The organism is Streptomyces sp. NPDC093109, from assembly GCF_040701725.1.
Taxonomy (GTDB): domain Bacteria; phylum Actinomycetota; class Actinomycetes; order Streptomycetales; family Streptomycetaceae; genus Streptomyces.
This window is the reverse complement of the sequence record NZ_JBFBEZ010000007.1, coordinates 57,672-113,843: the sequence shown is the minus strand read 5'-3', so window position 1 is coordinate 113,843 and position 56,172 is coordinate 57,672. Positions and strand designations below refer to the sequence as shown.

Annotated in this window: 62 protein-coding genes and 3 tRNA genes (1 of these 65 cut by a window edge); 55 read left to right on the top strand and 10 right to left on the bottom strand. The window is 70.8% G+C overall.

Going from position 1 to position 56,172, the window contains the following annotated elements:
* A protein-coding gene (locus AB0389_RS09970; protein ID WP_366394838.1) for a hypothetical protein crosses the window boundary here: on the bottom strand, window positions 1-1,708 show its start. It extends 3,353 nt beyond the left edge of the window; 1,708 of the gene's 5,061 nt are visible here — the first part of the coding sequence; it begins with the start codon at window positions 1,706-1,708; its stop codon lies beyond the left edge, outside the window.
* A 2-nt stretch (window positions 1,709-1,710) separates the two neighbouring features.
* Window positions 1,711-2,601: a DUF4132 domain-containing protein gene (locus AB0389_RS09965; protein ID WP_366394837.1), complete on the bottom strand. Its 891-nt coding sequence runs from the start codon at window positions 2,599-2,601 to the stop codon at window positions 1,711-1,713.
* Between the two features lie 150 nt (window positions 2,602-2,751).
* On the opposite strand from AB0389_RS09965, the gene AB0389_RS09960 reads away from it, so the two are divergent.
* The 5 genes from AB0389_RS09960 (at window position 2,752) to AB0389_RS09940 (ending at window position 9,672) form a co-directional block, all read left to right on the top strand.
* On the top strand, window positions 2,752-3,570 hold the full coding sequence (locus AB0389_RS09960) for a sirohydrochlorin chelatase (RefSeq protein ID WP_366394836.1): 819 nt from the start codon (window positions 2,752-2,754) through the stop codon (window positions 3,568-3,570).
* A gap of 51 nt (window positions 3,571-3,621) precedes the next feature.
* The gene (locus tag AB0389_RS09955; RefSeq protein WP_366394835.1) at window positions 3,622-4,923 is read left to right on the top strand and encodes a deoxyguanosinetriphosphate triphosphohydrolase; all 1,302 of its coding nucleotides are present in this window, start codon (window positions 3,622-3,624) and stop codon (window positions 4,921-4,923) included.
* Window positions 4,924-5,161: 238 nt separating this feature from the next.
* Window positions 5,162-6,451 (top strand): FAD-dependent oxidoreductase, encoded by a 1,290-nt coding sequence (locus AB0389_RS09950; protein ID WP_366394834.1) that lies wholly within the window; start codon window positions 5,162-5,164, stop codon window positions 6,449-6,451.
* Between the two features lie 68 nt (window positions 6,452-6,519).
* Window positions 6,520-8,457, top strand: a complete 1,938-nt coding sequence (dnaG, locus tag AB0389_RS09945) for a DNA primase (RefSeq protein ID WP_366394833.1) — start codon at window positions 6,520-6,522, stop codon at window positions 8,455-8,457.
* A 246-nt stretch (window positions 8,458-8,703) separates the two neighbouring features.
* Window positions 8,704-9,672: an RNA polymerase sigma factor gene (locus AB0389_RS09940; protein ID WP_366394922.1), complete on the top strand. Its 969-nt coding sequence runs from the start codon at window positions 8,704-8,706 to the stop codon at window positions 9,670-9,672.
* A gap of 80 nt (window positions 9,673-9,752) precedes the next feature.
* Here AB0389_RS09940 and AB0389_RS09935 read toward each other — a convergent pair whose 3' ends face one another.
* The 4 genes from AB0389_RS09935 to AB0389_RS09920 all read right to left on the bottom strand — a co-directional run bounded on the left by AB0389_RS09935 (window position 9,753) and on the right by AB0389_RS09920 (window position 15,446).
* Window positions 9,753-11,678, bottom strand: coding sequence for an ABC transporter ATP-binding protein (locus tag AB0389_RS09935; protein WP_366394832.1), 1,926 nt, complete (start codon window positions 11,676-11,678; stop codon window positions 9,753-9,755).
* Window positions 11,678-13,411 carry an ABC transporter ATP-binding protein gene (locus tag AB0389_RS09930; RefSeq protein ID WP_366394831.1) on the bottom strand — a complete coding sequence of 578 codons (1,734 nt, stop codon included), beginning with the start codon at window positions 13,409-13,411 and terminating at the stop codon, window positions 11,678-11,680. The genes AB0389_RS09935 and AB0389_RS09930 overlap by 1 nt, the downstream gene beginning before the upstream one ends.
* Before the next feature lie 211 nt (window positions 13,412-13,622).
* Complete coding sequence (locus AB0389_RS09925) at window positions 13,623-15,068, bottom strand: FGGY family carbohydrate kinase (protein ID WP_366394830.1); 1,446 nt, start codon at window positions 15,066-15,068, stop codon at window positions 13,623-13,625.
* Between the two features lie 66 nt (window positions 15,069-15,134).
* A complete protein-coding gene (locus AB0389_RS09920; protein WP_366394829.1) occupies window positions 15,135-15,446 on the bottom strand; it encodes a YtxH domain-containing protein in 312 nt (103 codons plus the stop codon).
* 205 nt (window positions 15,447-15,651) lie between these two features.
* Here AB0389_RS09920 and AB0389_RS09915 point away from each other — a divergent pair.
* From AB0389_RS09915 to AB0389_RS09905, 3 genes are all read left to right on the top strand, one after another.
* Window positions 15,652-15,724: transfer RNA gene (locus AB0389_RS09915), tRNA-Asn, on the top strand.
* Between the two features lie 5 nt (window positions 15,725-15,729).
* A tRNA-Asn gene (locus AB0389_RS09910) sits at window positions 15,730-15,802 on the top strand.
* Between the two features lie 214 nt (window positions 15,803-16,016).
* Window positions 16,017-16,090, top strand: a tRNA-Ile gene (locus AB0389_RS09905).
* 75 nt (window positions 16,091-16,165) lie between these two features.
* Here the strand turns inward: AB0389_RS09905 and AB0389_RS09900 are convergent.
* The 3 genes from AB0389_RS09900 to AB0389_RS09890 all read right to left on the bottom strand — a co-directional run bounded on the left by AB0389_RS09900 (window position 16,166) and on the right by AB0389_RS09890 (window position 18,820).
* Window positions 16,166-17,737 carry a site-specific integrase gene (locus AB0389_RS09900; RefSeq protein ID WP_366394828.1) on the bottom strand — a complete coding sequence of 524 codons (1,572 nt, stop codon included), beginning with the start codon at window positions 17,735-17,737 and terminating at the stop codon, window positions 16,166-16,168.
* Window positions 17,738-17,800: 63 nt separating this feature from the next.
* Entirely contained in the window at window positions 17,801-18,283 is a 483-nt protein-coding gene (locus AB0389_RS09895; RefSeq protein ID WP_366394827.1) for a hypothetical protein, read from the bottom strand.
* A gap of 126 nt (window positions 18,284-18,409) precedes the next feature.
* Window positions 18,410-18,820, bottom strand: coding sequence for an XRE family transcriptional regulator (locus tag AB0389_RS09890; protein ID WP_366394826.1), 411 nt, complete (start codon window positions 18,818-18,820; stop codon window positions 18,410-18,412).
* 325 nt (window positions 18,821-19,145) lie between these two features.
* Between AB0389_RS09890 and AB0389_RS09885 the strand changes: the two genes are divergently transcribed.
* The 47 genes from AB0389_RS09885 (at window position 19,146) to AB0389_RS09655 (ending at window position 55,459) form a co-directional block, all read left to right on the top strand.
* Window positions 19,146-19,370, top strand: a complete 225-nt coding sequence (locus AB0389_RS09885) for a helix-turn-helix domain-containing protein (RefSeq protein WP_366394825.1) — start codon at window positions 19,146-19,148, stop codon at window positions 19,368-19,370.
* Entirely contained in the window at window positions 19,367-19,651 is a 285-nt protein-coding gene (locus AB0389_RS09880) for a DNA-binding protein (protein ID WP_366394824.1), read from the top strand. Before AB0389_RS09885 ends, AB0389_RS09880 begins: the two co-directional genes overlap by 4 nt.
* Window positions 19,648-19,968 (top strand): hypothetical protein, encoded by a 321-nt coding sequence (locus tag AB0389_RS09875; RefSeq protein ID WP_366394823.1) that lies wholly within the window; start codon window positions 19,648-19,650, stop codon window positions 19,966-19,968. Before AB0389_RS09880 ends, AB0389_RS09875 begins: the two co-directional genes overlap by 4 nt.
* Window positions 19,965-20,180 (top strand): hypothetical protein, encoded by a 216-nt coding sequence (locus tag AB0389_RS09870; protein WP_366394822.1) that lies wholly within the window; start codon window positions 19,965-19,967, stop codon window positions 20,178-20,180. Before AB0389_RS09875 ends, AB0389_RS09870 begins: the two co-directional genes overlap by 4 nt.
* The gene (locus tag AB0389_RS09865; RefSeq protein WP_366394821.1) at window positions 20,177-23,020 is read left to right on the top strand and encodes a DUF927 domain-containing protein; all 2,844 of its coding nucleotides are present in this window, start codon (window positions 20,177-20,179) and stop codon (window positions 23,018-23,020) included. Before AB0389_RS09870 ends, AB0389_RS09865 begins: the two co-directional genes overlap by 4 nt.
* Window positions 23,021-23,353: 333 nt before the next feature.
* Window positions 23,354-24,961, top strand: coding sequence for a DEAD/DEAH box helicase (locus AB0389_RS09860; protein WP_366394820.1), 1,608 nt, complete (start codon window positions 23,354-23,356; stop codon window positions 24,959-24,961).
* Window positions 24,962-25,017: 56 nt separating this feature from the next.
* Window positions 25,018-25,869, top strand: a complete 852-nt coding sequence (locus AB0389_RS09855; protein ID WP_366394819.1) for a DNA adenine methylase — start codon at window positions 25,018-25,020, stop codon at window positions 25,867-25,869.
* The gene (locus tag AB0389_RS09850; protein WP_366394818.1) at window positions 25,866-26,153 is read left to right on the top strand and encodes a hypothetical protein; all 288 of its coding nucleotides are present in this window, start codon (window positions 25,866-25,868) and stop codon (window positions 26,151-26,153) included. Before AB0389_RS09855 ends, AB0389_RS09850 begins: the two co-directional genes overlap by 4 nt.
* Window positions 26,146-26,496, top strand: coding sequence for a hypothetical protein (locus AB0389_RS09845; protein ID WP_366394817.1), 351 nt, complete (start codon window positions 26,146-26,148; stop codon window positions 26,494-26,496). The genes AB0389_RS09850 and AB0389_RS09845 overlap by 8 nt, the downstream gene beginning before the upstream one ends.
* Before the next feature lie 2 nt (window positions 26,497-26,498).
* Window positions 26,499-27,128, top strand: a complete 630-nt coding sequence (locus AB0389_RS09840; protein WP_366394816.1) for a hypothetical protein — start codon at window positions 26,499-26,501, stop codon at window positions 27,126-27,128.
* Between the two features lie 39 nt (window positions 27,129-27,167).
* Entirely contained in the window at window positions 27,168-27,398 is a 231-nt protein-coding gene (locus AB0389_RS09835; RefSeq protein WP_366394815.1) for a hypothetical protein, read from the top strand.
* A gap of 134 nt (window positions 27,399-27,532) precedes the next feature.
* Window positions 27,533-28,114, top strand: coding sequence for a hypothetical protein (locus tag AB0389_RS09830; protein WP_366394814.1), 582 nt, complete (start codon window positions 27,533-27,535; stop codon window positions 28,112-28,114).
* Window positions 28,111-28,632: a hypothetical protein gene (locus AB0389_RS09825; protein ID WP_366394813.1), complete on the top strand. Its 522-nt coding sequence runs from the start codon at window positions 28,111-28,113 to the stop codon at window positions 28,630-28,632. The genes AB0389_RS09830 and AB0389_RS09825 overlap by 4 nt, the downstream gene beginning before the upstream one ends.
* A 172-nt stretch (window positions 28,633-28,804) precedes the next feature.
* Window positions 28,805-29,845 carry a hypothetical protein gene (locus AB0389_RS09820; protein ID WP_366394812.1) on the top strand — a complete coding sequence of 347 codons (1,041 nt, stop codon included), beginning with the start codon at window positions 28,805-28,807 and terminating at the stop codon, window positions 29,843-29,845.
* Window positions 29,842-30,537: a hypothetical protein gene (locus AB0389_RS09815; RefSeq protein ID WP_366394811.1), complete on the top strand. Its 696-nt coding sequence runs from the start codon at window positions 29,842-29,844 to the stop codon at window positions 30,535-30,537. Before AB0389_RS09820 ends, AB0389_RS09815 begins: the two co-directional genes overlap by 4 nt.
* Before the next feature lie 17 nt (window positions 30,538-30,554).
* Entirely contained in the window at window positions 30,555-31,043 is a 489-nt protein-coding gene (locus AB0389_RS09810; RefSeq protein WP_366394810.1) for a hypothetical protein, read from the top strand.
* Window positions 31,043-31,810 (top strand): ubiquitin-like domain-containing protein, encoded by a 768-nt coding sequence (locus AB0389_RS09805; protein WP_366394809.1) that lies wholly within the window; start codon window positions 31,043-31,045, stop codon window positions 31,808-31,810. The genes AB0389_RS09810 and AB0389_RS09805 overlap by 1 nt, the downstream gene beginning before the upstream one ends.
* Window positions 31,811-31,886: 76 nt before the next feature.
* Window positions 31,887-32,147, top strand: coding sequence for a hypothetical protein (locus AB0389_RS09800; protein ID WP_366394808.1), 261 nt, complete (start codon window positions 31,887-31,889; stop codon window positions 32,145-32,147).
* An 83-nt stretch (window positions 32,148-32,230) separates the two neighbouring features.
* A complete protein-coding gene (locus AB0389_RS09795; protein ID WP_366394807.1) occupies window positions 32,231-32,446 on the top strand; it encodes a hypothetical protein in 216 nt (71 codons plus the stop codon).
* A gap of 78 nt (window positions 32,447-32,524) precedes the next feature.
* Complete coding sequence (locus tag AB0389_RS09790; RefSeq protein ID WP_366394806.1) at window positions 32,525-32,956, top strand: hypothetical protein; 432 nt, start codon at window positions 32,525-32,527, stop codon at window positions 32,954-32,956.
* A 317-nt stretch (window positions 32,957-33,273) separates the two neighbouring features.
* On the top strand, window positions 33,274-33,453 hold the full coding sequence (locus tag AB0389_RS09785) for a hypothetical protein (protein ID WP_366394805.1): 180 nt from the start codon (window positions 33,274-33,276) through the stop codon (window positions 33,451-33,453).
* Window positions 33,454-33,774: 321 nt separating this feature from the next.
* Window positions 33,775-34,320 (top strand): hypothetical protein, encoded by a 546-nt coding sequence (locus AB0389_RS09780; protein ID WP_366394804.1) that lies wholly within the window; start codon window positions 33,775-33,777, stop codon window positions 34,318-34,320.
* Between the two features lie 2 nt (window positions 34,321-34,322).
* Window positions 34,323-34,613: an HNH endonuclease gene (locus AB0389_RS09775; RefSeq protein ID WP_366394803.1), complete on the top strand. Its 291-nt coding sequence runs from the start codon at window positions 34,323-34,325 to the stop codon at window positions 34,611-34,613.
* Between the two features lie 13 nt (window positions 34,614-34,626).
* Window positions 34,627-34,872, top strand: a complete 246-nt coding sequence (locus tag AB0389_RS09770; protein ID WP_366394802.1) for a hypothetical protein — start codon at window positions 34,627-34,629, stop codon at window positions 34,870-34,872.
* A gap of 446 nt (window positions 34,873-35,318) precedes the next feature.
* A complete protein-coding gene (locus tag AB0389_RS09765; RefSeq protein ID WP_366394801.1) occupies window positions 35,319-35,738 on the top strand; it encodes an HNH endonuclease signature motif containing protein in 420 nt (139 codons plus the stop codon).
* A gap of 12 nt (window positions 35,739-35,750) precedes the next feature.
* Complete coding sequence (locus AB0389_RS09760; protein ID WP_366394800.1) at window positions 35,751-35,996, top strand: hypothetical protein; 246 nt, start codon at window positions 35,751-35,753, stop codon at window positions 35,994-35,996.
* Window positions 35,962-37,500: a terminase gene (locus AB0389_RS09755; RefSeq protein ID WP_366394799.1), complete on the top strand. Its 1,539-nt coding sequence runs from the start codon at window positions 35,962-35,964 to the stop codon at window positions 37,498-37,500. The genes AB0389_RS09760 and AB0389_RS09755 overlap by 35 nt, the downstream gene beginning before the upstream one ends.
* Window positions 37,501-37,510: 10 nt before the next feature.
* Window positions 37,511-38,785 carry a phage portal protein gene (locus tag AB0389_RS09750; protein WP_366394798.1) on the top strand — a complete coding sequence of 425 codons (1,275 nt, stop codon included), beginning with the start codon at window positions 37,511-37,513 and terminating at the stop codon, window positions 38,783-38,785.
* 10 nt (window positions 38,786-38,795) lie between these two features.
* Window positions 38,796-39,467, top strand: coding sequence for an HK97 family phage prohead protease (locus AB0389_RS09745; protein WP_366394797.1), 672 nt, complete (start codon window positions 38,796-38,798; stop codon window positions 39,465-39,467).
* 211 nt (window positions 39,468-39,678) lie between these two features.
* Complete coding sequence (locus AB0389_RS09740) at window positions 39,679-40,941, top strand: phage major capsid protein (protein ID WP_366394796.1); 1,263 nt, start codon at window positions 39,679-39,681, stop codon at window positions 40,939-40,941.
* Window positions 40,942-40,996: 55 nt separating this feature from the next.
* A complete protein-coding gene (locus tag AB0389_RS09735; RefSeq protein WP_366394795.1) occupies window positions 40,997-41,395 on the top strand; it encodes a hypothetical protein in 399 nt (132 codons plus the stop codon).
* A 13-nt stretch (window positions 41,396-41,408) separates the two neighbouring features.
* On the top strand, window positions 41,409-41,708 hold the full coding sequence (locus AB0389_RS09730; RefSeq protein WP_366394794.1) for a hypothetical protein: 300 nt from the start codon (window positions 41,409-41,411) through the stop codon (window positions 41,706-41,708).
* 3 nt (window positions 41,709-41,711) lie between these two features.
* Complete coding sequence (locus AB0389_RS09725) at window positions 41,712-42,293, top strand: phage gp6-like head-tail connector protein (RefSeq protein ID WP_366394793.1); 582 nt, start codon at window positions 41,712-41,714, stop codon at window positions 42,291-42,293.
* Between the two features lie 14 nt (window positions 42,294-42,307).
* On the top strand, window positions 42,308-42,751 hold the full coding sequence (locus AB0389_RS09720; RefSeq protein WP_366394792.1) for a hypothetical protein: 444 nt from the start codon (window positions 42,308-42,310) through the stop codon (window positions 42,749-42,751).
* A 2-nt stretch (window positions 42,752-42,753) separates the two neighbouring features.
* Window positions 42,754-43,488 (top strand): hypothetical protein, encoded by a 735-nt coding sequence (locus AB0389_RS09715; protein ID WP_366394791.1) that lies wholly within the window; start codon window positions 42,754-42,756, stop codon window positions 43,486-43,488.
* Window positions 43,489-43,494: 6 nt separating this feature from the next.
* Window positions 43,495-43,905 (top strand): hypothetical protein, encoded by a 411-nt coding sequence (locus AB0389_RS09710; RefSeq protein WP_366394790.1) that lies wholly within the window; start codon window positions 43,495-43,497, stop codon window positions 43,903-43,905.
* Window positions 43,905-44,411, top strand: coding sequence for a hypothetical protein (locus AB0389_RS09705; RefSeq protein WP_366394789.1), 507 nt, complete (start codon window positions 43,905-43,907; stop codon window positions 44,409-44,411). Before AB0389_RS09710 ends, AB0389_RS09705 begins: the two co-directional genes overlap by 1 nt.
* Window positions 44,412-44,420: 9 nt before the next feature.
* Complete coding sequence (locus AB0389_RS09700) at window positions 44,421-44,831, top strand: hypothetical protein (protein WP_366394788.1); 411 nt, start codon at window positions 44,421-44,423, stop codon at window positions 44,829-44,831.
* A gap of 166 nt (window positions 44,832-44,997) precedes the next feature.
* A complete protein-coding gene (locus AB0389_RS09695) occupies window positions 44,998-48,063 on the top strand; it encodes a phage tail tape measure protein (protein ID WP_366394787.1) in 3,066 nt (1,021 codons plus the stop codon).
* Between the two features lie 4 nt (window positions 48,064-48,067).
* Entirely contained in the window at window positions 48,068-51,433 is a 3,366-nt protein-coding gene (locus tag AB0389_RS09690; RefSeq protein ID WP_366394786.1) for a hypothetical protein, read from the top strand.
* 11 nt (window positions 51,434-51,444) lie between these two features.
* Window positions 51,445-51,960, top strand: coding sequence for a hypothetical protein (locus AB0389_RS09685; protein WP_366394785.1), 516 nt, complete (start codon window positions 51,445-51,447; stop codon window positions 51,958-51,960).
* 72 nt (window positions 51,961-52,032) lie between these two features.
* Window positions 52,033-52,245 (top strand): hypothetical protein, encoded by a 213-nt coding sequence (locus AB0389_RS09680; RefSeq protein ID WP_366394784.1) that lies wholly within the window; start codon window positions 52,033-52,035, stop codon window positions 52,243-52,245.
* A 2-nt stretch (window positions 52,246-52,247) separates the two neighbouring features.
* Complete coding sequence (locus tag AB0389_RS09675; RefSeq protein ID WP_366394783.1) at window positions 52,248-53,096, top strand: peptidoglycan-binding protein; 849 nt, start codon at window positions 52,248-52,250, stop codon at window positions 53,094-53,096.
* Window positions 53,097-53,107: 11 nt separating this feature from the next.
* The gene (locus AB0389_RS09670; protein WP_366394782.1) at window positions 53,108-53,368 is read left to right on the top strand and encodes a hypothetical protein; all 261 of its coding nucleotides are present in this window, start codon (window positions 53,108-53,110) and stop codon (window positions 53,366-53,368) included.
* Window positions 53,369-53,623: a hypothetical protein gene (locus AB0389_RS09665; protein ID WP_366394781.1), complete on the top strand. Its 255-nt coding sequence runs from the start codon at window positions 53,369-53,371 to the stop codon at window positions 53,621-53,623. It abuts the gene before it with no gap.
* A 120-nt stretch (window positions 53,624-53,743) separates the two neighbouring features.
* Window positions 53,744-54,997, top strand: a complete 1,254-nt coding sequence (locus AB0389_RS09660) for a transcriptional regulator (protein ID WP_366394780.1) — start codon at window positions 53,744-53,746, stop codon at window positions 54,995-54,997.
* Window positions 54,998-55,081: 84 nt separating this feature from the next.
* Window positions 55,082-55,459 (top strand): DUF6415 family natural product biosynthesis protein, encoded by a 378-nt coding sequence (locus AB0389_RS09655; protein WP_366394779.1) that lies wholly within the window; start codon window positions 55,082-55,084, stop codon window positions 55,457-55,459.
* Window positions 55,460-55,729: 270 nt separating this feature from the next.
* Here AB0389_RS09655 and AB0389_RS09650 read toward each other — a convergent pair whose 3' ends face one another.
* On the bottom strand, window positions 55,730-55,984 hold the full coding sequence (locus AB0389_RS09650) for a helix-turn-helix transcriptional regulator (protein ID WP_366394778.1): 255 nt from the start codon (window positions 55,982-55,984) through the stop codon (window positions 55,730-55,732).
* Window positions 55,985-56,172 lie beyond the last annotated feature (188 nt).

Genomic DNA, 56,172 nt, shown 5'->3' with positions numbered 1-56,172 from the left:
GGCCCGGCAGCGCCTGCTCCATCGCGGGCCAGCCCAGCTCGTCGAGGATGCCCGCGCGCAACGTCCTCGCCAGCGCGGGAGCGGGCGAGACCGCCGCGATCCGCGCGACCGGCTCCGGCGCCGTCGCCAGCACGGACGGCGCCGAGAACAGCGACAGCCGCGTCAGCAGCGCGTCCAGGCCGGGCAGCCCCAGGGGCCGCGCCAGATCGTCGGCCCGCTCGCCGAGCCAGTCCGCGAGCACACCGCGCAGCGCCGGCGTACCGACGATCGCGGTGAGATGGGCCGTGGCGTCACCCACGCCGGCCGCCTGCTCGACGCCCGCGCGCAGCACCCGCGCGAACCGGGGATCGGCGGCCAGCGCGGCCAGATCCCGGGCCCCCTCCCGGGTGTCCGACAGCCAGGCGGTCAGGTCCAGATGCCGGTCCTCCGGAGCCGGCCCGGCGACCGGCACCCCCCAGGCCAGACAGGCGTCCAGCAGATCGAGATCCACCTTCAGCCGCCAGCCCCTGCCGGTCAGCAGCCGCACCGGTGTGCCGTCGGCCACCAGCCGGTCCACCAGCTTCTCCACGACGGCCAGTTCGGCCGGCATCCGCTTGCCGTCCCGCCAGCCACGCTGCCGGTGTCCGGCCCAGCCCGACAGCCACCCCGCCGCCGGCACAGTCCCGTCCATCAGCAGCTCGAACGCCCCGCACCGCGCCAGCAGATCCAGCCAGGACGCGTCGAACTCCTCCGGGCTGTCACCCCCGGTGGCGGGCAGCAGCCCGAGCAGCCGCTCCCGCACCGCCCGGTCCTCGGCCGCGAGGACCGTCAGCGCCGGGAGCGCCCCCTTCCAGAAGCTTCCCGCCGCGCGATTCATCGGGCCGGTGTGGATGATCTCCGCGAGCAGCGCCCGCTCCTCCGCGCCCGCGTCCAGCCCCGCGCCCTTCGCGAGGCGCCGCAGATCCTCCAGCATCCCGGCGTACGGCGCGAGTCCGGCCGCGCACCGCTCCAGGGACACCGCCTTGAACTGCTCGTACGCCTCCGCCGCCGACAGCCGGACCGCCAGCCCCTTCGCGTGCTCGCGCAGCGCCTTGCCGCTCAGCGCGCCCGCTCCGGCGAACTCCAGGAAGACCTCCCGCAGCCGGTCCTCGTCCACCTCCAGCGCGTGGCGCTGCTCCGCCGCCCGCGCCTTCCCGAAGAACACCGACGCCTGCTGCCGGGAGTCCGCCGCCAGGAAGAGCCGCGCCACCTGCTCGTAGAAGGTGGGCAGGAAGTGCGGTACGGAACGGTCGAGCCGCTCACCGATCTCGTCGAACCCCTCCTTCGCCAGCCCCGGCTTGGTGGCGACGAGCCGGGCGAGCCGCTCCATCTCCTTGACCACGGCCAGCGCGTGGTGCCCGTGCGCCGGGTCGTGCACGAGCGCCCAGGCCGGGAATCCCAGCGACTGCCGCTTGACCCGGCCGACGCCGGCCGTCCCGGCCGGGCCGAACCCCAGATACTCCAGGGACAGATCCTCGGCCGCGCCGATCGCCTCGGGCACCAGCCGCACCACCTCACGCCCGTCCAGCGCCGGATGCCCGTACGTCCGCGCGGTCAGCACATCGCCCGCGCCCTCCGTACCCGCCCCCGCGTCCACGCCCTCAGCGCCGGGTTCGATCGGCAGCACCGCCCCCGCGTCCAGCAGCTCCCACGGATCCAGGCCAGCTCGCCGTACGTCTCGTCCTGTCACGTTCACAGCGCCCCCTCCTCGTCGTTCTCCACCACACGGCCCGCGAACACCAGCGCGGCCATCCGCTCGCCCTCCGACCAGGCGACCGGCCCCACTTCGGCGAGCGGCAGCCGCCGCCCCGCCGTGTCCCGCCACTCCAGCGCCCCGGTCAGCGTCTCCGCGTCGGGGTAGTCGTCCCCGACCCAGTACGCCGCCTCCAGCTGCCGGCCGCCCTCCACCAGCGGGCACACCGCCTGGCCGCCGCGCACCCGGTACCCGAGCGAGACCGCCCGGGCCGTGGCGTGCCGCACCTGCGCGAACTTCCCGTTGGCGTACGCACGCCACTCCGCGCCCCCGGCGTCCGACGGCGGCTCCGGCCGCCGCCACACCTCGCGGAACAGCTGCTCCGCCCCCTGCTCGACCCCCAGCTCGGCCGCGAACTCCCGCAGCTCCAGGAGGTCTTCGAGCAGCACCGGATGGGGTATCAGCACCGCCCCCACCTCCACCGGGTCCCACCACAGCGAGTCACCGTCCAGATCGACGATTCCCAGCCCCCGCACCGGCTCGGCTTCCCGCAGGAACCCCGCCCGCGCCGTGTCCGCGGAACCGTCCCCGGACACCGGCGCCACGACCAGATCCCGCAGCACCGACCGCCAGGCCGGGTCCGGCCACACCCGCGCCAGCAGGGCCACCGGGACCGGCAGCGAACGCACCAGCCACATGTCCACCTGCTCACGGCACTCCCGGTCGTGCCGCTCCAGCCACTCGGCCAGCTGACGCAGCCGGACGACCTCCGCGTCGTCCTTGAGCTTGGCGGGCACCTGCTTCAGCGTGCGCCCCGCCGCGTTGCGGCACAGCACCCGTGTGCCGTCCAGCGCGACGGCATACCCGCCCGATGTCTCGATCCAGCCCATGGCAGGACCCCTCCCCAACGTTCTGGTTCCGAACTTCCATCACAGTAAGTGAGGGGTCTGACAATGGCCCCTGACCGCCTGTGAGCTGGTGGAAAAGACCCGTCACCGGCGTGCAACGGCCCGGCAACCAGCACCCGGCACGATCGGCGCATGACGGAGCCGGCGCACGACCACGGAACCCGCCGGACTGTGCACCACGGCAGTCCCGCCCTCGTCGTGGTCGCCCACGGCAGCCGCGACCCGCGCACCCCGCGCACCGTCGCCACGCTCCTCGACCGGGTCCGCGAACTCCGCCCCGGCCTGGACGTGCGCCTCGGCCACATCGAGCTGAACGAACCGGCCCTGCCCGACACCCTCGCCGCGCTCGGCGCCGGCCGCGCGGTCCTCGTACCCCTGCTGCTCGGCCGTGGTGTGCACATCAAACGGGACCTGCCCGCGTTCGCGACCGCCGCCTCCCGGCTGGAGACCCGGATCGCGGGCGCGCTCGGCCCGCACCCGCTGCTCGTCGAGGCGCTGTACGACCGGCTCACCCAAGCCGGCTGGCACACCTCCGCCCGCGCCCGTCCCCGTACCCACTCCCGTACCCACCCCGGCGGCGACGCCGTCGTCCTCGCCGCCGCGGGCTCCCGCGACCCCGAGTCCGCCGCCGACACCCGGCGTACGGCCGCGCTGCTCAGCGAGCGGCTCGGCGGGGTGCCGGTCCTCGCCGCGTACGCCTCCGCCGCCTCACCCACCGTCCCCGAGGCCCTGCGCGCCCTCGCCGCCCGGGGCCACCACCGCACCGCCGTGGCCTCGTACTTCACCGCTCCGGGATACTTCGCCGGCCGCTCCGCCGCCGCCGCGCCCTGGATCGCCGCCGCCCCGCTCGGCGCGCATCCCGCGCTCGCCCGGCTGCTCCTCCACCGCTACGACGAGGCGCTCACCACGCCGTCCCCGACGCGCGCCCGCCGCCGGCTCGCCACCGCGTAAACGCCACGTGCCCGTCCGTCACTTACCTCCCGTACCGGTTACGGTCGGTGCATGGCAGGCAAGACAGGCATGGCAGGCAAGGCAGGCACCACGTACGACGACATCTCCACCGAACGCTGGGCCCCCGAGCCCGACAAACGCCCGGGCCGCACCGCGTTCCAGCGCGACCGCGCGCGGGTGCTGCACTCCGCCGCGCTGCGCAGACTCGCCGGGAAGACGCAGGTCGTGACTCCCGGCTCCTGGAGCCGGGAGTGGGACGCCAGCCCCCGCACCCGGCTGACCCACTCCCTGGAGTGCGCCCAGGTGGGCCGTGAACTGGGCGCGGCGCTCGGCTGCGATCCGGATCTCGTCGAGGCCGCGTGCCTCTCGCACGACATGGGCCACCCGCCCTTCGGCCACAACGGGGAACAGGCGCTCAACAGCTTCGCCGCCGACTGCGGCGGCTTCGAGGGCAACGCCCAGTCGCTCCGGCTCCTCACCCGTATCGAACCGAAACGCTTCGTACCGGTACCCGGCGGAGTCGCCAGCGTCGGCCTCAACCTCACCCGCGCCGCCCTCGACGCCGCCACCAAGTACCCGTGGCCGCGCGGCGCCCACCCCACCGACCCCGCCTCGGCGAAATTCGGCGTGTACGAGGACGACCTGCCCGTCTTCGCATGGGTGCGCGAGGGCGCGCCGGCGGACCGTACCTGCTTCGAGGCTCAGGTCATGGACTGGTCCGACGATGTCGCCTACTCCGTCCACGACTTCGAGGACGCCCTGCACGCCGGGCACGTCGACCCCGCGGCGCTCGCCGCCGAGGACGAGCGCCGCGAGATCTGGGCGGTCGCGATCGGCCGTTACGTACCGGCCGGCACCGATCCGCACGAACTGGCCGACGCGCTCGACCGGCTCATGCGACAGGAGTGGTGGCCGCACGGCTACGACGGCTCCGCCCCCGCCCAGGCCCGCCTCAAGGACGCCACCAGCCAGCTCATCGGCCGCTTCTGCGAAGCGGCGGAGAGCGCGACCAGAAAGGCGTACGGCACGGGCCCGCTCACCCGGTACGCCGCCGAGCTCGTCGTCCCGCGCGAGGCCCGCCACGAGTGCGCGGTCCTCAAGGCCGTCGCGGACCGCTACGTCATGCAGCGCGCCGAGCAGGAGACGCTCCGCGCCGACCAGCGCGTCGTCCTCGCCGAGCTGGCCGAGGCGCTCACGGCCCGCGCCCCCGAAGGACTCGACCCGCAGTTCCGCGCGCTGTTCGACGCCGCTCTTGACGACCGCGCGCGCAAACGCGTCATCGTCGACCAGATCGCCTCGTTCACGGACGCGGCGGCCCGCTCCCTGCACAGCACGCTCACCAAGCAACCCTGAGACATCCCCGCCCGCACCTGCCTCATGGCCCCGGACGCGGGCATATACAGAAGCAGCACCGAAGCAGCACCGAAGCAGCACCGAAGCAGCACCGAAGCAGCACGAAGGCAGTACGCAAGCAGCCGGATCACGGCGCCTTCCGGGCCGTGGGACAGCCCCCGCGGAGCGCTCCCCCTTTCGCCGTCGGCCTCCGTGCGGGAGGCTCGCAGATGGCGGCAGCGCGAAGAGGAGGCATCAAGTGGTCGACGCACACCGGACATTTGTCATCGTCGGCGGCGGGCTGGCCGGGGCGAAGGCCGCGGAAACCCTGCGCGCGGAGGGGTTCACCGGCCGGGTGATCCTCATCGGTGACGAGCGTGACCACCCCTATGAACGCCCGCCCCTGTCCAAGGGCTATCTGGCGGGCAAGGACGGACGCGACAGCGTCTTCGTACAGAAGCCCGCCTGGTACGCCGGAGCCCAGGTCGAGCTGCACCTCGGCCAGACCGTCACCGCCGTCGACCGCGACACCCACCGGATCCTTCTTGGCGACGGCACCTCGCTGCGGTACGACAAGCTGCTGCTGGCCACCGGTGCGGAACCGCGCCGGCTCGACATCCCCGGCACGGAGCTGGCGGGCGTCCACCACCTGCGCCGCCTCGCCCACGCGGACCGGCTGCGCCAGGTGCTGTCCGCCCTCGGCCGCGACAACGGGCATCTGGTGATCGCGGGTGCGGGCTGGATCGGACTGGAGGTAGCCGCGGCGGCGCGCGGATACGGCGCCGAGGTCACCGTCGTCGAGGCCGAGCCGACCCCGCTCCACCAGGCCATCGGCCCCGAGCTGGGCCAGTTCTTCACCGAGCTGCACCAGGACCGGGGGGTACGGTTCCACTTCGGCGCCCGGCTCACCGAGATCACCGGCCAGGACGGCATGGTCCTGGCGGCCCGTACGGACGACGGCGAGGAGCACCCCGCGCACGACGTCCTCGCCGCGATCGGCGCCGCGCCGCGCACCGCGCTGGCCGAGGCCGCCGGGCTCACCCTGGCCGGCCGGTCCGCGGGCGGCGGTATCGCCGTGGACGCCTCCCTGCGCACCTCCGACCCCGACATCTACGCCGCCGGCGACGTGGCCGCCTTCCCCCTGACCGCCGCGCTCGCGTCCGGCGGGAGCGGCCCCGGCGACCGGCTGGTACGCGTCGAGCACTGGGCCAACGCCCTCAACGGCGGCCCGGCCGCCGCCCGCGCCATGCTCGGCCAGGACATCACGTACGACCGTATTCCGTACTTCTTCTCCGACCAGTACGACCTGGGCCTGGAGTACTCGGGCTGGGCCCCGCCCGGTTCGTACGACCAGGTGGTGGTGCGCGGCGACGCGGGAAAGCGCGAGTTCGTCGCCTTCTGGCTGAAGGACCGCAGGGTGCTCGCCGGGATGAACGTCAACGTCTGGGACGTCACCGAGGACATCCAGCGCCTGATCCGCTCGGGCGCGCCCCAGGATCTCGACGCCCTGGCCGACCCCACTGTCCCCCTGGCCGCGCTCGGCACCTGAGGCCGCGGCCGGACGGGCGGCTCGGCTCACGGTCCGGGTGTGCCGGCGCGGGCCCGTAGAATTCACGCGTGGCAGGCAGGATCAACGATGACGACGTGAAGGCTGTTCGGGACGCGGTCCCGATCGACGCCGTCGTGTCCGAGTACCTCCAGCTGCGCAGCGCCGGCGGCGGCAACCTCAAGGGCCTCTGCCCCTTCCACGACGAGAAGTCCCCGTCCTTCCAGGTCAGTCCGAGCAAGGGTCTCTTCCACTGCTTCGGCTGCCAGGAGGGCGGGGACACCATCGCCTTCGTCATGAAGGTCGACCACCTCTCGTTCTCCGAGACGGTCGAGCGGCTCGCCGCCCAGGCGGGCATCACCCTCCGGTACGAGGAGGGCGGGTACAACCCGTCGAGCCAGCGCGGCGAGCGCACCCGGCTGGTCGAGGCGCACAAGGCCGCCGCGCGCTTCTACACGGAGCAGCTCGCCGGCGCCGAGGCCGAGATCGGCCGCAGGTTCCTCGCCGAGCGCGGCTTCGACCAGGCGGCGGCCGAGCACTTCGGCGTCGGCTACAGCCCGGTCGGCTGGGACCACCTCACCCGGTTCCTGCGCGGCCAGGGCTTCTCCGACAAGGAGCTGCTGCTCTCCGGCCTCTCCCAGGACGGCAGACGCGGCCCGATCGACCGCTTCCGCGGCCGGCTGATGTGGCCGATCCGCGATATCTCCGGCGAGGTCGTCGGCTTCGGCGCGCGCAAGCTGCGCGACGACGACAACGGCCCGAAGTACCTCAATACGCCCGAGACGGCGATCTACAAGAAGTCCCAGGTGCTGTACGGCGTCGACCTGGCCAAGAAGGACATCGCCAAGTCCAGCAGGGCCGTCGTCGTCGAGGGGTACACGGATGTGATGGCCTGCCATCTGGCCGGTGTCACCACCGCCATCGCCACCTGCGGCACCGCTTTCGGCGGCGACCACATCAAGATCCTCCGCCGGCTGCTCATGGACAACGGCAGCGCGCGCGTGATCTTCACCTTCGACGGCGACGCGGCCGGCCAGAAGGCCGCGCTGCGCGCCTTCGAGGACGACCAGAAGTTCGCCGCCGAGACCTATATCGCCATCGCCCCCGACGGCATGGACCCCTGCGAGCTGCGGCTCGCCAAGGGCGACCAGGCCGTCGCGGACCTGGCGGAACCGCGTACACCGCTCTTCGAGTTCGCCATCCGCCAGATCGTCTCCCGGTACGACCTGGAGACCCCGGCGGGCCGCGCCGCCGCGCTCGACGAGGCCGCGCCGATCGTCGCCCGGATCAAGAACGGCTCCTCCCAGCACGAGGTGGCGGTGCAGCTCGCCGGCATCCTCGGCATCCTCGACACCCAGTTCGTCGTCAAGCGCGTCGCCCAGGTGGCCCGCTGGGCGCGCGACCGCGGCGGCAAGGGCCCCGCGGGCGGCCCCCCCGGCGGCCAGGACGAGCGCGGCGGGCCGCGGCGGCCGTACGGGTCCCAGCCCCAGCCCGCCTCCGGTCCCTCGGGCCCCTCAGGCCCCGCGCTCACCCTGCGCAGCCCCGCCCACCGCACCGAGCGCGAGCTGCTCAAGCTCGCCCTCCAGCGGCCCGAGCTGGTCTCCCCGGCCTTCGACGCCTACGGCGAGGACGAGTTCACCGCCCCGCCCTACGCCGCCGTACGCCGCGCCGTCGAGGACGCGGGCGGCGCCGAGTCGGGGCTCCAGTCCGCGCCCGAGTATCTGGCCCGGGTCCGGGAGGCCGCGCCGAACGACCAGGTGCGCGCCATGGTCACCGAGCTGGCCGTCGAGGTCTTCCGCGGCAAGACCATCGACGAGATCTACGCGGGACAGCAGCTCGTCCAGGTCCGGCTGCGCGCCGTGGACCGCCGTATCCAGGACATCACCGGCACCCTGACCCGGCTGGGCACCGGGTCCGACCCCGACCACTACGCGGCCGTGCAGAAGGATCTGTGGATCCTCCAGCAGTACGGCCAGGCCCTGCGCAACATCGGCGCCGACGCCCTCTAGGCCGGGCCCAGGCCCTCCCCCGGCCGCCCGGGAGTAACAGCCGGGTTACGTCCGGAGCGCAGAAAGTCACCGCACGCCCCTCGTGGCGGCGATGTGCCGTACCGCACACTGGGGGGCGGTGCCTGAGTTCTTCGGAGTGCGGCCCGGCCGCGCCCGTCCCGCCGCCGCGACTCCCCCGAGCGGTGGCGATCACCCTGGAGGTCGCCCCCCGTGCACACCCAGTTGCTCACCGAGCACCCCGCGGAGGTGCCCCTCGTGCCCGAGTCCACGGGACGGCGGGGCGGCGGCCGTGCCGACACCGGCGGGCCCTCGTCCGATCTGTTCCGGCAGTATCTGCGCGAGATCGGCCGTATACCGTTGCTCACCGCCGCCGACGAGGTGGAGCTGGCCCGCCGCGTCGAGGCGGGGCTGTTCGCCGAGGAGAAGCTGAGCCGTACGCCCGATCTGGACTCGCGGCTCGCACTGGACCTCGACCGTCTCGTCGTACTCGGCCGGATGGCCAAGCGACGGCTGATCGAGGCCAATCTGCGGCTCGTCGTCTCCGTCGCCAAGCGCTATGTGGGCCGCGGGCTGACCATGCTCGACCTCGTCCAGGAGGGCAATCTCGGCCTGATCAGGGCCGTCGAGAAGTTCGACTACGCGCGCGGCTACAAGTTCTCGACGTACGCGACCTGGTGGATACGCCAGGCCATGTCCCGCGCCCTGGCCGACCAGGCCCGGACCATCCGGGTCCCCGTCCATGTGGTCGAGCTGATCAACCGGGTCGTCCGGGTCCAGCGCCGGCTGCTCCAGGAGCGCGGCCAGGAGCCGACGCCCGAGGAGATCGGCGCCCAGCTGGAGCTGGACCCCGCGCGGGTCCGCGAGGTGTTACGGCTCGCCCAGGAGCCGGTGTCCCTGCACACCCCGGTGGGGGAGGAGGACGATGTCGCGCTCGGGGATCTGATCGAGGACGGCGACGCCGCGTCCCCCGCCGAGTCCGCCGCCTTCCTGCTGCTGCGCGAACATCTCGACGTGGTGCTCGCCACGCTCGGCGAACGCGAACGCAAGGTCGTCCAGCTGCGGTACGGACTGGACGACGGACGGCCGCGCACCCTGGAGGAGATCGGCCGGATCTTCGGCGTCACCCGCGAACGCATACGCCAGATCGAGTCCAAGACCCTCAACCGGCTGCGCGACCACGCCTTCGCCGACCAGCTGCGCGGCTACCTGGACTGACCGGCGGCCGCACCCGCGGTGGGAGACGCCGCACCCGGGGTGGGAAAGGCCCCCCTCCCACCCCGGTACCCCACACCCTCTCAGTCGACCTCGGCCACAGCCTGCGCGAACTGCGCCGCGTACAGCCGCGCGTACGACCCCTCCGCCGTCAGCAGCTCCTCGTGCGTGCCCTGTTCGACGATCGAGCCCTCCTCCATCACCAGAATCACGTCCGCGTCCCTGATCGTGGAGAGCCGGTGCGCGATGACAAAGCTCGTACGGCCGTGGGCCAGCCGCGCCATCGCCTTCTGGATCAGCACCTCGGTCCGGGTGTCCACCGAGCTGGTCGCCTCGTCCAGCACCAGGATCACCGGGTCGGACAGGAACGCCCGCGCGATGGTGATCAGCTGCTTCTCGCCGGCGCTGACGTTCGCGCCCTCGTCGTCGATCACCGTGTCGTAACCGTCCGGGAGCGTCCGGACGAACCGGTCCGCGTGGGCCGCGCGGGCCGCCTCCTCGATGTCCGCGCGGGTCACCTCGCGCGAGGCGCCGTACGCGATGTTCTCCGCTATCGTGCCGCCGAAGAGCCAGGTGTCCTGGAGCACCATGCCTATCCCGGACCGCAGTTCCTCGCGCGACATCCGCGAGATGTCCAGCCCGTCCAGCGTGATCCGGCCGCCGGTCACCTCGTAGAACCGCATCAGCAGATTGACCAGCGTGGTCTTCCCCGCCCCCGTCGGACCGACGATCGCGACCGTCTGGCCCGGGTCCACCGAGAGCGACAGATCGTCGATCAGCGGCTTCTCCGGGTCGTAGCGGAACGACACGCCCTCCAGCGCGACACGCCCCTGCGGCTCGCGCAGCCGCTCGATCGACGGCGCGTCGGGCTCCTGCTCCACCGAGTCCAGCAGCTCGAAGATCCGCTCGGCCGACGCGACCCCGGACTGCACCAGATTCGCCATCGATGCGACCTGGGTCAGCGGCATCGAGAACTGCCGCGAGTACTGGATGAACGCCTGCACGTCACCGATCGACAGCGTGCCCGAGGCGACCCGCAGCCCGCCGACCACCGCGACCAGCACATAGTTCAGATTGGAGATGAAGAGCATCAGCGGCTGCATGATCCCGCTGTTGAACTGCGCCTTGAAGCCCGCCTCGTACAGCTTGTCGTTCTGCTCGCGGAACGCCTCCGCCGACTCGTCCTGCCGCCCGAAGACCTTGACGAGGGAGTGTCCCGTGTACATCTCCTCGATATGGGCGTTCAGCGTGCCGGTGACCTTCCACTGCTGGACGAACTGCGGCTGCGACCGCTTGCCGACCTTCGCCGCCACGAACACCGACAGCGGTACGGTCACCAGCGCGACCAGCGCCAGCAGCGGGGAGATCCAGAACATCATCCCCAGCACACCGACGATCGTCAGCACCGAGTTGACCAGCTGGCCCATGCTCTGCTGGAGGGTCTGCGAGATGTTGTCGACATCGTTCGTCGCCCGGCTCAGCACCTCGCCGCGCGGCTGCCGGTCGAAGTACGACAGGGGCAGCCGTGACAGCTTCGCCTGGACGTCCTCGCGCATCCGGAACACCGTACGGTTGATCACCCGGATGGAGAGCCGAGTGGACACCAGCATCAGCAGGCCCGCGCCCACGTAGACCACCAGCGCCATCAGCAGCACCTGCCCCACCGCGCCGAAGTCGATGCCCTGCCCGGGGGTGAAGTCCACCCCGGAGAGCAGATCGGCGAGCCCGCCGTCGCCCTTCGCGCGCAGTGCGTCGATGGTCTGCGTCTTGGTGGCGCCCTCGGTGGTCTGCCGGCCGACCACCCCCGCGAAGATCAGGTCCGTCGCCCGGCCCAGGATCTTCGGGCCGACGACCGACAGGGCGACGCTCAGCACACCCGCGCCGAACATCCACCACAGCGTGGTCCGCTCCACGGTCAGCAGGCGCAGCAGCCGCTTGCCTGACCCCTTGAAGTCCATGGACCGCTCGGTCGAACCGGCCATCATCATGCGTCCGCCAGGACCGCTCATCAGGCCGCCTCCGCCTCGGTCAGCTGGGAGAGGACGATCTCCCGGTATGTCTCGTTCGACGCCATCAGCTCGTGATGGCGCCCCGCCCCGACGACCCTGCCCTCGTCGAGGACCACGATCCGGTCGGCGTCCCGGATGGTGGAGACGCGCTGCGCGACGATCACGACGGTCGCCTCCGCGGTCTCGTGCGCCAGCGCGCCGCGCAGCGCCGCGTCCGTGGCGTAGTCCAGCGCGGAGAAGGAGTCGTCGAAGAGGTAGATCTCCGGCCGCCGCACCAGCGTCCGCGCGATCGCGAGCCGCTGCCGCTGGCCGCCGGACACATTCGTGCCGCCCTGCGCGATGGGCGCGTCGAGTCCGCCGTCCAGGGTCTCCACGAACTCCTTCGCCTGCGCCACCTCCAGCGCGTGCCACAACTCGTCGTCGGTCGCGTCGGGATTGCCGTACCGCAGATTCGTCGCGACCGAACCGGAGAACAGGTACGGCTTCTGCGGTACGAGGCTCACGGTCCTGGCCAGCAGCGCCGGATCGAGTTCGCGCACATCCTGTCCGTCGACCAGCACCTGCCCGTCCGTGGTGTCGAACAGCCGCGGTACGAGCCCCAGCAGCGTCGACTTCCCGCTGCCCGTCGAGCCGATCACGGCGGTCGTCTCACCGGGCCGGGCGACCAGCGACACCTCGCGCAGCACCGGCTCCTCGGCCCCCGGGAAGCGGAATTCCGCGCCCCGGATCTCCAGATGCCCGTGCCGTCGCAGCTCCCGCACCGGGTTCTCCGGCGGGACGACGCTGGAGCGGGTGTCCAGCACCTCCTCGATGCGCTCGGCGCAGACCTCGGCGCGCGGCACCATCATGAACATGAAGGTGGCCATCATCAGAGCCATGACGATCTGCATCAGATAGGCGAGGAACGCGGTCAGCGCCCCGATCTGCATCCCGCCGCTGTCGATGCGGTGCGCGCCGAACCAGACGACGGCGATCGACGACAGGTTCACGACGGTCATCACGGTCGGGAACATCAGCGCCATCAGGCGGCCGGTCGACATCGCGACATCCGTCAGCTCCGTATTGGCGCCGCGGAATCGTTCCTTCTCGTACTCCTCCCGGACAAAAGCTCTGATCACCCGGTTTCCGGTGATCTGCTCACGCAGCACCCGGTTGACGGTGTCCAGCCGCGTCTGCATGGTCCGGAACAGGGGCCGCATCCGCTTGACGATGAGGGTCACACAGATGGCGAGTACGGGCACGACGGCCACCAGCACCCCCGAGAGCGGTACGTCCTGGCCGAGCGCCATCACGATCCCGCCGACACACATGATGGGCGCGGACACCATCAGCGTGAACGACATCAGCACCAGCATCTGTACCTGCTGGACATCGTTGGTGGTACGGGTGATCAGCGAGGGGGCCCCGAAGTGCCCCACCTCGCGCGCGGAGAAGCTCTGCACCCGGCCGAAGACGGCGGCCCGCACATCCCGCCCCAGCGCGGAGGCGGTGCGCGCGCCGTAGAAGACGGCACCGATGTTGCAGATGACCTGGACGACACTGACGGCGATCATGATGCCGCCGAACTCAAGGATGTAGCCCGAGTCCCCCTTCACCACACCGCTGTCGATGATGTCGGCGTTGAGAGTGGGCAGATAGAGGGTGGCGCAGGTCTGCAGCAGCTGGAGCGCTACCAGCAGGATGATCGGTTTTTTGTACGGAGCGAGGTGGGCTCGCAGCAGTCGTAGGAGCACGCGGAGTCTCTCGGGGTCGGCTCGGAGTCGGTCGGCAAGATCTGGGGTCCGCCCCCATCTTGCGGCACCGCGCCCGTGGAACCCCAAGGGTTTATGTCCAAAGGAGAGTCAAGAACGCGACGGCGGGGGAACCACGAGCACGACCGACCCGTCGCACCCGGCCCCGTCCTTCGCTGCCCCGCCCCCCGTCGCCCCCGTCCCCCGCCCCCACTCACCCGACGGGACCGAAGGCTCCCGGATGCACCTGCTCGCGCGTGGCCGTGTACTGCTGCCGTACGGCCGTCCCCACCGCCACGTCGTCCCCCGGCTCGAAGACCTGAGCCGCCGCGCCCTGCCAGGCGGGCGGGGTGTGCGGGGCCAGCGTCCCCCGGGAGACCCCGAGCGCCCACGCGGCCTGCCGCGCCGCGCCGATCGCCGCGTAGTCCGCCGGCTGCGGTACGACAACCTGCGCGCCGAAGATCGCCGGAGCCACGGCCTGGACGGCGGGCAGCTCGGCGGCGGCCCCCAGCAGGAACACCCGGCGCACCTCCACCCCCCGCGCACGCAGCACGTCCATCGCGTCCGCGAGCGAGCAGAGCATCCCCTCGAACGCGGCCCGTGCCAGATGCTCGGGCTTCATCGACTCACGCCGCAGCCCGGTCAGCGTGCCGGCCGTGTGCGGCAGCTGCGGGGTCCGCTCGCCCTCCAGATACGGCAGGAACACCAGCCCCGAGGAGCCCGGCGTGGACTTCAGCGCCAGCGCGGACAGCTCGGCCAGCTCCGCCGTACCGAGCAGCTCCGCCGTACCGCGCAGGGCTCTGACCGCGTTGAGCGTATGGACGACGGGCAGATGCATGCCGGTGGCGTCGGCGAAGGAGGTGATCAGCCCCGACGGGTCGGCCGCGGCCTCGTGGTGCACGGCCATCACGGACCCCGAGGCCCCCAGCGACACGACCGCGTCCCCGGCCCCGACCCCGAGCCCGAAGGCGGCGGCCATGGTCTCACCGGTGCCCGCCGAGATCAGCAGCCCCTCGGGGGTGGTCCCCGCCGCGTCCGCGGGACCGAGTACGTCGGGCAGCGCCGCCCGGTGCCCGAGCGCCAGCTCCACCAGATCCGGCCGGTACGCCCCCGTACGGGCCGACCAGTAGCCGGTCCCGGACGCGGCGCCCCGGTCGGTGGTCCGCCGGGCCGGCCGGCCGAGCAGCTGCCAGACCAGCCAGTCGTGCGGCTGCATCACCAGCGCGGTGCGCTGCGCCGCCGCCGGTTCGGTCCGCGCCATCCAGCGCAGCTTGGACACGATCTGCCCCGACTGCGGTACGGACCCGACGGCATCGGCCCACGCCTGCCGGCCGCCCAGCGAGTCCACCAGATCGGCGGCGGCGACCTGCGCGCGCTTGTCGTTGCCGACCAGCGCGGGACGTACGAGATTGCCCTGCCGGTCCAGCGGCACCATGCCGTGCTGCTGCGCCGAGACCCCGATGGCCTGGACCCCCTCCAGCAGCCCGCCGGACGCGGCCTCGCCGAGGGAGAGCAGCCAGACCTGCGGGTCGACCTCCGTGGCTTTGGGCTCGACCGGATGCGGGGCGTACCCCTGGCGCAGCACGGCGCCCGTGTCGGAGTCACAGACCACGACACGTGTGAACCCGGACGAACTGTCCAACCCGGCGACTATTCCCATGACACCCGATTCTGCCGCACGCGCGGCGGCGCGCGGCACGACGAGCGCCGCCGGTCACGAGCACCCTCAGGTGTTGCTGGTGCCCCAGTCGTCCTGCCCGTTCTGGCTGCGCTCCCGCAGCGACCGCACGCGCTGGGCGACGGAGCCGGGCAGTTTGTCCCCGAGCCGGTCGCCGACCACGCCGTTCACCGAGTGGTACGCCTTGCCCGCGTACTCACGGCCGGTCTGCGCGGCGGACTCAGCGGCGTTGCGCACCGCCGGATTCTGCGACACCTGGCGCGCCGATTTCTTGAGCTGTTCGTAACGCTCGCGCCCGGCGCGCGTCCCCAGTACATACCCGCAAGCCAGTCCCGCGATGAACGTGAGGCGGTACCGCATGGCTGCCACCCTTCTCTCTCTGCGTCCGAGTCCCCGGGGCCCTCCCCGTGCCTCCGCCTACCCCGTCCCACCCGGGCTCACCCGACGTGACCCGGCCCCATACCGATTGGCGGAGCACCCCCCTGCTTGCGCTAATGTATGTGTCGCAGCGAACGCGCGCCGCTCGGGAGGACCGGGAAGGGTACGTTCGGTGCAAACGCAGCAATCCCCTGTAGCTCAATTGGCAGAGCAGCCGGCTGTTAACCGGCAGGTTACTGGTTCGAGTCCAGTCGGGGGAGCGCGGTCCCCTGTAGCTCAATTGGCAGAGCATTCGGCTGTTAACCGGAGGGTTGCTGGTTCGAGTCCAGCCGGGGGAGCGAGTAACACGAGAAGGACCCTCCGGGGTCCTTTTTCGTATGCCCAAACCCGGTCAAGGATCCCTCGTACGAACGTACTTGGCGCCGAACGGAACCGATCGGCGCGCGACGAAGTCCTCAAGGTCAAGCGAAGCCGACCATCCGAGGCAGGAGATCGTATGACCGGCTATGCTGCGGCAGACGGGCGCGCACACATGTACGCGACGCGCCGTTGGGGGCGGTAGCTCAGCCGGTTAGAGCAGCGGACTCATAATCCGTCGGTCGTGGGTTCGAGTCCCACCCGCCCCACAGGGATAGATGTTCGAAGAATCGATCCCACCTGCACCCGAGGGCCCTACAGTGGTTTAGACCACGATGGGGTCCTCAGCTCTTTTCGGGGTCCTGCGTGAGCGGTGCGTGAGCGGGCGTGCCAGACGGCCGTGGACGACGGGCGCGGGGGACGACGGCCTCGGCATTCCTCGCGACCTCCTGATCGACCTGGGGCAGCATGGCGGTGTACGTATCGGACGCTAGCTGAATCGTGCTTTGCCGCAGCGTCTCTTTGATCGTGTGGATGTCACCTCCACCCGCATGGATCAACGTCGCCGCCACATGCCTCAGGTCCCTCAGGCTGATCGGCGGCAGGTCCGCCTCGCGGCACAACCGCCGGAAGATGTCTGACACCTTCTCGGGATGGAGCCAGCCCCCGTCTGTGTCCACGAACACCTTGCCGGTCTCCTGCCACGGCAAGCGAGCCTCCAGCCGCTCGGCGCGCTCGGCAAGTTGCTGAGCGCGGTGCTGGCGGAGCACCGTCACGGTGGCTGGCCCCAGGGCGATCGTGGCTGCGGAGCCCTCCGTCTTGGGATCGCTCTCGATCGGAGTCCAACCGTCCTGGATGATTGTCTTCGAGACGGTCAACAGAGCCTTGTCGAGATCGAGATCCACCCATGCCTGCCCGACCCCCTCACCGCGGCGCAGACCCCGGAACGCGATCAGGTGGAACAGGGCGTACAGCCGGTCCGTCTCGGCATAGTCGAGGAACGCGCCCACCTGGACGGGTGTCCACACCATGACACCGCTCGGCTTTTCCCCCGTGCGCTGCCAACGCTCCACATGCTCCGCCGTCCACAGGAGTCCCTTCGGCCGCTTGCCCGAGGCCAGTTCGACGTGCGCGGCCGGGTTGAACGTGAGCAGCTGCTGCGAGATCGCCGCGTTCAGCGCTGACCGCAGCGTTGCCCGGATCCGCTGCTGCGTCGCCGCGCCCGTCACACGCCGGTACGGAGGGAGCGCCTCCAGCTTCTCCCGCTCGGCCGCCAGGCGGGCTGTCTCGGAGGCCGGCGGCCGGGACCGCTTCCCCCAGGTCGCCCGCGCCTGCTGCTCGCGGCGCTGCTCGTTCTCCGCCATGATCGCTTCGTTCGCGTCGTTGATGGCGTCGAACATCTCCACCAGGTGACCGACGTTCAACCGGTCGAGCAGCAGGTGGCCGAGCGCCGGACGCAGGTGCACCTCGATGTGTGAGGCGTACCCGCGCAGCGTCGACTTCTTCCTCTTCTTCGCCGCGTGCCATTCATCAAGCCAGTCGCCCACGGTCGTGCTGCTGACGAGCGCCTGGCCCGCGCGGAACCGGCGCCGGGTCGCGCCGAGGTCGGGCAGCGGCGCCTTCTTGTCCTTGCTGACACCTTCGAGTAGATCGCCGATGCGGACCTGGCCGTCCACGTCGTTCCCGTCTGGGAGCGCGAGCAACGCGCGGACCTGGTCCAGGATCTCCTGGGCCGCCTTCGCAGTCTCGTATCCGGACCGGCTGAAACTGCGCCGGCCACCGTCTTCTCGCGCGGGCAACTCCTGCCGCACCGCGTAGACGCCGTGCCTCCGGCTGGTGAGCTGTGGGCACGCCTTCCCGAGCGCCTTTCCGTCGTCGCCGCGGCAGTAGCAGCGCCGGTATGTCGAACCCTTCATCGTGCCTCCTGTGCCCGGGGCCGCCATACGCGGCCGTCCGCCCAACAGTCTGGTGGGCAGGCGTCAGGTGCGCGGCGGCTTTCCGCCCCACCGCTGTCTCCAGAGCCCGTCACCCGTGATCCGCCGGAGGTACGCGGTCATCTCCCGGCAGAGCTGGGGAGTTGCAGCGCCGGGGCGGATTACCCACGCGAACCGGCCTTTCCGCTCCAGCGGTGTACAAAGGGACCGGCGAGGCAGCTCTCCAGGCCGAGCGATACGCCAGTAGACATCTGCTATCTCAAGGTTCTCGGCGGGCTCGTCTGCGCGGTCGGCAGCGGCGCCGTCAGCCCATTCCTGGCCCCAGCCTTCCTCGGCGCCGAGGATCTGGGCGTGAAGCACGTTCAGTTCGGCGATCAACTCGGGCTTGGCTTCGTGCTTTCGAACGTGCACATCTAGCGTGCCGTCGCCCTCCACGATCCGGACGACGCGTCCGGGCGGGATGGGCACGGCGCTGTCAAGGTGAAAAGTGACCCGGGTCGCTTTATTGATCTTCTTTCTCGCGTTCACACTGATCCCCCATGCATGCCGACGCACGTGTGTTCGAATCGTGGCGCCGGAGCTGATCATTCCGCCCCCCGACGGATCACCAATCATGCACAAGACCCACACAAAGAACCAGGGGTTACGAAAAAATTACCCTGCGTCAGGTTTTGCGGAACGCTCCTCGGCCCACGCCGCCAGCATCATCTCTGCGCGCTTCCGGTCTTCCTCGCTCACCGCTTCATAGTTCCGGAGGAGGAGCCGAGCGCGGTCGCTGTGCCAGATCGTGTCGATGCCCATGAACTGGCTCCCCGCCGCGGCTTGGACCTCATGCAAAGGAAGCTGGAGGCCGGCCATCAGTGCGCGCAGCTCTGGCGCCTGCGGCGGGATGATCGGAAGCTCCTTTTCCAGGCGGCGGATTACCTGGAAGTTCCACTTCGGGCCCTCGTCGGGGGCGTCTGGGTCGATGCAGAGGTCTGCCAGCTCTCGAAGGCTGAGCCTCAGCTCTGCGCGGCGCTCGCGCACGAGCCTGGACAGGTCCGTCCTGGGCTCCGCGTTGGTCATGGGATTCATCCTGCCACTCCGCTGACACTAGGTGTCTATCTGGTCGGTGGTACGCGCTCCGCCCCCGACCAGTTCAGAGGCTGCGCTAGGGCACTTGCATCGACAGATTGTCTATCCAGGCGAACGGTAGGCGCCATGCGGGGTCCACTATCTGGCCGGACACGTACCGTGTCCGGCTGAATACGCACGCCCTGACTGTTTCAGTAGATAGACAAACTGTCGATCGCGTGACAGGGTTTGTTTATCCAGTTAAAAAAACCGCGGGGTGGCGACATTGCGTGAACTGACATACCGGTTGGTAGACCCTCAGGTCCTACGACTCCTGATGCGGCGCACCGGCGACGGCAGGGCTGTCAGCCTCCGTGCTCTGGCCACCGCCGCCGACGTCCACCACAGCACCGTCGGTCATCTACTCAGCGGCCAGCAGGACACCGCGACGAGCACGGTGGCTCAGGCCATTGCCGACCGGATCGGCTGTGATCTCGCCGTTCTCTGGATCGAGGACGGCCGGACCGCCCGCAGCCTCCGGCGGACGGCGGCGACGAAATGACCAGCCCGAGACCGTTCACCATCGCCGAGATCTACGACCAGCCCGCGATGGTCCCCCTCTGGCCGGGCGTCGGCCGGGCCCTCGGGCTCGCGGAATCGACCACATACCAGCTCGCTGCCCAGCACCGCTTGCCGGTCGAGGTGGTTCGGCTCGGCCGCCGTCAGTTCGTGCGGCGGGTCGACCTCCTGACCTTTCTCCACCTGCCCACCACGAGCGATGCCGCCGAGGGTGCGACCTCGACGGCATCCGAGCACAACACCACTGAGGAGAGCGCTCAATGACCACTGTACGAGAGACCACTGACACCCGTACTGCTGTCCTGGCACAGGCCGCCGACTGGCTCGACTCCCTTGGCGAGACCGATGCCGCATACCTCCTGAGGACGTGCGACGTGCCGACCTCGGTGGAGGCCACCGGCGCCCCGACTGAGCGCCCGCACCCCCGTCCGTGCGAGCACCCCGACGTGACATGCACGTGCCCCCGGCCGTACATCGCCTCGGAGGAGACCCGTCTGGCCGCGCGCCGGCGGGGCTGCGTCGCCGCGTTCTTCCGTGGCGTCGGCTGGTACCGGGTGGCGAAGTCGGCGGGCGCCCTGTGACCGCTGCCCGTCAGCGCGTGATCGCCGCGCTCACCGTCGACTTCGGCCTTGACGCCACCGGCAAGCGCATCCGACCGCCGCGCGCCCGGTACTCGTGCGTCCTCTGTCAGCAGCTCGAAGGCCCCGTTTACGGAGCCGAGCTGGTCGCCGAGTTCGTCGCCTTCATCCGCACCGAGCACCCCGCCAAATGCACCGCCAGGAGCAGCGCGTGACCGATGCACAGACACTTGACCTCCGGGCTTCCGCCCGCGAGTTGCACGACGCTGGCCTGTGCGTACTGCCCATCACCGCCGACGGCACCAAGAAGCCTGCGGTGGCTTGGCTTCAGTACAAGACCGCCCGTACCACGCCGGAACAGCACGACAGTTGGTTCGGTGGCCACCGTCCTCGCGGCATCGCAATCGTCTACGGCGCCGTATCCGGCGGCATCGAACTGATCGAGTTCGAGGGCCTCGCGATCCGTGAGGGGCTGCTTGACGACGTCACCGAAATCATGGGCGCGTCTGGGCTGGGCGACGTGTGGGCTGCGGTCCTCAGCGGGTGGGTCACCGAGTCGCCATCAGGCGGCCGGCACTTCCGCCTCCGTGTTGAGGGCGCTGACGTGCCGGGCAACACGAAGCTGGCCAGCAGGCTCGCCCGCGAGGACGAGTACACCGACGCCGACCGCCAGCGCCTGCGAGAGCGCCCCAACTCCCGCATCGTCCGTGTGCTGATCGAAACCCGCGGGGAGGGCGGCTACGGCCTGGTCGAGCCGTCCTCGGGCACGGTCCACGCCACTGGCCGTCCGTACCTCCGGCTGGAGGGCGGGCCCGACTCCATCCCGGTCCTCGATGCCGAGACCGTGGCCGCGATCCGGGACGTGTGCCGGATGGTGGACCAGCTCCCGCAGCCTGAGGCGCCGAAGACCGCGCCTCGCCCGTCACCGCCACGGCCGGACGGCACGCTGCGGCCGGGCGACGACTTCGAAGCTCGCGCCTCATGGGAGGAGATCCTCCGAGGTATCTTCCGCCCGCTCTCCACCCGAGGCAGTGAGACGTACTGGGGATGGGCCGACGGTGTCGGCGGCGCCAAGGCCACGACTGGGAAGGACGAACACGACCGCCTGTTCGTCTTCACCACGTCCTCGGACTTCACCCCGGAGGTGCCGTACAGCAAGTTCGGCGCGTACGCCTTGCTGAACCACAACGCGGACCACAAGGCCGCTGCCCGAGAGCTGGCCCGCCAGGGTTACGGGAGCCGTCACCCTGCCTCCGTCGGCCCTCGCCCCTCTGCTCCCGCCTCCCAGGTCCCTGCCCCGGCCGAGGAACCCGTCGCCGACCACCTAGCGGAGCAGCCCTCTCCGGACGTGGCCGTTCCCGAAGGCTTCGACTACGCCGACACCTTCGGCCTGCCTTCCACTGTCCGCACGCCCTACGACTACCGGGTCACCGGCCGAGGTGTGGAGGTGCTCAGTACCAGCGGCGAGAACTGGAACAGGGTGACCTTCGCACCTCTGGTTGTGACTGCCACGTTCGAGGACCCCGAGGGCGACCAGTACGTAGAGCTGTCCTGGATCGACCGAAGCCTCGGTCGACCGCGCCGGATCTCCCGCATCGTCAGCCGCGAGACCGCCAAGCGCGGGCGGAAGTTGATCGAGTACCTGGGGAGCGCGGGCCTGCCCGCTGTCGAAGGCGACGCCCGCGCTGTTGAGAAGTGGCTCGCCGAATTCGAGGCCGGCAACGTCGGCCGCATTCCGAGCGAGCAGTTGGCCCGCTGGCTGGGCTGGCAGGACGACGGCACGTTCGTCTCGTCGCCCGAGGACGGGGTGAAGGTCGACACAGCCTTCGAGGAGCAGCGCGGCCCGGCCCGTGCGCACGCCAGGAAGGGGACCCTGGAGGGCTGGCAGGACACCGTTGCCCAGCTCGCCAGCTACCCCGTGCCGCGCGTCGCGGTCGCGGCTGCTCTCGCCGCGCCGCTGCTCAAGCCTCTGGGCTTGAACAGCTTCACGCTGGACATCTCGTCACGCAGTACTAAGGGCAAGACGACCGCGCTCCAGTGCGCACTATCTGTGTGGGCCGACCCGTCCGAGCACGCGTCCGCGATGAGCAACTGGAGGACGACGCTCTACGCAATCGAGAAACGGCTGAACTTGGTCCGAGGGATCGTCACCGTTTTCGACGAGACCATGGCTGTCACGGACGACTCCCTCATTGATGAGGTGCTGTACCAGCTCCCGATGAACCACGGGAAAGCCAGGAGCGGCGGGGCGTTCGGGAACATGCTGCCCTGGGAGACCATCCTCCTGTCCTCCGGCGAGCGTCCCGCCCTCAGCTTCACGACCAGCCAGGGCGCGGCGGCCCGCATCCTCGGCACGACGGTTGCGCCGTTCGGTGACGGCGGCGGCGCGGCGGCGGCTGCGGCCCTGGAGGGCGTGCTCACCCACCACGGGCACGCCGGGCCGGAGTTCGTCCAGTACATCCTCAGCGGCCTGGCCCAGCCGAACGGCCGGGAGAAGCTGAAGAAACACCACCGCGGCCTCGTAGACGAGTTCCGCGGCGGCGGCGACATGACCAACCGGCGTGCCCCGATGGTCGCCGCTCTGGTCCTCGCCGAGGCCCTGGCCTGCCGCACCGGGCTGCTGCCGTACGAGCCGCTCTCCCACGACGTGTGGCGCGGCCTGTTCACCGCTCACAACCCCACCGACAACCGGCCGGACATGGCGCTGGACGTCGTCCGCGAGTACGTGGCTGGCCACTCCCATGAGCTGTACAGCGCCTCCCGCGCGATCATGGGCGACCGCCCGCCCTACTCCGGATGGCTGGGGGCCCTGTCGAGCGATAAGGGTGCTGCGGAAGTGGCCCTGCTCCCCGAGCGGGTCCGCAAGATCCTCGCGGACGCCGGGTACTCGCTGGACGCTGTGGTCGGCTCTTGGGTCGACGCGGGCTATCTGAAGACCCTCAAGAGCCAGCGGCCCGCCCACCTTGTACCGCGACGGTTCGACGGCGCCCGTGCGAAGTGCCTCGTGTTCACCCCCGAGGGCATGCCGTTCGGCGACCAGGGCGACGTGCTGTGAGGGCCGAGATGTCGGTGGTACGCACGAGGTGCGTACCACCCGCCGCCCTCAGTCTCCGCAGGTCAGAGACCCGCATGGTGCCGTTCGTGGGGCGGTACGCACTCGCCTGGAAATGGCACCCCTCAGGCGTGTGCGTGTGTGCGTGTGTGCGGGTGTGTGCGTGCGTGTGCACACACATAGACCCCTGTGTGTTTCTGCGTACCTGCGTACCACTGTCTCTAGAGAGAGACATAAGAGCAGGTCAGAGCAGCTTTGCCCCCGGTACGCGGCCGGTACGCAGACGGTACGCAGCGCGTACCGCCCTCTCTCCTATCCACTGAACCGAGGTGACGTATGTCCTTCACACCCCGCCCGTACCAGCTCGACGCCATCGAGGCGCTACGCCAGGGCTGGGCCGACGGTAAGACCCGTCTGGCCGTCGTTCTCCCGACGGGCTCCGGCAAAACCGTCGTTTTCTCCCACCTGGCTCACCGGATGCTCGGCAGCCTCGGCGGACGCCGGGCCCTGGTCATCGCGCACCGCGAAGAGCTGATCGAGCAGGCCGCTTCCAAGCTTCTGGCCGTTGACCCGATGCTGCGGGTCGGCATCGTCCAGGCTCAGCGCGACGACCACCAGGACGCCGACGTCATCGTGGCCAGCGTCCAGACCCTGGCTGTGAAGCGCCGTCGCGAGGCCATCCGCGATATCGGACTGATCATTGTGGACGAGTGCCACCACGCGGCGGCCCCCAGCTACATGGAGGTCCTGGAGCACTTTGGTGCCTGGCGCGGCGTGCCGACCGCCGGCTTCACCGCGACGATGACGCGCACCGACGGTGGCCTGGCCGAGGTCTGGGAGGACGTTGTCTTCCGGCTCGACATCCTCGACATGATCTCGGACGGCTACCTCTGCGACGTGCGCGGCAAGAGCATCAAGGTCGACACCTTGGACCTCAGCAGGGTGAAGACGCGCGGCGGCGATCTGGTCGACGGGCAGCTCGGCAAGGCGCTGGAGGACAGCGGGGCCCTGGACGCCATCGCGAAGGCGTACACCCAGCACGCGAGCGACCGGCCGGGCGTTGTCTTCACGCCGACCGTGGCGACCGCCCAGGGCGCCGCTGCCTCGCTGCGGGCCGTCGGCATCACGGCCGAGCCTGTGTGGGGCGACATGGGCCGTGACAAGCGGCGCGCCACGCTCGCGAGGTACGAGGCCGGGGAAGTCCAGGTGCTCACCAACTGCATGGTCTTGACCGAGGGCTTCGACGCGCCACACACCTCGTGCGTCGTCGTCGCCCGGCCGACCAAGAGTCCCGGCCTGTACGTGCAGATGGTCGGCCGTGGACTCCGGCCGGCGCCAGGGAAGCACGACGCGCTGCTCCTGGACGTGATGGGCGCCGCGTCCCGCCACCGGCTCGCGTCGATGGTCGACCTGACCGCGCGGGAGATTGGCGAGCCGGAGGAAGGCCGCTCGCTTCGGGAGGTCGCCGAGGTGCACGTGGCCGCGGAGAAGCGGCGCGCGCTCGCGGCCCGGGTCGAAGCCGAGGAGATCAACCTCTTCGGAGGCTCGGCGATCCGCTGGCTCCGCACGGGCGACGGCACCTGGTTCATCCGCTTGACCAGCGCCATGTTCCTGTTCCTCGCCCGCGACCCCGGGACCCGGCTGTACCGGATGCGCCGCTGGACGGAGACGCACGGCGTGCACGGGCCGACGGACGACGTGGCCCGGCCGTTGCCGGAGGCACTTGCCTGGCTGGAGCAGCAGGCCACCGTTCTGGCGCCGGGCGCATTCGTCGCGCGTGAGGCCCGGTGGCGCCTCGGCCAGCCCAGTTCGAAGCAGCTCGGCCTGTGCAGGCGGCTCGGCGTCATGGTGCCGCGCGGATCCTCGGCCGGCGATGTCGCCGACCTCATCGACCGAGCGCGCGTTGGCGGCGTGCTGGGCCAGCTCACTTCTGCCGCTGCGTAGTGGTCCGGGCCTGCCGCTAACAGGCCCGGACCTCCCCATCACACCACGGAGGAACCATGAAGAGTCCCATCCCCTACTTCGGTAGCAAGCAGAGCGTGTCCGACTGGATCGTCTCGCTCTTCCCGCCGCACCAGCACTACGTCGAGCCGTACTGCGGTGGTCTCTCTGTTCTCCTGGCCAAGCCGCAGTCACCGATGGAGACCGTCAATGACCTTGACGGCGATCTGATGACGTTCTGGCGGGTCCTGCGCGATCAGCCGGAGGACCTGGCGCGCGCCTGCGCGTTGACCCCACACTCGCGAGCCGAGCTGACCGGTGCCTGGGAACAGACCTCCGATGAAGTGGAAAGGGCTCGCCGGGTGTGGGTACGGCTGTCGCAGGGCCGCGGCGGGATGATGCGCCGCAGTGGGTGGCGGCATTACACCACCACGTCCGGGTCGAGCTTCAGCATGCCGGACCACCTGGACGCCTACCGAGGACGTCTGCTGCCTGCCGCCCAACGGATCGCTCCGGTGAGCCTGGAATGCCTACCCGCGCTCACCATGATCGGCAAATACGGAGCTGCGGCGGACGTACTGCTCTACGTTGATCCGCCGTACCTCGGCACCACGCGAAGCCACCGCAACCGGTACGGACCGGAAATGCGCGACGAGGCGCAGCACCGGGAACTTGCTGCGGCCTTGGTCGACTGCAAGGCGACCGTCGTCCTGTCCGGCTACCGCAGCCCGTTGTACGCCGAGCTCTACGAGGGCTGGCACTGCTACGAGCAGCAGTCCACGACCGGCAACGGCACCGGCGACAGGACACGTACCGAGGTGCTGTGGACCAACCGGCGCCTCGGACAGCAGCTCGATCTCTTCGACCAGCGCACCGCCGCCGGGTTCCTGCCCCCTGGTGGCGACTCGTGACCGCGCGCATCGTCGGCGCCGCGTACCCGGTGCTGCTCCTGGTCGCGGTCGTCCTCCTGGTGGCGCTCCTCCTGCGGGAGGGGCGCCGCACCCGGCGCGCCGCCGCCGTTGCCGCCGAGCGCGGCGCGAGGCCGGCCTCACCGGTCCATCCGTACGCGGCCCTGCTGGACGAGGTGGCGCTCCTCCGGGCGGCTGTGGAGTACGCGTGCTGCCCCGGCTGGTGGGAGCCCGGCCACCTGTACCGCCATCACCCCGACTGCATGAAGGAGAGCGACCATGCGTGACAAGCCCGAGGGCATGCCCAGCGCCTTCCTTGCCCGCCGTAAGGCCGCCAACCCGGAACCGCGGTATACCGCCGACTCCATCACCGATGACGCCCTGGACGAGCTGTACGACCGGGTGACGGCCGCCGAGCAGAAGATCGACCCGGCCGCCCTGACCGAGCAGTACGCCGCGGCGATTCGCCCGGTCATGCTCATTGGCCTCCAGGACGCCGAGTTGGTGGGTGAGCCGGGAGCGGCGCGCATCACCGAATGGGCCGACTGGATCGCGGCTGAACTCGCCCGAACCCGAATCGAGATCGGCGTGGCAGCCACGCCGCCCGGCAGCACCAGGACGGAGCGCTGACCATGACGATCTGCGGACTGTGCGAGCGGTACGACGACACCGGCAGCTACCTCTGCCCCGGCTGCACCAAGGCGACCAGGGTTCGGCTGGAGGCGCTGCCTGTCCTGTACCGGGGCCTCGGCGCGCTGCTCACCCCGGCGGTGGCCGGCGCCTCCGGGCGTAGCGGGCGGGGCGGCCCGGCGCCGCTGCCCGTTGCCCTGGACGTCCTGGACGTGCGCGGCCCCGGCGGGATGGTCGCGGTGCTGGAGTCGTGGGTGGACGCGGCTCGCGCCGAGCGCGGCCGTCCCGAGCGCCCGCACCGGGGGAGCCCGGAGGGGCGCGTAGATCGCGCGGTGGGTGAGCTGCTGGGGCACATGCCGTGGATCGCCGTGTCGTGGCCGGAGGCCGGCGAGTTCGCGGCCGAGGTCCGGGCCCTGGCCCGGAACGCGGCCACGATGATCCGGCCGCCCGCGCCGGACCGCGGTACGCGGATCGGGCACTGCCCGGCCGCGCACGAGAACGGAACGCTGTGCGGCGCGGTGCTGCGACTCGCGCCGGGCGAGCACGTGGTGACGTGCGCCTGGTGTGGGTGCTCGTACCCGCCCGCGACGTGGGCGGGGCTGAAGGCGCTGATGGACGCGGACGCTACGTAATGCTTGCCAGTCCAACCCTGGGTGAGATACTGTCAGGGCGTGAACGCGAAACCCTGGCAGGTGAGGGTTCGCGAGGAGGACAAGCTGGTGGAACAGCTCCAACTCCTCGTCTCCGAATCGGCCAAACGTCGAGCGGTCGCCCTGCTCGAAGGCGTGGCCGAACTTGGCACCGTGGCGGATGTCGCCCGGGAGCTGGGGAAGAGCTGGAACGCGATCGACAAGGCGATCAAGAAGAACCGGCCTGTAACGGGCCGCACCACAACCAAATAGAGAACGGGGCCGGGCAACAGCTCCTCAGGTGGTGGAACACCCGAGGGCGATCGCATCGCCCGACCCCAACGCCCCCGGGCGGCGCGCATACGCCGGTCCGGACACTTACCCATCAACGAGAGGTACATCTCGTCATGAGTCACGACCACCGTAGCGCAATCGCAAATGCGCTCCCCGAGGCGGCCACCGGCGCCCTGCGCGCCATCACCGCCCACTTCGAGACGTACCGGCCCGAGGCGGTGATGACCGAGGCCGCGCGGATGACCGTGGCCCTCGGCATCACCGGCAGCGCCGCCGCGTCGCGCCCCATCCTGCGGATCCTGCCCTGGCCCACCGGCCGTATCACCCGCGGTGAGTACGCGCTGCGGCTCCGCAAGGCGGCCTGGGCCGCCGGGTGCAGCTGGTCGGACGACGACAACCGGCCCGCGATCCCGCGTATCCCCAGCCCGCGCCCGGCCAGCCACACCGGCGACTCCGACCCGGACCAGGACGAGGCCCTGCGCCGCGTGCGCGGCACCCCCACCCCGATCCGCAGCACGGCCGGCCGTTGCCCCGGCGGCCTGGACTTCGAGGACTGCCGCTGCACCGGCACCCCCGGACCGTCCTGCCCCCAGGGCCAGAGCGACGTGTGCCCGGTCTGCGAGTACTGGACGTGCCGCTGCACCCCCTGGACCGGTAGCGCCGCGCACACCGGCATCTCGGCGGTGGCCCGATGAGCGACATCAGCCAGCCCCAGCACAACCGGACGGCCGACGAGATCACCGCCGACCTGATGGCCCCCCGCGTCCCCGGCCCCCTCGCCGACCTGCTTGACGCGATCATCGCCGCCGCCGATGTCCCGCTGCCTGGCCTGGACCCCGCCGACGAGCGGGCGTACCACCGGCTGTTGGCGTTTCGGCTGTTCGCCGCGGGTATCGCCGCGCAGAGCGCCCGCGAGTTCGGTCTCACGGACGGTCCGGTCAATTTCCTCCGGAAAGAGATCGCGCGGAACCCGGTCACCTACACGCTGTGGGAACCGCCCGGGGACAGTCCGGCCGAGCCGGGGCCGGCCGCCCCGAAGGAGACCTGCGGGCGGTGCCGGAAGCCGTTCGACCCGACCGACCAGCGTCACGACGGGCAGGCCCGCGCCTCGTCCACCCCGTGGTGCCGCCGCTGCGTCGCCAACTGCCACGGCGGCGGCGCGGACCACGTCTGTGTCATCTGCGACCCCGACCGCTACAGGCCGACCCGATGAGGCTCCTGCGCGCGATCCTGCGCGCCGCCCCCGGCAACTGGCAGTGCCAGTGGTGCTCGCGCTGGTTCACCGGCCCGCCCTCGCAGTCCTGCCCCGACTGCTCCTGACCCACCCCTGACCGGCCGGGCGCGCGGTGACCACCCCCGCGCGCCCGGCCCCCACCGGGAGAACCATGAACCGCAACACCTGGCGGGCCGCGCTGACCATCGTCAGCCTCGCCGCCCTCGCCACCACCGGCTGGTCCCTCTACGCCGTCGCCCGCCACTACGACGCCCCCACGCTCATCGCCGTGGCCGTCTTCCTCGTCTTCGACGGCATCGCCTACGCCTGCCTCCACCTCGCGTCCGAGGCGTCCGCCGCCGGCCGGTCCGCGCTCGGCGCCCGCCTCACCGCCGTCGGCATGGCAGGCGTCTCCGTCTACCTCAACGACTTCCACGCCGACCTCATCCACGGCGGCACCCCCGCCTCCCTCCTCTTCGCCATGCCCACCATCGGCCTGCTCCTGCTGTCCGAACTCTCCTGGGCCGGACCCCGAGCAGCAGCACGCGAGGAGCGCGGCGGCGAGCAGCCGTACCGCCTCCCGGCGTTCGGCGGCTGGGCCTGGGCGCTCGCCCCGCGCCTCGCCGGAAGCACCGTCAAAGCCCGCGCCATCGCGCACATCGAGCAGGCGCCCGCCGTGTCCGGACAGCATCCGGACAGCCCGGACAAGGACCACTCCGCGACCGCGAAGCTCCGGTCACATTTCGCGACGATGGACCCGGCCGACGCGATCCGTATCGCGCACGAGTCCCAGCCCGACCTGCCCCCGCCCGACGTCGCCGCCCTGCTCGGGATCTACGGCGTCCACGTCGACGCCGTCCAGGTCGCGCTCGTCCTCCACCGGCGCCCCGCCGAGCACGTGGTGGACCGTCCGGACACTGTCCGGACAGGCCCGGACAACACCCTTCAAGAGCCCGCCGAGGAAGACCCCCTCATCGCGCTGACCAGGGCGGACATGTTGTCCGGACAACGCCCGGACAACATGACCGACGCTGTCCGCACCCTCCTCCAGCGAGGCGTGCTGGACCGTACCGCGGTCGTCGCCATCACCCGCGAGGTCCTCGGTCCGGACACCGATCCGGACAGTGTCCGGCGCACATGGGCGAGGGAGATCAAGAAGCTTCCCACCGAGCCCGGCAGTACGGCCGGGCCGATGGAAGGCGGCTTCCTGTGAGCGTCGACCAGGGCGCCGGCGAGCGCCGGGCCATCCCGCCGATGCCGACCGCACCGCCGGCCGTACCCGCCCGGGACTGGTGGGACGAGCTGTACGGGCAGGCCGAGCCCGAGCCGGTCCCCGGCGGTGGCCGCCTCCCGGACTGGCGGAAGCCGAAGCCCGACCTCGCCGCCCCGGCCGCCGAGCCGGAGCCCGACAGTACGGCCCGCACCACCGAGGCCGCGGTCGCCGAGCCCGAGGGACAGGCCGACCAGGAACCCGACGATGAGGGGCAGGCCGAGCCGGAGCCCGAGGACGCGCCCGCCGCCGAGCGGCAGCCCGTACCGCCCGGCGCCTGGCTCCAGCCCCACCCCGGCTACTACCCGGCGCTCCCCAACGTGCCCGCCGCCGTGCAGCAGGCGCCCGCCGCCCTCAGCCCCAAGACCCGGCTGTTCATCTACAACGCGTCGGCGGCCGGGGCCGGATGGTGGCTGGGACTCCTCGGACAGTTCCGCCACGTCCTCGCCGAGTGCGGTACGGACGCCGGCGTCGGCCCCGCGCTCATCCTCGGCATCGGCGGGACGCTCCTCATCGCCCACGTCTGGGACCGCCGCACCCGCCACTGGTGGATCGGTCTCGCCTGGGGCGCCCGTATCCCGCTCGCCACCGCCATCGTCGCCCTGGGCCTCTACGCGCCCGGCACAACCTTCTGACCACGGGGGAACGACCCATGCAACTAGACATCATCACCCTCGCCGCGCCGATCAGCATCGACGCGGGCAAGGTCCTCGGGACCGTCGGCGCCGGAGGAATCGCCCTCGCGCTGACCGGCGCGATGATCGCCGGGATTCGGGAGCCCAAGGGCGGCGACGGCGGCGGCAAGAAGGGCAAGATCCGCAAGAAGATGACCCCGGATCAGGCCCAGTGGACCGGTATCGCGGCCGGCACGTTCTACATGGCCGCCGGATCGATCTGGACCGTCGGCGGACAGCTGTCCGAAGCTCTCTCCAGCCTGTTCACCGGCGGCGGCTTCGGCGAGGCCGGCACCGGCGCCGTCAGCCTCCTCCTTGCCGCCATCATGTACTTCCGCGAGATGACCCCCGGCAAGTCCGCGGTGACCGGGATCGTCACCGCCGGGGTCTGGGCCAGCGCGGGCGGCATCTGGGGCATCCCCCAGGCCCTCATCCTCACCGGCGCCGGCGCCCTCGGTATTGCCTGATGACCGACGACATGATCACCGTGCCGGGGAAGCAGGACACCGTCGACTCCCCCGGCCCGGCCCGCCGCGCCGCCGACGGTCTGCGGTCCGTACTCACCGGCGAGGCCGCGCGCGCCCTGCGCGCCGGATCCCTCATCCTCGCCCGCAAGGGCTGGCACCTGGTCGCCCCCGACGCCCCCATCTGGCAGCGGCTCGGCTACGTCGCCCTCGGCGGCTACGCCACGGTGTACGGTGCCGCACACACCGACCTCGGCCCGGCCGGTCCGTTCCTCGTCCCCGGCGGCGCGATCGTGTGGTGCGTCGCCGCCTGGACCATCGCCCCTCCCCCCGGCCGCACCGCGCCCCAGGAACAGCCCGACCGCCAGGACGACGACGAGCCCGAGGACACCGAGCACGGCCAGGACGAGCTGCTGCTCGACCGCGAGTTCGTCGTCGCGCTTATCCGCAAGGTCGCCGGAGACCGCCACGGCGCGCACCTCGCCGACCTCATCGCCACCGGCGACCTGGACGGCTGGGAGCAGCACGACCTCAAGGCCGCGCTGACCCGCGAATGGGGCATCCCCGTGGCCGAGATCAAGCTGAAGTTCGGGGGCCGTCAGCGGGTCCGCGACGGGGTCCGACTCCGGGACCTCCCCGCACCCCCCGAGCAGCACCCCGCCGAGGCCGCCCCCGAGGCCGCCCTCGACACCCTCGTCGGTGCCCCGTCCGAGGGCCCGTCCGGCCCCTCCCCTCACCCGCTCCCGGACCCCTCCCAGGGGCCCCGGTAGGGAGGTAGGACCCGCAGGTCAGCCCACATTCCTACCTCCCGCCTACCTACCCGCCTACCACCCCCGAGAGGCCCTCATGAGCCCCTACCGCTACCGCTGCGGACAGTGCCGAGCCAGCAGCCCGCCCACCCCCACACGAGCCGACTCCGAGGCCCACCGCGACTACCACCGGGCCACCGTCCACGGCGGCCTGGTCCCCGACGGCGAACACATCGACCGTGTCACCGGGCACGAGGCGCGCGACCCGGACACGCGGTACGTCAGCAGCCGCGCCGCCCTCGCGCTCCTCGGCTTCCTCGCCCTCGCCACCGTTATCTCCCGCGTCCTCGGACGCTGACCGGCTGCCCGATCCGCCCGGCCCGACCGGGCGGTGAGGAGAGCCGGAGCAGCCCGCACCGGACGTGACGAGAGGACCCACCCGTGTCCAGCAGCCGCCACTTCTTCCGCACCCAGCCCCCCGCCCAGACCCGCGCCGAAATCGAGGCCGACATCAAGAACTCCCGCCGCGCCCAGCGCGACGCGGCGGCCCACGGCCAGTACCGCCTCGCCGAGACCATGCGGCAGGCCGCCGACGAGCACCTGGACGAGCTGGCCGACTTCGACGCCGGCACCTGGACCCCCAAGCACGCCGACTGACGGCTGCCCGATCCGCCCGAGTGAGACGGGCGGTGAGGAGAGCCGGGACAGCCCCGGACACCCACCGAAAGGACCACCATGCCCATCCCCGAGATCGCCGCCCTGCCCCACGAGCGCCGCTACACCTACCTGATCACCCGGGCCGACACCGGCCGCCGGATGAGCACCGGCGTCATCACCGCCCTCTCCAGCCCGCACCCCACCCCCGAGCGGCTCGCCGCCGACCTCGTCGCCATCAACCGGTTCAACCACCCGTACTACCTCGGCGGACGCACCTGCTGGATCTGGCCGCACGACCCCGAGCAGGTCCCCGCCCACATGGACACCGCGCCCGACGGCGCCGAGCGGTACGACTACCCGGCCAGCGAGCAGCCCCCGGTCCCCGCCGACGACCTCAACCTCTCGCTCACCGGCGGATGCCCCGCATGCGACCTGGAGCCCGACCAGATGTGCGTCGCCTGCGGCCGATGCAACTGCGACACCCACACGACGTGCGTCCGCCCCACCTGACCACCGCTCACCCCCGGGGCGGCTGTTCGCCTGGCAGTGAGCCAGCCGCCCCGGGGCCCATCACCCACCAGGGAGACAGGACCCGCATCATGACACTCCACCAGCTGATCGCCACCCTCGCCGCCGAGCTGCCGTACTGCGCCATCTGCGGCTGGTGGTACCCGCCCCACAACCACTGACCGCCCATTGTCAGACCCCCGCCGTACCGTGGGAGACATCCCATCCGCGCTTGCTGGCTGCGGCGCTGCTGGACCCGAGGCCCCGCCGCACGGCGGGGCCTCACCCATACGCCCCGCCCACGGCGCATCATTGATCACATGAACGCCCCGATCATCGTGGACATCTACGCCGCCGCAGCAGCCACCGGGACGGACCCCCGCACCCTCCGCAAACGCCTCAGCCGCGGCACCCTCACCCACCACGGCTACGACCGCCAAGGCCGCGCCCTGATCGACCTCGCGGAGGTCCAACCGCGCACCGCCGTCAAGGCTGCTTGACCAGCACAGACGGCAATGTCACACTGAAGCCCCGTTCGGCATGCCCGGACACCACAGACACCAAGGCCCCGCCCACCCGGACGGGGCCTTCGTCATGCCCGGCTCACCCCAGGCAGCGGCCCGTGTACATGGTCATGGCGTTCGAGCACGGCAGCCTCCAGTGCGAAGTTGACGGCAACGGAACTGGAATGCCCGCAGCCCACGCCGTGCACTTCGCCCGTCAGCTTCGCGAGGAGTACCCGGGGCAGACCGTCGCCATCCTGCCCACCAGGAAGTCATGGCTCGGCGGCTGGCCCTACGACTGATGCCCGGGAGGGGACCATGACCGTGATCGTCGGACTCGTCCACAAAGGCCGCGTCCACCTCGGAGGCGACGCGGCCGGAGTCGCCGGCTACCAGCTCACCATCCGTCGCGACCCCAAGGTGTTCACCAACGGCCCCTACGCCCTCGGCTTCACCACCTCGTTCCGCATGGGCCAGCTCCTCCACCACGCCTTCAAAGCCCCGCACCCCGAGGGCGACCTCAGCGCCTTCATGGTCACCACCTTCGTGGACGCGCTGAGGACCTGCCTCAAGGACGGCGGCTGGGCCACCAAGGAAGCCGAGCAGGAACGCGCCGGGACCTTCCTCGTCGGCATCCACGGACGCCTCTTCAGCATCGACAGCGACTACCAAGTCGGCGAGCCCGCCGACCAGTACGCCGCCGTCGGCTGCGGGGACGAACTCGCCCTCGGAGCACTCCACGCCACCAGCGCCCTCGGCATGAAGCCCCGCGACCGTCTCAGCGCCGCGCTGGCCGCCGCCACCCACCACAGCGCCGGAGTCAGCGGCCCGTACACCTTCGCCACCACGCCCAAGAGCGACTGACCGTGGCCGGCCGTACCGACCTCACCAGCTACGAGTACCGCCAGGCCCGAGCCCGCTGCCTCGCCGCATCCGACGTCTGCATCGTCTGCGGGCACCAGGCCGCCGATGCCGTCGACCACATCCAGCCCGTCGCCCGAGGCGGCGCGACCGCCGACCCCGACAACCTCGCCCCCATCCACGGCGTCCTCGGCTGCCCCACCTGCCTCCGCAAATGCAACAACGAGAAGGGCGCCGGCCCGCTCGCCGCCGTCACACGGCTGGTCACCTCACGCGACTGGTACGCCGGACCCTGACAGGAGCAGCCCCATGCCCGAGCTGACGACCGAGCAGGTCACCACCCACACCCTCACCCTCACCGACGACGAGCTGGCCTCACTGCGCGAGGCCGCGACCACCGCGCTCAGCGACTCCTCGGCCTCGGTGCACACCCGCCACTGGCAGGCGTTCGCCCGGCTCGGCATCGGCCCGACGCGCAGTCGGCGCGCCGCCGTCCTCACCGACACCTACGCCAATGCGGACCTGATCGGGAAGCCAGGGCGCGCGGACCGATGATGTCGCATCGTCGCAGGTCAGAGGCATGATCCGGGCGGGGATCCGGCTCCGTTTTTTGGGGAGATCATCTTCCCAGCCCCGCGCCCAGCTTTTATTTTTGCGCGCGAGGGGCGAAACCCCTGGCAGTGATCTTGAACCCGTAGTCGCCCGCGTCTGATCCGCGGGGGAAGAGAGCCCCGGTGTCTCCAGGCATCGGGGCTTTCGCATGCCCTGGAGGTCTCATGCCGCGTCGTCCCGACCTGCCCTGTGCCCGCTGCGGAACGCTGATGTGGAGAGGCCGCGGTGGCCTGCCCGCCGGGCGAGCGACGTGCAGGCTCTGTCGGCGTAAACGGCCGCAGCCCTACAGCAGGCCGGAGTTGTACGGTCCCCGGCCCTGTGCTCACTGTGGGCTGAGCTTCACCGACCCGTACCGCCGTACCTGCTCGGACGCGTGCTCGCGTGTCCGTATGGGGCTCAACCTGCAGCGGCTGAACGATGTGCCGGTACGCCCGGTGCCCTGTGACGACTGCGGGACGCTCACCGGGCGGGGTCGGAACCAGGCGGGCCGGTTCTGCGACGGCTGCGCGCGGGCGAGGCGGCGTGCGAAGGACCGGCGGGCAGCGGCTGTTCGTCGTGGTGCGGTGGTGGTGGGTCCCCGGCCGAAGCTGGAGGACATAGCCGGGCGGGACGGGTGGCGGTGTCACCTGTGCGGGCGGGCCGTCGACCGTGTCCGGCACTTCCAGCACCGTGACGCGGCCACGCTGGATCACCTGGTGCCCGTGTCGGACGGCGGTACCGACGAGGCGGCGAACCTGGCTCTGGCCCACCGTGGGTGCAACTCCCGCCGTGGGGTGGGCGGCCATGTCCAGCTCGCGCTGATCGGATGAGAGGAGAAGGCGATGGGGCCAGTAGAGACGGCTGTTCGGGAGGATATCGAGGCGATCGGCGGGCTGGCCGGGGTGGAGCCGACGCTGGCTGAGATGGCGTACCGGCTGGCTGTGGACATCGATGGTGGCGGTGGTGACGAGGGCCGGCTCCTGCCCGCTCTGAACAAGGAGCTGCGCGCGACCTTGAAGCAGCTCCTGGAGGGCCGCCCGGCGGAAGATGAAGATGACGACCTCGCCGACCTGGACAGCCCCGAGTGAGTTTGCCGCCCAGTGCCGTGAGCTGTACGGGCTGGAGTGCCCGCCGTTCTGGGGTACTCCGCGACGCCCGGAGTTCCCGACGCTCGGCGGGAAGGCCGCCAGGGTCATGGCCAAGCTCGGCTTCGAGCCGATGCCGTGGCAGAAGTACGTACTGGATGTGGCGCTGGAGATCGACCCCGAGACCGGGGTGTTCGCGCACCGCGAGGTGGGGCTGTCTGTGCCCCGCCAGCAGGGCAAGACGCAGCAGATCCTGGCCGTGATGGTCCACCGGATCGCGGCATGGGAACGGCAGAATGTCACCTACGCCGCGCAGAACAGGACGATGGCGAAGAAGCGGTGGGAGGACGAGTTCCTCGCGACGCTGGACGCGTCGAAGCTGTACGGCAAGTATCGGCCGCGTAAGACGACGGGCAACGAGGCGATCATCTGGGGGAGTACGCGTTCCCTGCTCGGCATCACGTCGAACACGGAGAAGGCCGGTCACGGTCCGCCCCTGGATCTCGGTGTGATTGACGAGGCGTTCGCGGCTGAGGACGACCGGCTGGAGCAGGCGTTCAGCCCGGCGATGCTGACCAAGCCGATGGCTCAGCTGTGGTGGGCGTCGGCCGGTGGTACCGAGCGTTCGGTGTGGCTGAACAAGAAGCGGGTTGCCGGGCGGCTGCTGATCGAGCGTCTGTGGGAAACGGGTGTCCATCCTTCCGCCGCGTACTTTGAGTGGTTCGCTCCGGACGATATGCCGCGTGATGATCCGGCGACGTGGCGTGCGACGCTGCCGGCGCTGGGGCACACGGTGAGCGAGGCGGTCATCCAGGCAGAGTTGGAGAAGCTCGACCCGGGTGAGTTCGATCGCGCGTACCTGAATCGGACAAGGAAGGCGGCACCGCCCGAGGACCCGAATGTGCCCAAGCGCATGTGGCCGGGCCTGGTCGACAAGGAGACGCGGGCCGGGCGGGAGTTGGCGTTCGCGGTCGATGTGTCGCAGGACCGGTCCTCGTCGTCCATCGCTGTCGCGTCGCTGCGGCCGGACGGGCGGGTGCACTTGGAGGTGGTGGACCGGCGGCCTGGTACGGACTGGGTGGTTCCGGCGGTCGTGAAGCTGGCCCGCCTGTGGAGTCCGTTGGTGGTGGCGATCTCCGGTGGGGGGTCGCCTGCCGGGTCGCTGGTCGATGCGCTGGTGTCGGCCGGGGTGACGGTGCCCGAGGACAAGGAGAAGCCGCACCGTGGGCATCTGGTGGTGCTGCGGACCTACGACCAGGTGGAGGCGTGCGGGCAGTTGGCCGACGCGCTCAACCAGGGCACGGCCGCGCATCTGGACCAGGTGCCGCTGACCGCCGCGGTGAACGGCGCGCGGACCCGCAAGGTGGGCGACGCCTGGGTGCTGGACCGTACCGGCTCGCTGGTGGATGTGGCGCCGCTGGTCGCGGTGACCATCGCCCGGTGGGCGCTGCTCACGCGCGGCCCGGCGGTCCTGGACGACTACGACGCACTGGACTCGGTGCTGTGAGGAGGGAGTGATGGTGGGCCCGACTCTCGGTCCTGATGGTGTGTGGTACCCGGGCGGGGCGCCGCCGCGGCCCGGCGGGTGGCAGCGGGTGCGGCGGGTGGTGGCGGCCCCGTTCCGGGCGCTGGCCGGGGTGAGTAAGCGGGCGATCACGTCGCTGCCGTGGCTCGGTTCGGGCGGGGCCTCTTCGCCGTCCTCGTCGGCGGGACGGGCGATGCAGTTGATTCCGCTGTTCGCGTGCGTGCGGATCCTCGCGGACTCGATCGCCTCGCTTCCGGTGCAGACCTACCGGAAGAACGGCGGCAGCAGGGAGATGCTGACGTTCGTTCCCTCGCTGCTGTTCGCGCCGGCCGCGCGGGACAACCTCTTCGAGTGGCTGCACAAGGCGGTCGTTTCGCTCGCGCTGCGGGGCAACGCCTTCGGGTTGATCACGCAGCGGGACGACTTCGGGTTCCCCACCATGATCGAGTGGCTGAACCCGGATGACGTGTGGGTGGACGAGTTGCGCCCGACCTTGCCGGTTTTCTACTGGCAGGGCCAGGAGGTGCCACGCGAGCAGATCGTCCATATCCCGTGGGTGGTGATGCCCGGCAAGGTGGTGGGCCTGTCACCGGTGAGCTACTTCGCCCGGACCATCGGTGTCGGGCTGAGCGCCACCGAGTACGGCCTGTCGTGGTTCGACAACGGGGGCACACCGCCGGCCACGATGAAGAACACGGCGAAGGCGATCAACCCGGACGAGGCGGCCGAGATCAGCGACCGACTGTCCTCCCGGATCCGGGCCCGTAAGCCGCTCGTTTTCGGCAGCGACTGGGACTTCACCGCGCTGACCGTGTCGCCGGAGGAGAGCCAGTTCATCGAGACGATGCGGCTGAACGCGTCGCAGATCGCGGCGATCTACGGAGTGCCGCCGGAGATGGTGGGCGGCGACTCCGGGGGCAGCATGACCTACGCGAACGTGGAGCAGAACGCAATCAACTTCGTGGGGTTCACGCTGCGGCCGTGGCTGGCCCGGCTGGAGTCAAAGCTCAGCGCGCTGATGCCGGGCAGGGAGTTCGTCCGGTTCAACGTGGACGCGATGATCAGGGTGGATCTGATGACCCGCTACCAGGCCCACGCGATCGCCCTCCATGACGGCTGGCGCAGCCGTGACGAGGTGCGGGCGCTGGAAGATCTGCCGCCGCTGCCGCCCGGTCAGGGCGGGGAGTTGTTCTTGCCGGTGGCGCTGCTCGCGCCGAAGTCCCCGCCGCCGGGCTCTCCGGCCGGCGGTCCCAACCCATCTGAGTGAGGAGGCCCCGGTGACCGACACCGAGCGGCGCTTTACCAAGGTGCCCGTCGAACTGCGGGCCGCATCCGACCGGAAGATGATCGGCGGCTACGCGGCCGTCTTCAACCGGCAGTCCAGCAACCTCGGCGGGTTCGTGGAGGCCGTGGACGCCGCGGCGTTCAACGCGTCCCGGGGGGACGGCTGGCCGGACGTCATCGCCCGGTACAACCACGACGACAACATGCTCCTCGGCAGCACGGGGGGCGGGACGCTGCGGCTGATGGTGGACGGCACGGGCCTGGACTACGAGGTGGAGCCGCCCAAGGCGCGCTCCGACATTCTGGAGCTGGTGCAGCGCGGCGACGTCCGCAAGTCCTCGTTCGCGTTCCGCACGATCGAGGACAGCTGGGGCACGACCGATCAGGGGTTCCCGCTGCGGACTCTGGTCAAGGTGCAGCTGGTGGACGTGGCCCCGGTCAACACCCCGGCCTACCCGGACAGCAGCGCCGGTCTGCGGTCGCTGGCCCGGCACATGGGCGCCGACTTCGAAGAGGTCCGCAAGCTCGCCGAGGAGGACGAGCTGCGGCGCTTCTTCGTGAGGACGGACCGCACCACGGGCAAGCCGAAGGTGCAGGAGAAGACGAGTTACGGGGCGGCTGCGCGGATGGCGCTGCTGGCCCGGAAGACCGACCCGTACACCTGAGTGTCGGGACCGTTCGAGTACGAGGTGCGCCCGCCTAGCGGCGGGGGTCCGGCGACTTGCCGGGTCTGCCGATTGGAAACCCCGTCGGCACGCGCAGCACGGAGCAGTGATCAGACGACCGCCGATTGCAGCACGCGTCGGCCGCAGGCACCAGATCTGGTGCGGGGCGTCGTGGGCTTCCGTTCGATACCGGTTCGACGGGAGCATTGTCATGTCCGAAGTTGCGAAGAAGCTGCGCGAGCGCAGGGCCAACGTGTGGGAGCAGGCCAAGGAACTGGCCGACCGTGCGGCCGACGAGAACCGTGCGTTCTCCGGTGAGGAGGAGAAGTCCTGGGTCGCGCTGAACTCCGAGCTGGACGCGCTGGACGTCCGGATCAAGGCGGTCCTTGAAGGGGAGCAGCGGGCCAAGGACGCGGAGGACGCGATGGCCGCGCTGCGCGGGGAGCCCCGCAAGCAGCCGGGCGCCGGCGGTCCGGCCGGGGATCAGAACAGTACCGAGCTGCGTACCTTCCTGCGGGGTGAGGGGCCGCGGGTCTTCGAGGTGCAGCCGGCCGGACCGGTCAACTTCCGTGACCTGTCCAAGCTGTCCTCGGGTGCGGGCGGGGCGACGGTGCCCACCTCGTTCTACGACCGGCTGGTGGCGCACCTGATCGAGACGTCCGCGATCCTCCAGGCCGGGGCCACGGTCCTGAACACCGCCAGCGGCGAGGTCATCCAGATCCCGAAGACCACCGCTCACTCCAGTGCCGCGATCGTCACGGAGGCGGGCCCGATCGGCGAGTCTGACCCGGCGTTCGGCCAGGTGTCGCTGGGGGCGTACAAGTACGGCACGCTCATCCAGGTGTCCCGGGAGCTGCTCACCGACACGGGCGTGGACCTGGAGGGCTACCTGGCGATGCAGGCCGGGCGGGCGCTGGGCAACGCGTTCGGCGCGCACACCATCACCGGCGACGGATCGAGCAAGCCGCGCGGGATCCTGACCGACGCCAGCGCGGGGGCGACCGGCCCCAACGCCGCGACGCCGGTGGGCGGGTTCGGGTCGCAGTCCACGGCCGGGCAGGGCGCGGATCTGCTGATCACCCTGTTCCACTCGGTGATCTCCCCGTACCGGATGTCAGCGGCGTGCCGCTGGCTGATGGCGGACGGCACCGCCGGTGCGGTCCGCAAGATCAAGACATCGGAGGGGCAGTACATCTGGCAGCCGTCGGTGATCGCCGGGCAGCCCGACACCATCCTCGGCAAGCCGGTTCTCACCGACCCGAACATGCCGGCCGTCGCCGCCTCGGCGAAGAGCATCGCGTTCGGTGACTTCTCCCAGTACTTCATCCGGCTCGCGGGCGGCATCCGCTTCGAGCGTTCGGACGAGTACGCGTTCGGCAACGACCTGGTGACCTTCCGGGCGCTGATGCGCGCGGACGCCGCGCTGGTCGACCTGACCGGCGCGATCAAGACGTTCACCGGCGGCACCGCCTGACCCGCCGGGCCGGACCCCCGTCACAGGGTCCGGCCCGGCCCGATCGGAGGAACCCATGTCCACGTACAACCAGACCCTGTTCCGGCGCTCGCTGTCGCCGGTGGCCCGGGTCGACGGCACGGCCAACGGCGTCGCCGTGGACCGGGCGGTCAACGGCGGGATGCAGGACGCCGTCGTGCTCGTATCGACCGGCACGATCACCGACGGCTCGCACGCCATCGCTGTCCAGGACTCCGACGACGGCACGACCGGCTGGCAGGCGGTGCCCGCCGACCAGCTCCAGGGCGCGGTGCCCACCGTCGTCGCCATCAATGACGACACCGTTTTCGAAACCGGTGTGCTCGCCTCGCGCCGCTACCTGCGGGTTGTGGCTGTCACCACCGGATCCACCACCGGCGGCGTGTTCGGGGCGGGGATCCTGCTCGGTTCGCCGCGCACCGCACCCACCCACTGAGAAGAGGGACACGATGAAGATCCGCATGCTGGTCGAGATGTCCGGCACCCGCAACGGCGTGCCGTGGCCGCCGCGTGGCCAGGTCGTCGACATTCCCACCGGCGAGGCCCAGCACCTGTGCGCCTCCGGCATCGCCGAAGCCGCCCTCGACCACGAAGCGAGCGGCACGGAGACCGCCACCCCGCCGCCGTCCGCCACCAGCGCCCAGCCGCCGGCCGAGGTCACCACCCCGCCCGCCGAGACGAAGCGCACCCGGCGCGTGAAGGCGGCGCCGGCCGACGACACCACCGGGGCCGACACCGTCACGGAGTAGACCGTGGCCAACGAGTACGCCACCCGCGACGCGCTGAAACTCCGGCTCGGCCTGGAGGACGACGACACCACCCGCGACGAGCTGCTCGACAACGCGCTCGCCGCAGCGGCGCGCGGCATCGACACCGCGACCGGCCGCCGCTTCTGGCTCGATGACCTACCGTCCGCACGGTCGTTCACGCTGGCGGGGCGGACCGTGCGCGACGAGGCCGGCACCCGCGTCCTGCTGGACGACATGGGCGCGGACCCCGAGCTGGTGGAAACCGGCGGCGCCGGGACGTGGTCGCCGCTCACCGGCTACGACACCGCCCCCGACAACGCGCTGCTGCGCGGGCGCCCCATCACCGCGCTGTCCGGCGCCGGGTGGGGCACCGGCCGTATCCGGGTCACGGCCCGCTGGGGCTGGCCGGCCGTACCGGACGAGATCCGCGAGGCGACCCTCATCCAGGCCGCCCGCCTCTACCGCCGCAAGGACAGCCCCGAGGGCGTGACCGGCTCAGCGGAGTGGGGCGTCGTCCGGCTGAGTCGCCGCGACCCGGATGTGTGGGCGCTCATCGAGCACTTCGTCATCCCCGGCTTCGGATAGAAAGGGAGCACCCGATGGACATGTCCGCTGTACGGGCTGCGATCGCCGATGCCGCGCGGGCCGTCGTCCTGCCGGCCGGGATCGCCCGCCTCACTGCGACCGGCTACGTGCCGGACGCGGTGACGCCGCCGTGTTTCTTCACCGCCGACTACACGATCGACTTCGACAAGGCCATGGGCCGCGCGCTGGACGAGGTGGAGCTGACCTGTCAGGTCCTGGTCGGCATCGCCGACGACCGGGCCGCACAGCGCACCCTCGACAGCCTCCTCGCCGGGTCCGGGCCGTCGTCGCTCAAGGCGGCGATCGAGGCGGCGCGCGGCGCCCCGGGCGACTACGCGCTGGGCGGTCTGGCCCACGACCTGCACGTGATGCGCGTCCAGGGATACCGCTGGTACGAGCACCAGGGCACCACCTACCTCGGCGCCGAGCTGGTCGTCAAAATCATCGGGGAGGGCTGACCATGGGCAAGTTCATCCTGCTCGACACGCGCCTGTTCGCGCCAGGCGCCGACCTTTCCGGCGCCTCCAACAAGGTCGAACTCAGCACGGAGATCGAGGACAAGGACGTCACCAACTACCGCAGCCAGGGCTGGAAGGAAGTGATCGGCGGCCTGGGCTCTGCGGAGATTGCTGCCGAAGGACAGTGGGAAGCGGGCGACCCGAGCCTGGTCGATGACGCGTCCTGGTCCACGCTCGGCGGCACCGGCCCCTACACGGTCTGCCCCACCGACTCGACTGTGGGCGCGCTCGCGTACTTCACCAACGGACTGCGCACCGACTACAAGGTCGGCGACGCTGTCGGCGAAGTCGCCCCGTGGGCGGGCACCGTCAAGTCGTCGTGGCCGCTGGTGCGCGGCCAGATCGCCCACCCGCCGGGCCTGGCCCGCACCGCGACCGGCACCGGCACCGCCCTCCAGCTCGGCACCATCCCCACGGGCAAGCGCCTGTACGCCGCGCTGCACGTTCTGTCGGCGGCCGGCACCGGCACCCCGTCGATCACGGCACGTATCGAATCCGGCGACGGGGCGTTCGCTTCGCCGACCACCCGCCTGACCTTCACCGCGGCGACCGCTGCGGGCGGGCAGATCGCGCGGGGCGACGGCGCGGCCGTCACCGACACGCATTACCGCGTCGCCTGGACCATCGCCGGGACCGCGCCGTCCTTCATGTTCGCTGTCTCCCTGGGAATCAGGTGATCCACCATGGCCAAAATGGTTCTGCTGGCGGCCCACGTCAGCCTCGCCGCCAACAACCTCTCCGACTACACGCGCAAGGCGGAGCTGACGGTGGAGGTGGAGGACAAGGACGTCACCACCTACGCCTCGCTCGGCTGGAAGGAAGTCCTCGGCGGACTCAAGTCGGGCGAGCTGTCGCTGGAGTTTCTCCAGGACGTCGCCGCTACGAAGATCGACTCGCTCATGTGGCCGCTGCTCGGGACGGTGGTCCCCTTCGTGGTCCGCCTCGACACCGCGCCGGTGTCCGCGTCCAACCCGCAGTGGTCGGGAAGCGTCCTGATCAACGGATGGAACCCCATCGAGGGCGGGGTCGGCGACGAGGCGTCCGTGAGCGTGGGCTATCCGACGTCGGGCGCGGTGGTCCGCGCGGTCGCCTAATGGCCGGCGGCCCGCCGTTCGATCTCACGGTCACGCACGAGGGACTGGACGCGCTCGTGCGCGCGATCCGTCAGGAGGACGACGGCAAGGCCCTGCGCAAGGACCTCGCCCGCACCATGCGCGACGCGCTGCGCCCCGGCGCGGCACAGGCCAAGTCCAGCATCATGGGCCTGCGTTCGGCGGGCATGGGCAGCGGGCCGTCCCTGCGCTCGGCGGTCGCCAAGAAGATCCGCCCCGAGGTGAAGCTCGGCGGCCGGTGGAGCGGCGCCCGTGTGAAGGCGTTCAAGACACCGCAGATCCGCGGCTTCCGCAACGCCCCCAAGCGCATCAACCGGCGTAACGGCGGGTGGCGCACCCTGACCTACGGCCACGAACCGTGGCGTACCCAGCACGGCAAACCGGGCTGGTTCGATGACGCGTTCACCAACGACTCGGCGGCCTACCGGGCCGCGGTCCATGACGCGATGGAAGAGATGGCCCGGCGCCTGGCGGCGCGGGCCCGATAGGAGAGCACCGTGTTCCTCGTCTACCAGCCCGAGGGCCAGGCCGAGCCGACCCGCTGGCGCTACAACCCCAAGAAGCTGATGTCCGTGGAGCGCGAGGACATCGAGCGCCGGACGGGCAAGAACTTCTCCGACTTCACCACCGCCGTAGTCCAGGGCAACAGCCTGTGCCGCCGCGCGCTGCTGTTCACCTTCCTGCGCCGCGAGCACCCGAAGACGAAGTTCGAGGACGTCGACTTCGCCTGGGACGAGCTGAAGCTGGAGTACTCCCGCCAGGAGCTGGAGAAGATCCGCGCGAACCTGCTGGAGAACACCCACGGCGACCAGCTCGCCGCCGCGCTCACCGCCATCGACCAGCAGATGGAGACGGCGTTCGACGACGTGGCCGAAGAGGGAAAAGCGGAGCTGCCGATCGCCGACTGAGGCAGCTCGGCAACTCGGCCCGCCTCCTGGGGATCCGCCCCTGGGAGTGGAGGTTGATGACCGTCGAAGAGACGGATGCGGTCCTGGACTGGCTGGACGCGTACCAGAAGGCCAACGAAGAGGCCGCCGCAAAACTGAAGAGCTGAAGCAGGGGAGGTGAGCCGTCATGGCGGACACCTCTCTGGTGTTCAACCTGGTGGCGCGGGATCGCGCGTCCGCGACCGTGTCGCGGATGGGCGAGAGGTTCAACACGGCGGCGGCCGGGATCGGCGCAGGTTTCGCCGCCGTCCTCGGAATGTCCGTGGTCCAGGGCCTGGACATGGAGGCAGCCAACGCCAAGCTCACCGCGCAGCTCGGGCTGGGGCCGGCCGAGGCGGCGGCGGCCGGGGACGCGGCTGCCTCCGTCTACGCGGGCGCCTGGGGCGAGTCGATCGATGAGGTCAACCTCGCCGTCAAGGGCGTGTACCAGAACATCGGCGACACCAGCGCGGCCGAGGGCGGGCTGGAGGGCGTCACCAGCAAGGTCCTTGCGTTGGCCGAGACCTACGACCAGGACCTCACGATGGCCACCGCAGCGGCCGGGCAGATGGTCCGTACCGGGCTGGCGGCCGACACCGACGAGGCCCTGGACATCATCGCCACCGGCCTCGGCACGGCCGCCGACAAGTCGGGCGACCTGCTCGAATCTCTCAACGAATACTCGACCCAGTGGCGCCGGGTGGGCCTGGACGGCGAGACGTCCATCGGTCTGATCAACCAGGCCCTGCAAAACGGTGCCCGCGACGCCGACCAGGTGAGCGACGCGATCGGGCAGTTCGGCGAGCGTGCCCTGGCCAACGGGGCGCCGGTCCAGGAGGCGTACAAGTCCATCGGCCTGTCCTCGGACGAGATGGCCAAGAAGATCGGAGAGGGTGGCAGCAGCGCGGAGCAGGCTCTGCAGATGACGCTGGACGCGCTGCGCGGCACCAAGGACGAGACCGTCAAGCTCAACGCCGCCGCCGCACTTTTCGGTGACCCGGCCAACGTCATGGGTGACGCCCTGTACGCGATGGATCCGGCGTCCGCTGCGGCGGCCGCCGGGATGGACAAGGCCGACGGTGCGATGGGCCGACTGACGGAGACCATGAGCGGCACCGCGAAGAAGCAACTGGAGTCCTTCAAGCGCACCGTGCTGACCGAGCTGGGCACGGCTACCGGCCGCCTGATCACGTTCGCCTCGGAAAACTCCGGGACGATGAAGCCCCTGCTGATCGGGTTCGTCGCCCTGGCCGCCGCTGTGGTCGCCGCCCGCGTGGCAATGTTCGTCTACTCCACCGTCAGCGCGGTGGTGGGCGCGGCCCATACGGTCATCTCGGCATCGATGTGGACGGTCATCGGGGGCTGGCTGCGCATGGCGGCGGTCGGCCTGCTGACCTACGCCCGTATCGCCGCGGGGGCTGTTGTGTCCGCAGCGATCACCGGCGCCGCGTGGGTCGGCTCCGCGCTCGTCAGTATCGGTACGTGGATCGCGGCGGTGGTCCGGGCGGGCGCCGTGGCGGCCGGGCAGTTCCTCATAATGGCGGCGCGCGCGGTCGCCTGGGCCGTGGTGATGGCGGCACAGTGGCTGATCGCGATGGGCCCCATCGGGTGGATCATCGCTGCCGTGATCGGGTTGGCGCTGCTGATCTACGCCAACTGGGACACGATCAAACGCTGGACCGCTGAGGCGTGGGACTGGGTCTGGTCGAAGATCAAGGGCATCGGCCAGACGCTCCTGGACTTCTTCATGACCTGGACGATCATCGGTCAGGTCATCAGGCACTGGGACACGATCAAGGCGAAAACGTCCGAGATCTGGAACGGCCTGATGGACTGGATCAAGGGCGTGCCCGGACGGATCGTCGGCTTCTTCCAGGGCTGGAACATCGCCCAGACCGTGCGGGACCACTGGCAGCGCGTCAAGGACGGCGCCATCCGCAAGGCCGCCGAGCTGGTCATCTGGGTGAGAGGCCTGCCGGGCCGGATCCGTGACGGGCTCGGGAACCTCGGCGACCTGCTGCTCCAGAAAGGCAAGAACGTTGTTGAGGGCCTGTGGTCAGGCATCCAGTCGATGGGCGGATGGATCGCCGGGAAGATCACCGGCTGGGCACGGAGCATGATCCCGGGACCGATCGCGAAGGCGCTCGGAATCGCCAGCCCCTCCAAGGTCACCAAGGAACAGGGCAGGTGGATCGGCCGGGGCCTGGTGGACGGACTCACCGGTACGGCGAAGCAGGTCAAGGCCGCAGCCTCGAAGCTGGCGGACATCGTGCGGGACTCGCTGAAGCCCGGCGCCGCCCGGAACCGGGCGCTCGCCAAGATCGCGTCCGGCAACAAGCAGCTCGCCGCCCTCGCCAACCGCGAGGCGGCCCTGGCCGCCCGGATGAAGACCGCGTCCAAGGCGCTCGCCGACCAGATCAAGGCCCGCGACAAGCTGGCCGCCGACGTCCGCAAGGGCATTCTCGACAGCGCGAACATCACGCAGAACGACGGCGGCCCGACCTCGGCAGACGCCATCCTCGATCAGCTTCTGCGCAAGGCGGCGGACGCCCGCCAGTTCGCCGCACAGCTGGCCGTCCTCAAGAAGAAGGGCGTTCGCTCCGACCTCATCTCGCAGATCGCGAATGCCGGAGTGGAGCAGGGCCTCGGGACCGCCACCGCGCTCGCCAACGCCAACTCCTCGCAGATCAAACAGATCAACAGCACACAAGCGTCGCTGGTCAAGGCGGCCGGGCAGGCGGGCGCGACCGCCGGGGACGCGATGTACGGGGCCGGGATCCAGGCCGCGCAGGGCATTGTCAAGGGGCTCGCGTCGCAGCAGAAGGCCATCGAGAAGCAGATGGAGAAGATCGCCAAGTCGATGGCCAGCTCCATCAAGAAGGCGCTCGGCATCAAGTCGCCGTCGCGTCTGATGGCCGATGAGGTGGGCCGGTTCGTGCCGCTCGGCGTCGCCGAGGGGGTGGCCGAGGCCCAGGGTGTTCTGGACCGGGCCATGGCCGCGATGGTCCAGCCGCCCTCACTCCCCGCCGCGCCGGGGACGGGGCGTCCGGTCGCCCCGGCTCCACTGCCCGACGGTATCGGCGGGGGCCGGACCGTCCTGGAGATCCGCTCCAGCGGGGGCCGCACGGCCGACTTCCTGGTGGAGCTGCTCCGCGAGGCCGTGAGAGCCAAGGGCGGCGACGTGCAAATGGTCATCGGACAACGACAGAGGTGAACTCATGGCATTCCCGGCCGATCCGCTGGACACGCGCGTCGACCTCCAGCTGCGCGGCGTGTGGACGGACGTCACGGCGGACGTCTACACGCGTGACCCGATCACCATCACCCGGGGCCGCGCGGACGAGGGGCAGCGCACCGACCCGAGCCGCTGTGAACTGACCCTGAACAACCGGGACGGCCGCTACAGTGCCCGCAATCCTATGAGCCCGTACTACGGGATGCTCGGCCGCAACACGCCCGTGCGGGTCTCGGTCTCGGCAGGGCCGCCGTTCCTGGAGCTGCCCGGCGACGGTGCCCGGGCGTCCACCCCGCACGTGGCCGCCCTGAATATCCTCGGGTCGATCGACGTGCGGGCCGAGGTCCAGCTCGCCAACTGGGATGTGCCCCTCGGTGTCGAGCTGGCCGCGAAGTACGGGAGGGGAACCGACCGGTCCTGGTACTGGTTCGTCAGCGCCGCCGGCGAACTCGCGCTCGGCTGGTCGTCCACGGGTGCCGACTACACCCAGTACCGCTCCAGCGTGCCCGTGCCCCTGCCCTCATCGGGCAGGGTCGCGGTGCGCTCCACCCTCGATGTCACGGCCGGGCGCATCACCCACTACACCGCGCCGACGATCGCCGGCCCGTGGACGCAGCTGGGCGTCCCAAACGCCGGCGTCGGAGCAACGTCGGTGTTCTCCTCCACAGTGCCGGTGGAGGTCGGAGACATCGTCGCCACCGCCTACGCCTCCCCGATCGGCGCGGTCCGCGCCTTCCAGCTCCGCACCGGCATCAACGGAACCGTCGTCGCCAACGCTGACTTCACCGCGCAGACCATCGGCGCCCCGGCCTTCACCGACGGGGCCGGCCGGGCATGGACCCTCAGCGGGAACGCTTCGATCAGCAACCGCAACATCCGCTTCCAGGGCGAGGTCAGCGCCTGGCCGCCACGCTGGGACGTCACCGGCCGCGACGTCTACACCCCGATCGAAGCCGCCGGACTGCTGCGCCGCTACGGCCAGGGCGCCAAAGCCTTGGACAGTGCACTGCGGCGGCGCCTGGCCCGGCAGTCCGACATCCTCGCCTACTGGCCCATGGAGGACGGCGACGGCGCCACCCGCGCCTACAGCCCCCTGCCGGGCGTTGCCCCGCTCACCGCGACCGGCGTCACCTGGGCATCGGCCACCTCGCTGCCCAGCTCTGCCCCTCTGCCCGTACTCAACAGCAACAGCGGGGCGAACCCTCCCCGGCTGTCCGGCGCAGTACCCGCGCCGCCCGGCGCGCCGACCGGGTGGCAGGTCCGCTGGGTCTACCGGCTCGACACCCCCAACGCCACCCTGCACACGTTCATGCGGATCCTGTCGACCGGCACCGTCACCGAGTGGTACATCCAGTCCAACACCAGCGGCTCCCGCATCCTCGGCCTGGACGCGGACGGCACCAGCGTGATCAGCCAGCCCATCGGTACCGGCATGGACCTCTACGGCCAGTGGACCACCCTTCGCCTCCAGGTCAACCAGTCAGCCACCAATACGGTCACCTGGGGCGTGTACTGGCAGACCGTCGGAGGGGACGCCGGCGGCTACTCCAGCACCTACACCGGCACCATCGGCCGCGCCCGCGGAGTCGCCAGCCCCCCGGACGGATACGCCCCCGCCCTGGACGGCATGGCCATCGGCCACATCACCGTCTTCAGCAACACCACCACCAACGCCTTCGACGGCGCGATCACCGCCTACGCGGACGAGCCCGCGACCGACCGTCTCCGGCGCCTGGCCCGCGAGGAAGACCGGCTGTCCATCGGCCTGGCGGACAGTCTCGCCCCGGAGCCGACTGAGGCGATGGGCCCGCAGAACCCCCAGACCCTCCTGACGCTCATAGAGGATTGCGCCGACGCTGACGGCGGGATCCTCTACGAGAGTCTGGACCGGCTCGCCCTTACCTACCGCACCCGCGCCAGCCTCTACAACCAGCCCCCCACCCTCACCCTCAACTACCTCGCGCCCGGCGAGGTCGCCCCACCGCTCGAACCCACGGAAGACGACCAGCAGGTCCGCAACGACATCACCATCCAACGCGACGGCGGATCATCCGGCCGCGTCGTCATCGAGACCGGACCGCTGTCGGTCCTGCCACCGGAGCAGGGCGGGGTGGGAATCTACGACGAGTCGATCACCCTGAACGTGGCCCGGGACAGCCAGACTCAACAGATCGCCGGATGGCGCGCGCACCTGGGTACGGTCGACGAGGCGCGTTACACGCGTATCCACCTCCAGCTCCACACCGCGCCGCACCTGATCCCGAGCGCCCTGAACCTCCGCATCGGCGACCTGGTCCGCATCACCAGCCTGCCCCCGTGGCTGCCCCCGGGCGACGTCGACGTCCTGGCCTACGGCTACACCGAGACCCTGGACCAGTACACCTGGAACATCGTCATGAACGCCGCCCCGGCCACGCCCTGGACCGTCGGCGTCACCGACGATCCGCTGCGCGGCTGCGCCGACACCGACGGCTCCATCCTGGCCGCCGCCGTCACCAGCACCACGACCGCCCTCGAACTCCACACCGACCTGGGCGCCGGCAACCCCCGCTGGGTCGACAGCAGCGAATTCCCGGACGACTTCCCCCTCGACATCCGCGTCGGCGGGGAAGCCGCCCGCCTCACCGCCATCACGAACAGGCTCGATCTGTTCTCCCGCACCCTGTCGGGCACGTGGGGCACGGCCACCACCGGGCAGCTGTGGACGCAGGCCGGCGGACTCTCCACGGACAGAGCTGTCACCGGCGGTCGGGGCACCATCACCCTGCCCGACCCGGCCACCATCTCCACCGTCCGCTTCCAGCAGCTCACCGACGCCGGCATCACCGACTGCGAAATCCGCGTCCGCATGTCCTCATCCGTGGTGGCCACCGGCGCGAGCCTGGTCCCCGGCGTCCTCATGCGCTGCGAGTCCCTCAGCAACTTCTACCGGGCCCGCATCCACTTCGGCACCGGCGGACTCCTGTACGTCTCCGTCACCCGCGACACCACCCAGATCGGAGACAACCCCCAACTCACCACCTACGCCGCCGGGGACGAGTTCGAGCTGCGCGTCCGCCTCACCGGCCACACCGTCCAGATGCGCGTCTGGCCCGTCGGCGCCATCGAGCCTGACATCTGGCACCACACCGTCACCATCACCACGAACACCATCCCGGCCGGAACGATCGGCGTCACCGGCAGCGCGTTCGCCGGCATGAGCAACGCCAGCCCGGTCCTGCGGTACGACAACTTCGAGGTAGTCACGCCGCAGATGGCGACCGCCGTCCGCTCCGTGAACGGCATCGTCAAGCCGCATCCGGCCGGTACGGACATCCGGCTGGCGACCCCCATGATCATCGCCCTGTAGAACGGAGCACCATGCGTGGATACCGCTTCCTGGCCGGAGAACGCGTCACCGCCGCCAAGCTGAACATGGGGGAACTGATCGGGTTCGCCAGCATCACCGCGAACGCGCCCACCACCACCTCCACCACTGAGGTGGCGATCATCACGACCCCCACCGTCACGTTCAAGGCGGGCCGGGCCTACGAGTTCGAGCTGCGCGGCCTGGTACAGCACAGCACCGCCAACCTGGGCGACCTCTGCGCGTTCCGGATCCGCCGCAGCAACACCACCGGCACCCTGATCCGCAACCTGGGCACCATCGTGGTCACCAACCGTGCAACCACCGCCCGCAACAACAACGTCACGCTCAACCACATCGGCATCAACACGAGCGTTCTCGACATCACGGTCCCCGTGGTGGCGACCTACTCGTGGGACACCGGCTCCAGCTCCACCTTCACCTTCGCGGCCAGCGCCGCCACACCCGCCAGCCTCGCCATCTGGGACCTCGGCACAGCAGTCGACTACCCCGGCGCCGGAACCATCTGACCCACCCGCACCCACTGTCCGAGCCCCGAGCCGTCCGCCGGCCGGAGCTCTCGTCATGCCCGGAGGTATCACGTGTCCGACGTCCTCGGTATCCAGCCCACCCCGCTCCAGCTCGGCCAGCTCGCCGCCGCCACCTACAGCGCCAGCACCGGCGGCCTCACCCACGACGGCCGGCCGATCCCCGCCTGGGACGACCTCGGCGACACCGTCCAGACCGCATGGATCGCGGCGGCCGTCGCCGTCGCCCGCGCCGTCACCGCGCCCACGGAACAGGAAGAGAGCTGACCATGACGCTGCTCGTCACCCGAGCCGAGCTGGGCTTCCCGGCCTCGGCGGCACCCCTGCAAGCGACAGCCAAGGGGACCAAGGTCCACTACCTCGGCACGTTCGTCTCGCCCCTCCTGCTGACGGAGCACCCCAAGTGCCTCGCCCTGTGGAAGGCCATACGGGCAAGCCACCTCGCCAACAAGGTGGAGAACTACTCCGACGTTGCGTACAACTTCGCGGCGTGCCCCCACGGCTACCTCCTCGCAGGACGCGGCACCGGCCGCCGCACCGGCGCCAACGGCAACCAGGACCTCAACAAGACTCACTACGCGATCGTGGGCCTGATCGGCGCCGAGGGGCTCACCGAGCCGACCGACGCGATGCTGTCCGCGATCCGCGACGGCATCGAACTGCTCCGCGCCAACGGCGCCGGAGACGAGATCAAGGGCCACCGCGACGGCTACGCCACCGACTGCCCCGGCGGCCCGCTGTACGCCTGGGTGAAGAAGGGCGCGCCCCGGCCTGCCGAGGTGGAGCCCCAGCCCGCGCCGCCGAAGCCCGCGCCGCCGCCGACTCCGGCCAAGCCGTCCGTCTCCCTGGCCCGGCTCATCACCGCCGCACGCACGGACCCCCCGAAGGCCGGCACCCCGGTGAGCTACGCGGGGGTGCGCACGGTGGAGGCCGCCCTCGCCGCCGAGGGACTCCTCGCCCGGGACCTGGTCGACGGCCACTTCGGCACAGCCACCGTCCGGGCCTACGCCGCGCTCCAGCGCCGCTACGGCTACACCGGCGCGGCGGCCGACGGCATACCCGGCCGCGCCTCCCTCACCAAGCTCGCCGCCGCGCGCGGCTTCACCGTCACCTCCTGAAAGGCGCATCCATGTCCGAACTTTCACTTCCCCCGCAGGTGGACACCGTCCTGAAGTCCGCCAAGACCTACGCCCGCGACCTGGTGGAGCGAGTGCTGTCCACGTTCCTCCAGGCGTTCGTCAGCGGCCTGGTCCTCACGGCCCCGTTCGATCTCGCGATGTGGCAGTCCGCCGCACTCGGGGGTCTTGCCGCGGCCGGCGCTCTACTGAAGGGCCTGCTCGCCCGGTGGCGAGATGTCACCAACTCCGCTTCCCTCGCACGGGGGGTGTAGGTGGTGACGCCGCCCGAGTCATCATCGGTCGCCCTCGAACTCGAACGGCTGCGAGGTGCGCTCACGACCGGCTTCGCTGAGCTGAACGGCCGCCTCGATACCGCGCTCCAGCGGACCGGGCAGACCGAGAAGGACATCGCCGAGCTGGAGCAGCGCCTTGCCGCGCTGGAGCGCGCCCGCTGGCCGCTCCCCAGCCTCGCCGCTCTGGCCGGGCTCGCCGGCGTGGGTACCAGCATCATCGCCCTCTACCGCTGACGCACTGCGCCCCTGCTCTCCTCCGGGAGAGCAGGGGCGCTTCGTCATGACGTGACTCACACAGAAAGGGCCTTGCCCCATACCCTGGCAGTGACGAGCTGGACAGAGAGGGGCAAGGCCATGCCTGCTGATGCTACCCCGGACCCATACACCGATCCCCTCGCCTTCGGGCAGAGACTTCAACTTCTACGGACACGACGAGGGATGACACGCGAACAGCTCGGTGGCCTCATGGGGCGCACCGGGTCATGGGTAAAGGCGGTCGAGACCGGTCGGCTGAAGACGCCGAAGCTGCACATGGTCCTGCGGTTCGCCGAGCTGCTGCGGGTGCGTGATTTGTCAGAACTCACGGGGGACCAATCCGTGCGCGTCGACCTGTTCGCGGGCCCGGGCCACCCTCGGCTTCCTGCGGTACAGGCCGCGGTCAATGCCTTCCCTCTGCTGGCCGATTCCGCGCGGGCGCCTTCGGCCCGGCACATCCGGGCACGGCTGGCACGCGCCTGGCAGGCCCGCCACGAAGCACCGAACCACCGGGACGTCATCGGGGTTTTGCTGCCCGATCTCATCCGGGATGCCCAGCGGGCCGTACGGCAATCGGACCGGGCGACCGACAGGCGCGCGGCGCAGGCCGCACTGTCCGAGGTCTACTCGCTGGCGCAGTTCTTCGTGGCGTACCAGCCGGACGCCGCGCTGCTATGGCGCGTGGCCGAGCGCGGCATGATCGCCGCGCAGGAGTCCGAGGATCCACACACGATCGGTGTCGCCGCCTGGCTGGCCGCCCAGGCCCACCGGGACTCCGGCCCCAGCCACTTCGACGCGGCGGATGCCGTCACGTCCGACGCGCTGGCATACCTCACGCCGCTACTCCCGGACGCCTCCACCGAAGTCCGCGCCATCGCCGGGGCCCTGACCTTCGAGGCCGGGTACACGGCCGCGAGGCGAGCGGAGAAGGGCACGGCTTGGCGCTACTGGGACCAGGCCCGCGACATGGCCGCGAAGCTGCCGGCCGACTACTTCCACCCGGTGACCAGCTTCGGCCGGGCCATCATGGGCGCGCACGCTGTCACCGTCGCGGTCGAACTGCATGCGGGGGGGGAGTCCGTACGGCAGGCCGCTGCCGCCGACGCGGTGCCGATTCCATCCCGGCCGCGCCGGGCCCGGCACCGGATCGAGGAAGCCCGCGCCTACCAGCTGGACGGACAGCCTGACGTCGCGCTCGACACGCTGGCCCGCGCTCACGAGTCGGCCCCCGAGACGATCCGGTACAACGGGTACGCGAAGCGCATCGTCCTCGAAGAGGCCGAGTCGAAGTACCCGGCCCGACGGCAGAGGGCGTCCGCCCTGGCGGTGAAGCTTGGGCTGCTGGCTGCCTGACGAGGGGGCACAAACTGTGCCCCCTCTACCCGCGAGGCACTCCTACGGTCGACATCACCTGACCGCCTGTCACTGGAGCGCCCCGTGGTCGATCCACCGCATGCCCCCGCCTGTCTCTCCGCCCCCGCCCGCATGGACATCGAGGCCACTCTCGCGGAGGCCGTCGGGCTTGGCCAGCTGCGCGCCAGCGACTCGGACCTCGCCACGGCCGCCACCGCGCTTCGAGGCCACATCGAGTCGATGCTCCCGACCGCCGAGAAACACGCGGCCACCCTGTGGCGCGGCGGTACGACCTGGTGCAGCCTCCGATCCCGGCTGGACACCATCCGACACGAGATCGCGCAGCCCGCAGCGCCCCTGACGCCGCTGTCCGCCCACGTGCAGGTGGAGCTGCTGCGCCGATCCTGCCGGTGGCTGCTGGAACGGTACGGGCCGGACGCCGAGGACAAGGGGAGCTGCTGATGATGACCTGTGCGCGCTGCGACAAAGCGATCCGACCGGGCCAGCCGTACACGACCCACCCGATCGACGCTGGCTCCGGAGCGGCCCCGGATGTCCACCTGCATTCGGACTGCCGCCCGGACCCGCGGGTTCAGCCCACCCGCTTCCCGGCCCGCGCGCGCCACTGAGACTCCCGCGTGCCGCTGTCACCCCCGCCGTGCGGCGCGCGGGACGGGCGCCCTGGCCGTGCGTGGCCGGGGCGCCCACCACTACCGCCCCGGCCGCCGTCCGTCATCCCGGCGGCCGGGGCTCCTCGCGGACGAGGTCGGCGAGGGGTACATCGAGCACCCAGGCGATGCGGAGCAGGGTGTGGAGACCAGTGTTCTCCCCGGCCTCCACCCGTTGGAGGGTGATGCGGTCGATCTGCGCAGCGAGATACAGGTCCTGCTGGGTGGCGTTCTGCGCGCGGCGCGCGGCGCGGACGCGGTCACCTACGGCCCGGCGGCGGTCGGTGATCCATGAGTCATCGTCAGGCAGCTGTCGCACTCGACAAACCGTCTGACCTGGTGAATCCTATGTCAGCCGAATGTATTCGGCCTTTTGTGATCTTGCTCGGCTCGTCGTGCCGAGCGCCCTGCCGCTCCGGCCGGATACCTGTCCCCCCGACGGACCGGACGGAGCACCGAGAGCCCCAGCCGCGCGCGGCTGGGGCTCTCTCATGCGCTCATTGCCGC

Bases quoted from the DNA above. Each gene is read 5' to 3' on its own strand.
- AB0389_RS09890 (WP_366394826.1), bottom strand. From the start codon at position 18,820: ATGACCAACGCGGAGCCCAGGACGGACCTGTCCAGGCTCGTGCGCGAG.
- AB0389_RS09785 (WP_366394805.1), top strand. From the start codon at position 33,274: ATGAACGCCCCGATCATCGTGGACATCTACGCCGCCGCAGCAGCCACC.
- AB0389_RS09810 (WP_366394810.1), top strand. From the start codon at position 30,555: ATGCAACTAGACATCATCACCCTCGCCGCGCCGATCAGCATCGACGCG.
- AB0389_RS09840 (WP_366394816.1), top strand. From the start codon at position 26,499: ATGACGATCTGCGGACTGTGCGAGCGGTACGACGACACCGGCAGCTAC.
- AB0389_RS09750 (WP_366394798.1), top strand. From the start codon at position 37,511: ATGGTGGGCCCGACTCTCGGTCCTGATGGTGTGTGGTACCCGGGCGGG.
- AB0389_RS09740 (WP_366394796.1), top strand. From the start codon at position 39,679: ATGTCCGAAGTTGCGAAGAAGCTGCGCGAGCGCAGGGCCAACGTGTGG.
- AB0389_RS09830 (WP_366394814.1), top strand. From the start codon at position 27,533: ATGAGTCACGACCACCGTAGCGCAATCGCAAATGCGCTCCCCGAGGCG.
- AB0389_RS09710 (WP_366394790.1), top strand. From the start codon at position 43,495: ATGGCCAAAATGGTTCTGCTGGCGGCCCACGTCAGCCTCGCCGCCAAC.
- AB0389_RS09660 (WP_366394780.1), top strand. From the start codon at position 53,744: ATGCCTGCTGATGCTACCCCGGACCCATACACCGATCCCCTCGCCTTC.
- AB0389_RS09965 (WP_366394837.1), bottom strand. From the start codon at position 2,601: ATGGGCTGGATCGAGACATCGGGCGGGTATGCCGTCGCGCTGGACGGC.
- AB0389_RS09925 (WP_366394830.1), bottom strand. From the start codon at position 15,068: ATGGGAATAGTCGCCGGGTTGGACAGTTCGTCCGGGTTCACACGTGTC.
- AB0389_RS09690 (WP_366394786.1), top strand. From the start codon at position 48,068: ATGGCATTCCCGGCCGATCCGCTGGACACGCGCGTCGACCTCCAGCTG.
- AB0389_RS09885 (WP_366394825.1), top strand. From the start codon at position 19,146: ATGCGGCGCACCGGCGACGGCAGGGCTGTCAGCCTCCGTGCTCTGGCC.
- AB0389_RS09955 (WP_366394835.1), top strand. From the start codon at position 3,622: ATGGCAGGCAAGACAGGCATGGCAGGCAAGGCAGGCACCACGTACGAC.
- AB0389_RS09675 (WP_366394783.1), top strand. From the start codon at position 52,248: ATGACGCTGCTCGTCACCCGAGCCGAGCTGGGCTTCCCGGCCTCGGCG.
- AB0389_RS09715 (WP_366394791.1), top strand. From the start codon at position 42,754: ATGGGCAAGTTCATCCTGCTCGACACGCGCCTGTTCGCGCCAGGCGCC.
- AB0389_RS09695 (WP_366394787.1), top strand. From the start codon at position 44,998: ATGGCGGACACCTCTCTGGTGTTCAACCTGGTGGCGCGGGATCGCGCG.
- AB0389_RS09960 (WP_366394836.1), top strand. From the start codon at position 2,752: ATGACGGAGCCGGCGCACGACCACGGAACCCGCCGGACTGTGCACCAC.
- AB0389_RS09800 (WP_366394808.1), top strand. From the start codon at position 31,887: ATGAGCCCCTACCGCTACCGCTGCGGACAGTGCCGAGCCAGCAGCCCG.
- AB0389_RS09860 (WP_366394820.1), top strand. From the start codon at position 23,354: ATGTCCTTCACACCCCGCCCGTACCAGCTCGACGCCATCGAGGCGCTA.
- AB0389_RS09820 (WP_366394812.1), top strand. From the start codon at position 28,805: ATGAACCGCAACACCTGGCGGGCCGCGCTGACCATCGTCAGCCTCGCC.
- AB0389_RS09685 (WP_366394785.1), top strand. From the start codon at position 51,445: ATGCGTGGATACCGCTTCCTGGCCGGAGAACGCGTCACCGCCGCCAAG.
- AB0389_RS09900 (WP_366394828.1), bottom strand. From the start codon at position 17,737: ATGAAGGGTTCGACATACCGGCGCTGCTACTGCCGCGGCGACGACGGA.
- AB0389_RS09880 (WP_366394824.1), top strand. From the start codon at position 19,367: ATGACCAGCCCGAGACCGTTCACCATCGCCGAGATCTACGACCAGCCC.
- AB0389_RS09855 (WP_366394819.1), top strand. From the start codon at position 25,018: ATGAAGAGTCCCATCCCCTACTTCGGTAGCAAGCAGAGCGTGTCCGAC.
- AB0389_RS09875 (WP_366394823.1), top strand. From the start codon at position 19,648: ATGACCACTGTACGAGAGACCACTGACACCCGTACTGCTGTCCTGGCA.
- AB0389_RS09790 (WP_366394806.1), top strand. From the start codon at position 32,525: ATGCCCATCCCCGAGATCGCCGCCCTGCCCCACGAGCGCCGCTACACC.
- AB0389_RS09730 (WP_366394794.1), top strand. From the start codon at position 41,409: ATGAAGATCCGCATGCTGGTCGAGATGTCCGGCACCCGCAACGGCGTG.
- AB0389_RS09920 (WP_366394829.1), bottom strand. From the start codon at position 15,446: ATGCGGTACCGCCTCACGTTCATCGCGGGACTGGCTTGCGGGTATGTA.
- AB0389_RS09720 (WP_366394792.1), top strand. From the start codon at position 42,308: ATGGACATGTCCGCTGTACGGGCTGCGATCGCCGATGCCGCGCGGGCC.
- AB0389_RS09735 (WP_366394795.1), top strand. From the start codon at position 40,997: ATGTCCACGTACAACCAGACCCTGTTCCGGCGCTCGCTGTCGCCGGTG.
- AB0389_RS09705 (WP_366394789.1), top strand. From the start codon at position 43,905: ATGGCCGGCGGCCCGCCGTTCGATCTCACGGTCACGCACGAGGGACTG.
- AB0389_RS09760 (WP_366394800.1), top strand. From the start codon at position 35,751: ATGGGGCCAGTAGAGACGGCTGTTCGGGAGGATATCGAGGCGATCGGC.
- AB0389_RS09805 (WP_366394809.1), top strand. From the start codon at position 31,043: ATGACCGACGACATGATCACCGTGCCGGGGAAGCAGGACACCGTCGAC.
- AB0389_RS09845 (WP_366394817.1), top strand. From the start codon at position 26,146: ATGCGTGACAAGCCCGAGGGCATGCCCAGCGCCTTCCTTGCCCGCCGT.
- AB0389_RS09755 (WP_366394799.1), top strand. From the start codon at position 35,962: ATGACGACCTCGCCGACCTGGACAGCCCCGAGTGAGTTTGCCGCCCAG.
- AB0389_RS09670 (WP_366394782.1), top strand. From the start codon at position 53,108: ATGTCCGAACTTTCACTTCCCCCGCAGGTGGACACCGTCCTGAAGTCC.
- AB0389_RS09780 (WP_366394804.1), top strand. From the start codon at position 33,775: ATGACCGTGATCGTCGGACTCGTCCACAAAGGCCGCGTCCACCTCGGA.
- AB0389_RS09765 (WP_366394801.1), top strand. From the start codon at position 35,319: ATGGGGCTCAACCTGCAGCGGCTGAACGATGTGCCGGTACGCCCGGTG.
- AB0389_RS09825 (WP_366394813.1), top strand. From the start codon at position 28,111: ATGAGCGACATCAGCCAGCCCCAGCACAACCGGACGGCCGACGAGATC.
- AB0389_RS09935 (WP_366394832.1), bottom strand. From the start codon at position 11,678: ATGAGCGGTCCTGGCGGACGCATGATGATGGCCGGTTCGACCGAGCGG.
- AB0389_RS09770 (WP_366394802.1), top strand. From the start codon at position 34,627: ATGCCCGAGCTGACGACCGAGCAGGTCACCACCCACACCCTCACCCTC.